Below are 55,236 nucleotides of genomic sequence, written 5' to 3'. Positions count from 1 at the left end.
CGCCGCGACGAAGCCGGTCAGGAAGACGGCCGGGAGGGTCAGCCCGTAGACATCGGTGTCCCACGCACTCGGGAGGTCGGCGCCGGTGACGGAGTAGAAATCGAGGAACGAGGCGATGAACAGCAGTACCGCTGCTCCGATCACCACGCCGTCGCCTCGAGTGAGGGAGCGGATGTTCACGTCTCTGGTGTCCTTCTCGGTCTTGGCAGGGGCGGATCGGGCGCCCCCATGGTACGGAGGTTTCCGCGGCCGAGAGGAACGGGGCGACGGGGCCGCCCCCGCGGGCTACCCGCCGAGGAAGCCGGTGATGCCGTCCGCGATGCCCTGGGCCGCCTTCTGTCGCCACTCCGGACTCGTCAGTTGCGCCGCGTCCTTGTCGTCACGCATGTTGCCGCATTCGATGAACACCTTGGGCCGGGTAGAGAGATTGAGCCCGCCCAGATCGTCACGGACCACCAACCCGGTCCCGCTGCCGAGGTAGTTGGCGGGGGAGGACCCGGTGGTGCGGGCGAAGTTGGAGGCGAGGCGCTCCCCGAGGTCGCGGGAGGGGCCCACGATCTTCGCGGTGTCGGCCGCGCCGCCCTTGACCCGAGCCGGGAGGATGACGTGGAAGCCGCGGTTGCCGGCGGAGGCCCCGTCGGCGTGGACGGAGACGACGGCGTCGGCCGCGGCCTCGTTGCCGATCCGGGCCCGCTCGTCGATGCAGGGGCCCCAGGGGCGCTCGCCGTCGTGGGTGAGGACCACCTTGGCGCCCTTGGCCTCCAGCAGGGTGCGCGCCCGGTGGGCGACGTCGAGGGAGAACTCGGCCTCCATGTAACCGGAGTTGGTGGTGGTTCCGGTGGTGTCGCACTCCTTGCGGTTGGTGCCGATATCCACCTGCCGGTCGATCTCCCGGCCGTGCTTGAAGTTCCCCGTGTTGTGTCCGGGGTCGATGACGACGGTCCGGCCGGTCAGCGGGCCCTTGGCGGGGGCCGCCGCCGGGGCGGCGGCGGGCGGCCTGCTGGGGGAGGCGCTGGGCTTGCCGTCCGCGGCGGCGGCGGGGGAGGCGGCGGCGAGCCGCGCCCCCGCGGGCTGCGGGGCGCCGGAGCCCGGGCCGGACAGCACCTGGGTCAGCACCCAGCCGGCCAGGCAGGTCGGGGCCAGGGCCGCGAGCGCCACCGCGAGGGCGGGCCGGCGCGCGAACCAGGGCCGGTCGGGGCTGACGGAGGAGGCGGACTCGGGCGGCGGGGGGCTGTCGTCGTAGCGCACGTCGCGATGCTAGAACGCCCGGCCGGTACCCTCCCGCACCCTGCGCCATCCGAGGGCGTGGTCCGATAGTCGTTCCGGTGGACCCGCGGAGGCCCGGCCACCGGGTGCCGGAGGCCCCCGTCCGAGGAGCGCCCGGCCGGGAGCGCGGGCCCCGGCCGGCCCCAGGGGGTGTCGTTCGGATCAGGCCGGGCCCGATCCGGACGACACCCCCCTAGATCCCCTCGCCGGTGCGGCGCAGGACGCGGAGGGAGTCGGTCACCGAGACCTCCTCGAAGGCCCCGGAGGCCAGGGCGCGCAGGTAGATCCGGTAGGGGGCCTGGCCGCCGTCGGCCGGGTCGGGGAACACGTCGTGGATGACCAGGGTCCCGCCGACCGCGAGGTGCGGGGCCCAGCCCTCGTAGTCGTTCGTGGCGTGCTCGTCGGTGTGGCCGCCGTCGATGAACACGAGGCCGAGCCGGCCGCCCCAGGCCGCCGCCACCTGGGGGGAGCGGCCGACGATCGCGATGACGTGCTCCTCCAGGCCGGCCCGGTGCAGGGTGCGGCGGAAGGTGGGGAGGGTGTCCATCAGCCCGACCTCCGGGTCCACGACCGTCGGGTCGTGGTACTCCCACCCGGGCTGCTGCTCCTCGCTGCCCCGATGATGATCGACGGTGACGGCGGCGACCCCCGCCTCGCGGGCGGCGTCGGCCAGCAGGATGGTGGAGCGCCCGCAGTACGTGCCGACCTCCAGCAGCGGCAGCCCGAGCGCGGCCGCGGCGGAGGCGGCCTCGTGGAGCGCGAGGCCCTCGCCGACGGGCATGAACCCCTTGGCGGCCTCGAAGGCGGCGAGGGTCTCCGGCTTGGGGGTGGCGGCCATGGCTGGTCCTCCGGCGTGAGCGGGTGCGGTGCGGGTGTGGCGGCCCATGGTGCCCTACCGCCCGGTAGGGCACCATGCCGGGGTCCGTGCCGGGGTCCGTGCCGGGGTCCGTGCCGGGGTCCGTGCCGGGGTCCGTGCCGGGGTCCGTGCCGGGGTTCGCGCCGGGGCCCGTGCCGGGGTTCGCGCCGGCGGCCCCGCGGGGCGGACCGCCGGTTGTCCTCAGTCCAGTTCGTAGTCGAAGGTGTAGGGGACGGACCCCTCGCCCTGCCGGTGGACGAAGCCGCCACTGCCGCGCAGGCCGGCCAACTCGCCCGTGCCCGAACCCGGGACGACCTCGAAGGAGCAGCGGGTCGTCCCGTCCTCCTGGAACGAGCCCCGCTCTTCGAGCACGAAGCCGCCCCTGCGGCCGTCGAGGGTGCCGTCGACGCGTTCCAGGCCGGTGAAGGTGCCGGAGGTCGCCGTCAGGTAGGCGATCGCGTACGTGCAGGTGGTGTCGGCGGCCTCGATGCCGCCGGAGAAGGAGTTGACGACCGAGGCCCGGGCGAGCCGGGGAGGTGCGTCGGCCGGGCCGGTGGCCTGCTCCTCCCACTGGGCGTAGGTGAAGCGGCCGGTGGAGGTGCGCGTGGGCATGGCGGTCCTTTCGGGGCTGCGGGGTGGTTCCCCCGCGGTTCGGGACCAGCCTCCGCCGCGTACCTGACACCCTCTGTCAGGTACGCGGCCACAATGGACCATGCGCGCCGACCGGCTCCTCTCCCTGCTCCTGCTGCTCCAGAACCGCGGCAGGATGACCGCCCCCGAACTCGCCGCGGAGCTGGAGGTGTCCGTCCGCACGGTGTACCGGGACGTGGAGGCGCTCGGTGCGGCCGGCGTGCCGGTCCGCGCCGACCGGGGGCCCGCAGGCGGCTTCCGCCTGATGGACGGCTACCGCACCCGGCTGACCGGCCTCACCGACGCCGAGGCCGGCTCCCTCTTCCTGGCCGGGGCGCCCGGTCCCGCCCGTGACCTCGGCCTGGGCGCGGTGCTGACCACCGCCCGGCTGAAGCTGGAGGCCGCGCTCCCCGCCGCGGGGGCGGACCGGGCCCGGCTCGTCCAGGACCGCTTCCACCTGGACGCCCCGGCCTGGTTCCGGGATGCCGACCCGGTCCCGCACCTGGCGGCGGCGGCCCGGGCGGTGTGGGAGCAGCGGGTGGTGCGGGCGGAGTACCGCCGCTGGTCGGGCGAGCTGCGGCGGCGGGAGCTGCACCCGCTGGGCATCGTCCTCAAGGGGGGCATCTGGTACCTGGTGGCGGGAGCGGACGGGAGCCCGCGCACGTACCGGGTGTCGCGCTTCCTGGCGGTGGAGGAGACGGGCGCGGCCTTCGAGCGGCCGCCCGGCTTCGACCTGGCCGCCCACTGGGAGGCCTCCTCCCGCCGGCTGGAGGCCGCCCTGCACCAGGACACGGCCCGCCTGCGGATCTCCCCGCGCGCCCAGCGGCTGCTGCCCATGCAGTTCGGCACCCCGGGGGCGCGGGCCCTGGAGGGGGCCGGGCCGCCGGACGGGGAGGGCTGGGTGGAGGTGGCACTGCCGGTGGAGTCGCGAGCCGTCGCGGTCGGGGACCTGCTCAGGCTGGGGACGGAGGCGGAGGTGCTCGGCCCACCGGAACTCCGGGCGGCGCTGGCGGAGGCCGTACGGGAGCTGGCGGCCCGGTACACGGAGACGTCCGCCCCCTGACGCCGCAGCGGGCGGACGGTGCGGCCCACGGCCGCGCGGCTGCGGCGCCTTCCCCGAGGGGGCGGCACCGCACGCCGCTCGTGGGTCAGTACTCGATGCAGGTGTCGTTCAGCTTCGAGTTGAACGACCAGTACATCGCGGCGCGGGGCTGGGGGCCGAACGCAGGGGCCGTTTTCGGCCAAGTGCGGGTCACATCCTATGTGGCGATCAGCAACTGGCCCATGTACAGAACCAGTTGAGACGCGACGAGGGAAACCGGCCCGGAGTTCTCGTGGGGGACGCCGCCTCCGGACGGGGCGCCGTGGGGCCCCGTCCCGGTTCCCGGTTCCGCGCCCCGGGTGCGTGTCGAAGAACCGGCGCATCTGACCTTCCGTCAGATTGGAACGTGTTCTACTCTGCCGCGCATGGGCATCGGAATCACGCAGGAGCAGCGGGAGTTGGCCGACGCCGTGCGCGGCTGGGCGGCGCGGGCCGTGCCGGGGGAGGCGGTGCGCAAGGTGCTCGACGCCCCGCCGCGGGCCGGGGTGCGGCCCGACTACTGGGACGCGATGTGCGCGCAGGGGCTGATGACGCCCCACCTGGAGGGCGGGACCCTGCTGGATCTGGCCGTCGTCGTGGAGGAGGCCGCCCGGGCGGCGCTGCCCGGGGCCTTCCTGCCGAGCGCGCTGGCCTCCGTACTCCTGGACCGGGCGGGGGCCGAACCGCTCGCCGGACGCGTCGGGGCGGTCGCCCTCGGGGCCGGCGGGGTCACCGCCGTCGCCGCCGAGGGGGGCGGGTGGCTGCTGGACGGGGTCGCGCCCCCCGTGCTCGGCGCCGCCGAGGCGGAACGGGTGCTGCTCGCCGCCGAGAGCGGGGCCGGCACCCGCTGGTTCGCGGTGGACGCGGGCGCGCTGGAGGTCCGGCCGCACGAGAGCGCCGACCCGACCCGGCCCACCGCCGAGGTGCGGGCGCGCGCCGTGGCGGTCCCGGCCGGCAGACTCCTGGACCTGGACGAGGCCCTGGTGCGCGACCTGGCCTGCGTGCTCTTCGCCGCCGACGCCTGCGGCACCGCCGCCTGGGCGGTCCACACGGCCGCCGAGTACGCCAGGACCCGGGAGCAGTTCGGCAGCCCCATCGGGAGGTTCCAGGGTGTCAAGCACCTGTGCGCCGACATGCTGGTCCGCCTCGAACAGGCCAGCGCCCTCGCCTGGGACGCCGCCAACGCCGCGGACGAGGAGCCCGCGGCCCGCTCGCTCGTCGCCGCCCTGGCCGCCGGCACCGCCCTCGACGCCGCGTACGCATGCGCCAAGGACTGCATCCAGGTCCTCGGCGGCATCGGCTTCACCTGGGAGCACGACGCCCACATCCACCTGCGCCGCGCCCTCGTCGCCCGCCAGCTCCTCGGACCCGGCGACACCCACCGCCTGCGCGCCGTGCGCCTCGCGGCCGCCGGCGCCCGGCGCGAGCTGCGCCTGGAACTCCCCGCGGAGGCCGAGGCCCACCGGGCGCCGGCCCGCGCCGCCATCGGGGCCGCCCGCGGCCTCGACCCGGCCGCCGCCCGCCGGGCCCTCGCGCCCACCGGGTACGCGGCCCCCCACCTCCCGCCTCCGTACGGGCGCGGCGCGGGACCCGCCGAGCAGATCGTGATCCAGCAGGAGCTCAAGGAGGCCGGGGTCAAGGTCGCCGACCTCGGGATCGCCACCTGGATCGTGCCCTCGCTGATCGCCTTCGGCAGCGAGGTGCAGCGCGAGGCCTACGTCCTGCCCACCCTGCGTGGGGACACCACCTGGTGCCAGCTCTTCTCCGAACCGGGCGCCGGCTCCGACCTGGCCTCCCTGCGCACCCGGGCCGAACGGGCTGACGACGGCTCCTGGAGGATCAACGGCCAGAAGGTGTGGACGAGTTCCGCGCACACGGCCGACTTCGGGATCCTGCTCGCCCGGACGGACCCTCAGGCACCCAAGCACCGCGGGCTCGGCTACTTCGTGGTCGACATGAAGAACACCCCGGGGATCGACATCCGGCCCCTGAAGGAGATCACCGGGGACTCCCTCTTCAACGAGGTCTGGTTCGAGGACGTCCTGCTGCCGCCGGACGCCCTGGTCGGCGCCGCCGACGGCGGCTGGAAGGCCGCCCGCAACACCCTCGGCAACGAACGCGTCCACATGGCCGACCAGATGACCTTCGATACTCCCGCCGGGCCTGGCGGCCCGGGGGGTACCCCCAGCCTGGAGGCGCTGATCGCCCGCTCCGCCGGTCTCGACGCCTCCTACGGGGTCCGGATCGGCGCGCTCGCCGCAGAGGCCCACGCCCTCGCCTGCATCGGGCTGCGCACCACCCTCCAGCAGGTGTCCGGGCTGGAGCCGGGCGCGGGCGCCTCCGTACGCAAGCTCGTGCAGACCCCCCACCAGCAGCGGACCGCCGAGCTCGCGCTCGAACTGCTGGGCCCGGCGGGCGCGGTGCGGGAGGGGGCGGGGGAGCGGGCGGTGCACGGGATGCTGATGTCGCGCTGCCTGACCATCGCCGGGGGCACCACACAGGTCCAGCTGAACGTCGTCGCCGAGCGGATCCTCGGCCTTCCCAGGGACTAGGAGTCAGGGCGGATGAAGTCGTACATCGTGGGCGTCGGCATGACGAGGTTCGAGAAGCCGGAGTCGCGGGACTGGCAGTACTGGGACATGGTCGGGGAGGCCGGCGGCGCGGCGCTCGCCGACGCCGGCGTGGACTACGGGCTCGTCGAGCAGGTACCGGTGGGCTACTGCTTCCAGCCCTCCACCGCCGGCCAGCGGGCGGTGTACGAACTGGGCCTGACCGGCGTCCCGGTCTACAACGTCAACAACAACTGCGCGACCGGCTCGACGGCCCTGATGATGGCTCGCCAGTTCGTGCAGGGCGGGATCAGCGACTGCGTGCTCGCGGTCGGCTTCGAGAAGATGAAGCGCGGCGCACTGGGCGGCGGGGCCGACGGCGGGGACTTCAAGACGTCCCCCGTCGCACGGCACTACGGGATCATGGCCGCCGCGCACGGCTTCGAGATGTCCCCGCCCACCGCGCAGATCTTCGGCAACGCCGCCCGCGAGCACATGGAGCGGTACGGGACCACGCCCGCGCAGCTCGCGGCGGTCGGCGCGAAGAACCACCGGCACTCCGCGAACAACCCGAACGCGCAGTTCCAGGACGTCTGCACGGTGGAGGAGGTCCTCGCCGCCAAGGCCATCCACGACCCGCTGACCAAGCTCCAGTGCTCGCCCACCTCCGACGGCGCGGCCGCCGCGCTCGTCGTCTCGGAGCGGTTCGTCGTGGCGCACGGGCTGCATGCCAAGGCTGTCGAGATCGTCGGCCAGGCCATGACCACGGACACCGCGCAGAGCTTCGGCGGCTCCTGCATCGACGTGGTCGGCAAGCCGATGACGGCGGCCGCCGCCCGGCGCGTCTACGAGGACTCCGGGCTCGGCATCGAGGACGTCGACGTCGTCGAGCTGCACGACTGCTTCTCGGTGAACGAGCTGCTGACGTACGAGGCGCTCGGCATGTGCGCGGACGGGGCCTCCGGCAAGCTCGTCGAGAGTGGCGCCACCACCTACGGCGGGCGCTGGGTGGTCAACCCCTCGGGCGGTCTGATCTCCAAGGGCCACCCGCTGGGGGCGACGGGGCTCGCGCAGGCGGCGGAGCTGGTGTGGCAGCTGCGCGGCGAGGCGGGACCGCGGCAGGTCCCCGCCGCCCGGGTGGGCCTGGCCCACAACATCGGGCTCGGCGGGGCGGCGGTGGTGACGCTGCTGCGCAGGGAGGGCTGACGCGGCCCCGCGCGGCCTCCTACGCGGGGACGAGGCCGGGCATCAGCCGCAGCGCGTTCTCCCGGTTGATGCCCCGGCGCTGGCGCACGGTCAGCGCCGGATCGGCGGCCAGGGCGGGGACGGCCAGATCGGCGACCACGCCGGCCGGGCAGGCCGGCCAGTCGCTGCCGAACAGGATCCGGCCGGGGTCCACGGTGGCCAGCAGGGTGCCGGCAGGGGAGAGCGGGCCGGCGGTGTCGTAGTGGAAGCGGTGCATGTGGTCCCGTACCGCCGCGGGGTCCACGGGCGGGTCGAAGGCGTCGGCGAAGGCCTCCATCCGCGTCGCGATCTGCGGGAGGAAGCCCCCGCCGTGCGGCAGGATCACCGACAGGCGGGGGAAGCGGTCGAGGGTCCGGGTGCGGATCATGTTCGCGGCGGCGCGGGTGGTGTCCAGCAGGAAGTCGCACAGGAAGTTCGGCAGCCCGGGCACGCTGGCCGGCCCACCGGGCCCGCCACCCTGGCCACCCTGGCCGCTGGGACCGCCGGGACCGCCGGGGCCACCGGGCCCTCTGCCGGGCCTGCCGCCCGGACCGTCCGGACCGTCCGGTCCTCCGCCCGGACCGCCCGGCCGGCCTCCGGGCGCGTGGCCGGGCCCTTCCCCGCCCGGCCCGCCGGCCGCCACGGTGGGCCGTCCGCCGCCCGGGCCGTCGGGCAGGACGTGCGGGTGCGTGTCCACGATCGCCGCGCGCTCGTCGAGTTCGGCGAAGATCCGGTCGTAGGACGGGTCCCCCAGATAGGTCCCGCGGTAGTTCGCCGTCACGTTCACCCCGACCGCCCCCAGCTCGTCGAGGCCGCGCCGCAGCGTCCAGGAGGAGACCTCCTCCTCGTCGAGGAACAGCGGCGCGTGGAACGCGAAGCGCCCCGGGTGCGCCTCCGCCACCTCGGCCGCCGCCTCCAGCGTGACGGCGACGGCCTCCCGCAGCTGCGCGGAGCTCTCGTAGCGCGCGGGCAGCATCGGCTTGAGCACCGCGAGGGCGATCCCCGCCCGGTCCATCAGGGCCAGCGCCGCATCCGCCTCCCAGCCCGCCCACGACGGCAGCGAACGCGGGCCCACCAGCCCCTGCCGTTCGGCCCAGCGGCGCCAGGCCGGGGCGCAGAAGTGGTGGTGGACGTCGATCACCGCGCGGCTCCCGTCGTCCTCCTGCCCGGTCGCCGCGTCCGGGTGTGCCGCTCCGCCGACGGCCAGGCCGCCCGCACCGTATTCCGGCATGTGCGTATTTCCCTCTCGTCGGCCGTGAACGGAAATCCACCGCACACCCTAGGTCGGCTTGCGAAATCCGCCCGCCGGACATTCCGTCGGGGGAGGTTTCGGCTCCGAACGGGTGTAACGGGTTTCGCCCTCGAACCGGCACGGGAAAGGAGCCGACTGTCAATTCAGGGTTATCCGAAAGGTCTGGGCGCGTGACGACTGAACCGACGACCGCGGCGGGTGACGGTCTCGCGCTGCACGAAGCGGTGGCGGCCGCGACGAAGAGCACGCCGGAATACCGGCAGTGCCCCTATCCGGTCTACCGGACCCTGCGCGAACAGGCCCCCATCGCCCGTCTCACCCCGGGCCACGGCGTGGACACATACCTGGTCACCCGCTACGAGGATGCCCACGCCCTCCTCGCCGACCCCCGCGTCGGCAAGGACATGCACGAGGGCATCGACCTCTACCACGCCCTCTTCGGGGACCTGTGCGAGGCGCTCGACGACAACCTCCTCTTCGCCGACCCGCCCCGCCACACCCGGCTGCGCCACATCGCCAAGACCGCCTTCACCCCGCGCCACATCCACGCGCTGCGCCCGCACATCGAGGAGCTCGCCCACGGGCTGCTCGACCGCTGTCCCACGGACCGGCCCGTCGACCTGATGCAGGCCTTCGCGCTGCCGCTGCCCGTCATGGTCATCTGCGAGCTCCTCGGGATCGTCGGCCAGGAGCGGACCGAGGTCCTGCGCTGGTTCGCCGTCGTGACGCGCTCGCGGTTCAGCAAGGACCTCAAGGGCGACCTGGAGGAGGCCGAGATCTGGCTGCGGGACTACTTCGCCCGGCACATCCACCGCACCCGGCTCCACCCCACGGACGACTTCCTCAGCATGCTGGTGCAGACCCCGCACGAGGAGAAGCCGCTCACCGACGACGAACTCGTGTCGATGATCTGGGTGCTGCTCTTCGCCGGGCACAAGACGACCACCCTCCAGATCGGCAACTGCGTCTTCAGCCTGCTCACCCACCCCGACCAGCTGCGGGCGGTCCAGGAGGACCGGGAACTGCTGCCGCAGGCGATCGAGGAAATGCAGCGTTTCGAGGGCTCGGTGGAAACCTCCACCTTCCGTTACGCGCTGGAGGACGTGGAAATCGGCGGGACGGTCATTCCGAAGGGTGCGGTCGTGCAGATCGCGCTGAACTCGGCCAACCGCGACCCGGAGAAATTCCCCGACCCGGACACCCTGGACTTCACCCGCGAAGGGCTGCAGAGCAGTCATCTCGGATTCGGGTACGGCGCCCATTACTGCCTGGGTGCCCCGCTGGCCCGGCTGGAGCTGGAGATCTGCCTGACGGCGCTGCTCGACCGCTTCCCGGACATGGTCCTGGCCATGCCGACGCCGGCGGAGGGGGACTGGCTCAAGGGTCCCTTCCCGGCCTTCCGCGGGCTGGAGAGGCTGCCCGTCGCCCTGGACCCCTCGCGGACCGTCGACGACTGGACCGCGGGCGGCTGACCGGGGCCCGAGCCCCGAGGGGAACCCTCCGCGACCGGCCGGCGGAGGGCTTCCGTACGCGTAGGGGGCCATCCGCGCCCGTACCCGCCACACCCGCCCCCCGCACGGCGTCAGGGCCGGGCCAGCGCCGGGTCCACCACCGTCTCGCCCGTCGACGCCCGCCGCAGGTAGTCCGCCAGCTCCTCGACCGGCCCGTCCCGCAGGACCAGCCCCGCCGCGCCCGCCGCCAGAACGGCCTCCCGCAGCCCCGGGTGCACCGAGCCCGTGGCCACCAGCACCCGGCACTCGGGGTCCTCCGCCAGCAGGACCGCCACCGATTCCGGGTCCTCGACCAGAGCCACCGCCGGCCGCTCCGTCAGGGAGGGCACCACCTCGATGTCCGGCTGGAGGCCGAGCCGGACCGCGAGCGGGGGGTTGGGCGGGTCCAGCAGGACGCGCAGGGAGCGGGCGGGCCGGTGCGCCAGGGGCATCTCTTCCACCGCCGCAGGCTATCGGCCGGCCCTTCCCGGAACCGGCAACACGCCCCGCAGCACGATCATCTGACGTGCAGTCAGCACTCTTCCCAACCCGAGGGGCGTGCGTTATACATTCCCTCAGCCGCTTCCTAGAACGCGTTCTAGAACCGGCTCCGCATGCGACCTCGGTGCGGCCGACGGTGCGGACGGCCGCGCCGAGGTCTTCCAGAGAGCAGAAGGAGCAGCATCCGAATGCCGATCGATGCCGCCAGGGCCCTCGCCGCCGACCCCCGCCAGGGGGAGATCGAATGGGACCACAAGGACATCCAGCTCTACCACCTCGGCCTCGGAGCCGGCTCGTCCCTGCACGGGCGCAGCCTGGCCACCGACCCCGACGAGCTGCGCTACACCCTGGAGTCCAGGCTCCACGTGCTCCCCAGCTTCGCCACCGTCGCCGGCGCCGGCATGGCCATGCTCGGCGGGCTCGCGGCCCCCGGCATCGAGGTCAACCTGGCGAACGTCCTGCACGGCGGGCACTCCCTGGAGCTGCACCGGCCCATCCCGGTCAAGGGGCGGGCGACCTCCTCCTCCAAGGTCGCCGCCGTCTACGACAAGGGCAAGGCGGCCGTGATCGTGCTGCGCTCCGAGGTCGCCGACGCCGACGGGCCGCTGTGGACCAGCGACGCGCAGATCTTCGTCCGCGGCGAGGGCGGCTTCGGCGGCGAACGCGGGCCCTCCGTGCGCAGCGAGCTGCCCGAGCGCGCCCCCGACCGCACCGAGGAGCGGCCGATCCGGGAGGAGCAGGCGCTGCTCTACCGGCTCTCCGGGGACTGGAACCCGCTGCACGCCGACCCCGAGTTCGCCAAGCTGGCCGGCTTCGACCGGCCGATCCTGCACGGCCTCTGCTCGTACGGGACGACCCTCAAGGCCGTCGTCGACACCGTTCTCGGCGGGGACGTCTCGCGCGTCCGCGCCTATCGCACGCGCTTCGCCGGGATCGTCTTCCCCGGGGAGACCCTGCGCATCCGGATGTGGCAGGAGCCCGGACGCGTCCTGGTCTCGGTGACCGCCGTCGAACGCGACGACGCCCCGGTCCTCGCCGACACCGTCGTCGAGCACGCGTAACCCCAGGCCCACGCCCCAGGCCCACGCCCACGCCCCAGGCACACGCCCCCAAGGAGCCGCACCGTGCGCGCAGCACTGCTCAGCGAGATAGGCCAGGACAAGCTCGAGGTCGTCGACGACATGGAAGCCGTGGGCCTGGGCCCCGGCAAGGTGCGGATCCGCATCAGGGCCACCGGCCTGTGCCACTCCGACCTCTCCGCGATGAGCGGCGTCCTGCCGCAGCCCGCGCCCTTCATCCCCGGCCACGAGGGCTCCGGGGTGATCACCGGCGTCGGTGAGGGGGTCACCGGTCACCAGGAGGGTGACCGGGTGCTCGTCTGCTGGCTGCCGCCGTGCGGACACTGCGCCGCCTGCAAGCGCGGTCAGGGGCACCTGTGCCTGGAGAGCCTGGTCAACGCGGGCATCCCCAACTTCCGCCGGGCCGGCGGGGACATCTTCGGCTTCGCCGCCACCGGCACCTTCGCCGAGGAGATCGTCGTCGCCGCCAACTGCGCCGTCCCGATCCCCGACGACCTGCCCTTCGACATCGCCGCGCTGATCGGCTGCGGGGTCACCACCGGACTCGGCGCGGCCATCAACACCGCCAAGGTGGAGGCGGGTTCCTCCGTCGCCGTCATCGGCTGCGGCGGCGTCGGCATCTCCGTCGTCCAGGGCGCCAGGGTGCAGGGCGCGGCCCAGATCGTCGCCGTCGACCCGGTGGAGTCGCGCCGGGAGGCGGCCCTGCGCTTCGGGGCGTCGGAGGCGGTCGCGCCGGAGGCCTTCGAGGACGCCAAGGCCCGGATCACCTCCGGCGAGGGCTTCGACTACGTCTTCGAGGTCGTCGGCAGGTCGGCGACCGCCCGCACCGCCTACCGGATGACCCGGCGCGGCGGCTCGGTCGTGATCGTCGGCGCGGGCGCCCTCGACGACAACTTCCAGATCGACATGTTCTCGCTGTTCTTCGACGAGAAGAAGATCCTCCCCTCGATGTACGGGGGCGGGGACGTGCTCCGCTCCTACGCGCGCACCATCGCCCTGTGGCGGGCCGGCCGGATCGACCTGGAGGGCCTGATCACGCACCGGGTGCAGCTCGCCGAGATCAACGACGCCCTCGACCAGATGCGCACGGGCACGGCCCTGCGCACCTGCATCGAGATCTGACGCCCCGCCGACCGCCGACCGATCCGTTCTGAGAGGAATCCGGCACATGTCACTGCCACTTGAGGGGCTCAGCGCCATCGTCACCGGCGCCGGACGCGGTCTCGGCCGGGCCGAGGCGCTCGAACTGGCCCGGCTCGGCGCGAGCGTGGTCGTCAACGACTTCGGCCAGAGCGGCCGCGACGGCTCCGGCGAGGCCTCGGCCGCACCGGCGGAGGAGGTCGCCGCCGAGATCCGCGCGGCGGGTGGGCAGGCGGTGGCGCACCTGGGGGACGTGGCCGACTTCGAGCAGGCGCGGGACCTGGTCGGGCTGGCCGTCTCCCGCTTCGGGAAGCTCGACGTCCTGGTCAACAACGCGGGGATCCTGCGCGACCGGATGGTCTTCTCGATGTCGGAGGAGGAGTGGGACTCGGTGATCCGGGTCCACCTCAAGGGCCACTTCAACACCACCCATTTCGCCTCCGCGCACTGGCGGGAGCGCTCCAAGGCCGCGGGCGGCCCGGTGTACGGGCGGATCGTCAACACCTCCTCCGAGGCCTTCCTCGGCGGTTCGGCGGGCCAGCCGAACTACGCGGCGGCCAAGGGCGGCATCGTGGGCCTGACCACCTCGACCGCCCTGGCCCTGGCCAAGTACGGGGTGACGGCCAACGCCATCTGCCCGCGGGCCCGCACCCGGATGACCGAGGACGTCTTCGCCGGCTTCCAGGTCCCGGCGGAGGGCGAGCTCGACCCGCTCGCCCCCGAGCACGTCGCCCCGCTGGTCGGCTACCTCGCCTCGCCCGCCTCGGCGAAGGCGAACGGTCAGCTCCTCGTGGTCCACGGCGGGATCGTCGTCGTCATGGAACGGCCCCGGGTGGCGGCGAAGTTCGACACCTCGAAGGAGGCCTTCACCTTCGAGGAGCTCGACTCCCTCCTCAGCCCGCACTACGACTCCCGCCCGGCGAACGAGACCTTCGCCGCGGCCGAGGTCCTGGGCCTCAAGCACGGCTGAGCCGGGTCCGTCGTCCGCCCGTCGCGGCCCCGGTGCTGCGAACGGGCGGTTCGCCGCGGGGGCGGTCGGCGTGGCGGGTCGCGGGGCGGGGTGCGGCGCGGGGGCTGCGGTTGAGTGGGGGGATCGCCCCCTCCCGTCGCCCCCTCCCCCAGAGGAGCACTCCGCCATGGCCGTTCAGGCGCCCCTCCCCGCCGGCACGATCCTGATCGTCGACTCCGAGGCCCTGGGCTGTTCCGGGGCGGTGTTCCGCGTCGACCCGTCGACCGGTGAGGCGGCACTGTTCGCCCTGGGCGGCGAGCTGCTGGGGGGAACCGACATCGCCGTGGAGTCCGGCGGCGGCATCCTGGTGACCAAGGACCGGCACTTCCCCGGGACCGGCAGTCTGCTGCGCCTCGACCCGAAGACGGGGGACCAGTCCGAGGTCTCCTCCGGCGGGAAGTTCTCCGCACCCCTCGGCGTGGCCGTCGAGGCCGGCGGGAGCGTCCTCGTCGCCGACGGCTCCGCGGGCGGGTTCGGGGCCGTGATCCGCGTCGACCGCACCACGGGCGGGCAGACCGTCCTGTCCCAGGGCGACGGGGCCGCGGCCGACCCGCCGGTGCGGGCGGTGGGGCTGTGCGTGGCTCCCGACGGGTCCGTGCTGGTGGTCGAGCAGAACATGATCGGGGGCGAGGACCTCTCGTCCCGCGTGGTGCGCGTCCACCCGGTCACCGGTGCCCGCACGACGGTCACCTCGGGCGGCGAGCTCCGCAGCCCCACCGGTGTGGTGGTGGACGCCGCGGGTCACATCCTGGTCTCCGACGCCAACGCCTTCCCCGGCTCCGGCGGCGGGGTGATCAAGGTGGATCCGGTGACGGGCGCCCAGACCACCGTGTCCTGCGGCGGCGGCTTCGTCGCCCCCGGGGCGATCGCGATCGAGGCCGACGGCAGCCTGCTGGTGACCGACAGCGCCCCCGGGGGCAGCGGCCGCATCCTGTTCCGCGTGGACCCGGTGACCGGGGCCCAGAAGGTGCTCGCCTCGGGCGGCCAGTTCACCTTTCTGACGGGCGTGGCGGTCGTCCGGTAGGACCGGCGGTCCTCCCCCGCCGCCGGGCCCGGATCAGCCCAGCGGGGCCTGCTGGAGGGGGACCGGGCGGGGCGCCTGCTTCGGCGGCGGGTCCAGGCGGACGGGCGGGGGCGGGGCGGCCGGCTGGCTCAGGGCGACGATCCCGCAGGGGACCCCGGGGACGGTGTACGGGAGCCGCAGCCGCCCCTCCTGCGTCCACAGGCCCGTTCCCAGCCAGCCCGCCGGCGTGGTGAAGCGGAACACGTACCGGTCGGCCGGGCGCCACAGCGCGAGGCCCGTCCCGCCGACGCGCAGCGCGACCCCGCAGGTCTCCGGCATCAGGATCTGGCCCGGCTGCACCGCGAAGGGATGGGCGTCCTCCAGCCGCAGGCACTCCGGGAAGCGGACCGGGCGGGAGCTGCCCAGTACCCCCCAGCCGAGCCGGGGCTCTCCCGGCGCGTCCGAGCGGATCAGCAGCAGCCCGCTGTCGGGGGCGGCCATCAGCAGCCGGTCGTCGCTGTCCTCGGCGATCTGGAGCAGCGGGGTGACCACCCCGCCCCGGAGCAGGTCCACGGCGACGGCCTTGACCCGGCCGTCCTGCTCGCGGTCCAGGGACAGCAGCCGGCCCGAGCGGTCCAGCCAGACCCCGCCGGAGCAGCGGCCCGGGAGCACGGCGGCCCGCCGCGGCCCGCCGGAGCCGTGCCCGGCCACCTGCCAGACGGTGGTCTCCCCGCCCGCCACCGCCAGCGCGTAGGCCGCGCAGCCGTCGGGGGAAGGCGGCAGCAGGCGGACCAGCAGGCCCTCGGCGGCGTCGATCCCGCCGAGCCGCAGCTCCCCCGTGCGGGGGCCGGCGCCGGGGCACGACGGACGGGGCCCCGTGTAGGTGCCCGAGGGGTAGAGCAGGGAGAACGCGTGCCGGTCGGCGACCCGGCGGTGGATCAGGACCCGCCCGTCGGACAGCGGCAGCACCTCGCTGTCGGCCTCCTCCGGCTGCGCGAGCGGCAGCGGCACCGCGTACGGCTCCGGCCCGCCCAGCGTCCAGCGCTCGGGATAGCGGGCCTCGCCCTCCCCGGCCAGCCGCGCGGCGTACGCCCCGTCGGCGGTGATCGTGAGGGGGGCGGTCGTGGTCATCTCGGTGGCACAGACAGTCATCCGGGCCGTCACCTCCGGGGAGGAACCTAGGTTTCGCGCTTCCGGCCGGACAACACGACCTCGCAGGCTTCACACGTACGGGTGGCACCCCCACGATTCTCCGGTGCCGCAGGGGGCGACTGTGCTGTTGATATCGGGGCGATTAGGGGCAGATGTGGTAAGCCTTGCCTCAGGGTGCGACGGCGGCGCCCCGCCGGGGCGCCCGGTCAACCCGTCCGCCCCGCCGGCTTCCTGTCCGCCCCCTGCACGGGGGACAGGATGGGCGGTCGCCACGGACGGTAGCCTTGGCCCGTGCCCTCTCTCTCTGAAGTCATCGCCGCGCTGGACGCTCTGTGGCCCCCCTCGCGGGCCGAGCAGTGGGACGCCGTCGGCACCGTCTGCGGCGACCCCGACGCCGAGGTCACCCGGGTGCTGTTCGCCGTGGACCCCGTCCAGGAGATCGTCGACGAGGCGGTGAAGCTCGGCGCCGACCTGGTCGTCACCCACCACCCCCTCTACCTGCGCGGCACCACCACCGTCGAGGCGGGCACCTTCAAGGGCCGCGTCGTGCACACGCTGATCAAGAACGACATCGCGCTGCACGTCGCCCACACCAACGCCGACACCGCCGACCCCGGGGTCTCCGACGCCCTCGCCGGCGCCCTCGACCTGCGCGTCACCGGTCCGCTCGTGCCCGACCCGACCGACCCGTCCGGCCGCCGCGGCCTCGGCCGGATCTGCGAGCTGGACCACCCCGAGACCCTGCGCGAGTTCACCGCCCGCGCCGCCGCCCGGCTCCCGCGCACCGCCCAGGGCATCCGCGCCGCCGGCGACCCCGACGCGCTGATCCGCACCGTCGCCGTCAGCGGCGGCTCCGGCGACAGCCTCTTCGCGCAGGTCCGCGCCGCCGGCGTGGACGCCTTCCTCACCGCCGACCTGCGCCACCACCCGGCGTCCGAGGCCCGCGAGCAGAGCCCGCTGGCCCTCGTCGACGCCGCCCACTGGGCCACGGAGTGGCCCTGGTGCGAGCAGGCCGCGGCCGAGCTCGACGCCGTCTCCGAGCGCCACGGCTGGGGTCTTCGGACCCATGTCTCGCGCACGGTCACCGACCCCTGGACGGCGCACGCGCCGTCCGAAACCACCCCTTCTAGTGTCTCTGGAGCCCCCAACTGAACGCCGAGCCCGCCGACCAGATCCGACTCCTCGACATCCAGGCCCTGGACGTCCGGCTGTCTCAGCTGGCCCACAAGCGCAAGTCGCTGCCCGAGCACGCAGAGGTCGACTCCCTGACCAAGGACCTCAGCCAGCAGCGCGACCTGCTCGTCGCCGCGCAGACGCAGGCCAGCGACGCCGCCCGCGAGCAGACCAAGGCGGAGCAGGACGTCGACCAGGTCCGCCAGCGCGCGGCCCGCGACCAGCAGCGCCTGGAGTCGGGCGCCGGCATCTCGGCCAAGGACCTGGCCAACCTCCAGAGCGAGGTCGCCTCGCTCGCCAAGCGGCAGGCCGATCTGGAGGACGTCGTCCTGGAGGTCATGGAGCGCCTGGAGGGCGCCCAGGAGCGCGTCACCGGGATCACCGAGCGCGTCGCCGCGCTGGAGTCCAAGCTGTCCGACGCCACCGCCCGCCGCGACGCCGCCACCGGCGAGCTCGACGCCGAGGCCGCGAAGGTCACCAAGGACCGCGAGGTCATCGTCGGCTCCATGCCGGCGGACCTGATGGCCCTGTACGAGAAGATCCGCGTCAAGCAGGGCGGCGTCGGCGCCGCGCGCCTGTACCAGCGCCGCTGCGAGGGCTGCCGCCTGGAGCTCGACATGGCCGAGGTCAACGAGATCAAGGCCGCCGCCCGCGACCAGGTCGTTCGCCACGACAACTGCGGCCGCATCCTGGTCCGTACGGCGGACTCGGGTATCTGATGCCGCGCTTCGTCGTGGAGGCCGACGGCGGTTCCCGGGGCAACCCGGGCCCCGCCGGCTACGGCGCGGTCGTCCTGGACCCGGCCACGGGGGAGACCCTGGCCGAGCGCGCCGAGTTCATCGGCATCGCGACGAACAACGTCGCCGAGTACCGGGGGCTGATCGCGGGGCTGAAGGCCGCCCGTGAGCTGGCCCCCGACGCGGTGGTCCGGGTCCGGATGGACTCCAAGCTCGTCGTGGAGCAGATGTCGGGCCGCTGGAAGATCAAGCACCCCGACATGAAGCCGCTGGCGGCGGAGGCCGCGGCGGTCCTGCCGCGCGGGCAGATCACCTACGAGTGGATCCCGCGCGAGCGGAACAGGCACGCGGACCGCCTCGCCAACGAGGCGATGGACGCGGGCCGCCGCGGGAAGCAGTGGGAACCCTCCGCGTCCACGGCCGACCTCGCCCCGGCCGGCCCCCCGGGCGACGCGGCCAAGGGCGCGGCCGCGGTCCGGGCCGCCCTGGCCTCCGGCGGTGGTACGAGGCCGGGCGCCCCCGCCGACTCCGCCGCCGCGGCGGGAGCCCGCACGACCCCGCCCGCCGCCGCCACGACCGCCGGTGCGGCCACGACCGCCGGCGCGGCCGCCGGGGTGCCCGGCGGGGCGCGGCGCACCGGCGAGGCCGCCTCCGACCCGCACGGGACCGAGGCCGCCGCTCACGGCACCGCTGCCGCCGACCTGCGCGCCGCGCGGAGCGCGGCAGCGCCGGAGCCGGGGACCCTCTTCGGCGAGGCCGAGGCCCTGGCTCCGGCCCCGACAGCCGTGCCCGCCTCCGGCGCCGCCCCGGCCGCCGGGGGAGCCCCCGCGCGGCTGGGCCAGGCCCCGGACGCCGCTGGAGCCCCCGCCCCGGTGGGGCAGGCTCCGGAGACCGCCGGAGGCACCGGCACCGGCTGGGGCGGGCCCGACATGGGGGCACCGGCCACCTTCGTGCTGCTGCGGCACGGGGAGACCGCCCTGACCCCGCAGAAGCGGTTCTCCGGCAGCGGGGGCACCGACCCGGAGCTGTCCCCGGCCGGCCGGCGGCAGGCCGCCGCCGTCGCCGGGGCGCTGGCCGCGCGGGGCACCGTGCAAGCCGTCGTCAGCTCGCCGCTGCGCCGCTGCCGCGAGACCGCCCAGGCCGTCGCCGACCGCCTCGGGCTGCCGGTCACCGTGGAAGAGGGCCTGCGCGAGACGGACTTCGGCGCCTGGGAGGGCCTGACCTTCGCAGAGGTGCGGGAGCGCTTCCCGGACGACCTCCAGGCCTGGCTGGACTCCCCGAAGGCCGCCCCCACGGGCGGCGGGGAGAGCTTCGCGGCCGTCACCCGCCGGGTCTCGGCCACCCGGGACCGGCTGCTGTCCGCGTACGCGGGCCGCACGGTGCTGCTGGTCACGCACGTGACCCCGGTCAAGACGCTGGTCCGGCTCGCCCTGGGGGCCCCGCCGGAGTCCCTGTTCAAGATGGAGCTCTCCGCGGCCTCCCTCTCGGCGGTGGCCTACTACGCCGACGGCAACGCCTCGGTCCGGCTCCTCAACGACACCTCGCACCTGCGGTAGGACGGCCCCCCGGAAGGCCGCCGCCCCCGGGGTTCCGGGGGCGGGGGCCCGGCCGTCCACCGCGCCGGGGTCAGGGGGCGGGCCTGAGCCGGCCGAGTTCCTCGACGGCCCGGCCCAGGGCGCGGGCCATGTTGTGGGCGTCCGCCTCGGCGGACCGGGCCCTGGCGCTCGCCGCCCGGGCCACCTGCCGGGGCAGCCGCCGCTCCTCGTCCGCGGTGTCCCAGTCGGTGTCGTGCCGCTCGACGTGCTGGGCCAGGTGTCGCAGCGCGTCTTCGAGGTGCTGCGCGAGGGCGAGCAGGCTCCCGGTCACGGAGGCGAGGTCGGCGTGGTTCGCGTAGGCGTCGCGCGGGTCGGAGGTCGCTGCGGCGAGGTCGCGTATGTGGGCGGCGGCGCAGGCGGCGAGAGCGGGGTGATCCGTCATGGATGCGAGGGTGCCCCATCGCGCGCCCCTCCGAGGGGCGTTCGCGGTACTCCGGACGGAGCGGGAACAACAGACGAGCCGGCCTGTACGCCGGGTTCTGTCGCCCGGAGACCTCGCGGTCGCCGGGGAGACGGCCATCCATCTAGGACCGGCGTTGCCGCCGGCCTCGTGCGGTCTACCCGCGAACTCGGGCGGGCAGCCCTCAAGCGTTCGCGCAGACCCGTCCGGGGACGGATCCTCTTGACCTTGCTCCAGGTGGGGTTTACCTAGCCGCCTGAGTCACCTCAGGCGCTGGTGGTCTCTTACACCACCGTTTCACCCTTACCGGGGACCGAGGTCCCCGGCGGTCTGTTTTCTGTGGCACTGTCCCGCGGGTCACCCCGGGTGGGCGTTACCCACCACCCTGCCCTGTGGAGCCCGGACGTTCCTCGGCGGGATCCGTGGACCCCGACGCGGCCGCCCGGCCGACTCGTCTGTCGTGCCGACCATGCTACCGGCTGCCGGGAGCGGCTTGACCTTGCCGTGTCCCGGAGCCGGTGCGCCGGCCGCTGCTGCACGAGCTGCGGGCCTGCCCGTCCCCCGGCCCGCCGTGCACCGGCTGGTGCCGATGGCCCTCGCGCCCTGGTCACGGCCCTGCGGCAGACGGCCGCGTAGGCCGTGCCGGGACGTGCCGTGCCTGGGCCGGCGCGAAGAGGATCTTGGCCGTGCCCGGGTCGGCCCGGGTCAGGCGCACCCGGATGCGGTCGCCGAGGGGCAGGGGGCCGGCCGGGGACTCGGCGCGGCCCACCACCGCCGGATCCTCCAGGTGGACAGTCCCGATCCGTGGGTCCCGCTCCTCCACGTCGATGACCGTCGCCTCGAAGGTCTCCCCGACGCGGTCCCTGAGCACGGCCGCCTCGACCAGGTCCACGCACTCGCGCTCCACGGAGTTGGCCAGCCGGGCCCCCTCCTGCATCTCCCGCGGCAGCGCCGCCAGCGCCTCCGCCGCCCACACGGGCGCCGCCGCCCCCGCCGCCGCGGCCAGGCACAGCTCTCCGGCGTAGCGGTCGGCCAGCCGCCGCAGCGGGGCGGTGCAGTGCGTGTACGGCGCCGCGACCGCCGCGTGGACGGCGGGGTCGGGCCGCTCGCCGCCGGTGAACACCGTGTATCCGGCGCCGCGCAGCAGGGCCGTGCACTCCTGGAGGAACGCGGCGTGCGCCGGGAGGCGCGGGTCCAGGGACCGCACCAGCGCGGCGTACGGGACGTGGTGCGGCCAGTCGATCCGCAGGGCCTTCGCGGCCCGGCGCAGCCGCCCCACCGCGCCGTCGGGGGCGGGCGGCAGGGTCCGCAGGATCCCGGTCCCGGAGGCCAGCATCAGGTCGGCGGCGGCCATGCCCGTCATCAGGGAGACCTGGGCGTTCCAGCCGTCGGCCGGCAGCGGGGCCCGGTAGGCCAAGCGGTACGAGCCGTCCTGCGCCACGACCTCCTGCTCGGGGACGTTCAGGGAGATCCCGCCGCGCTCGGTCTCCAGGGCCTCGCGCAGGGTCCCGATGTCCTTCAGCAGCGCCAGGGCGGGTTCGGCGGTGCCGGTGTCGACGGCCTTCTGGACCCCCTCGTAGTCGAGCCGGGCCCGGCTGCGGACCAGGGCGCGGCGGACGTCCGTGCCCTCCACCCGCCCGTCGGAGTCCAGGTCGAGCCGCCACAGCAGGGCCGGCCGGGTCCGGTCCGGCAGCAGGCTGGCCGCGCCCTCGGAGAGCACGGGCGGGTGCAGCGGTACCCGGAGGTCGGGGAAGTAGAGGGTGGTGACCCTGCGGTGGGCCTCCGCGTCGAGGGCGCCGCCGGGGGTGACGAAGGCGGCGACGTCGGCGACGGCGTAGTGGACGCGGTAGCCGCCGCCGGACCGTCTCTCCAGGTGCATGGCCTGGTCGAGGTCCACGGAGCCCGGCGGGTCGATGGTGAAGAGGGGGATGCCGGTGGCGTCCTCGGCGGGCGGCGGGGGAGCGGCGGCGGCCCGTTCGGCCTCGGCGAGCACCTCCGCCGGGAACGCGCCGGGCACGTCCAGCCGCGTCCGCAGTCCCCGCAGCGCGGCGCCCAGGGCGGCACCGTCCGCACCGGCCATGTGCATGTGACGGCGTGGCATGGACCGAGCGTATGTCCTGCCCGGGAGATCTTCTCGGCGGCGGCGCGCCGGGCCGCCCGGGGCGGGGCCCGGCCTGCGGGTGTCCGGAATGCCGTGCCGGGGTCCGCTCACCGGAACACGGCGCGGAAACGGCCGCGCACGACGGCGTGAAACCTCCTGGAACGCGGCGCCCGGCCGGGGCGCAATGTGGGGGGGCGGATCGCCCGAACCCACCGGAACCGATCGGAACTCATTCACGGGGCGGCGCATGTTGTTGCGGATTCACTTCACGGGAGCCGACCTGGCGCGCACGAGCGTGGCCAGCCGGCCGGACCCGCTGTGGGAGACGGTGCTGAGCCTGCGCATGCTCCAGCACCGCAGCGGGAACCCGGCGGCGGAGGCGTGGGGCCGCGCGGTCCTGGCCCGGCAGGCCGACAGCCTGCGGATCCTCCTGCCCCTGGTGCGTCCCCTCGGCTACTTCCCCGACTTCCTCACCCCCTCCGACGGGTCCCCGGAGATCGAGCAGGGCCTCGACGCCCTGACCGCCACCCCCGCCCGCCACCTGCGCGGCGACCTGGAGGTCCTCGGGGCCGGCGGCGCCCTCCCGCCCTGGACGCGGGACCTCGCCGCGGGCCGCCCCGACGCGCTGCGGGACCTCGCCGCAGCCCTGCGCGGCTACCACGCGGCGGCGGTGGCGCCGCTGGAGCAGACGATGCGGACGACGGTCCGGGCGGAGTACGCGGCGCAGGCGAAGACGGCCGCCGAATCGGGGATCGAGGGCGTCCTGTCGGGGCTGGGGCCGGGCACGCGGTGGAAGCCGCCGGTGCTGGAGGTCCAGTACCCGGTGGACCAGGAACTCCACCTCAACGGACGGGGCCTGCTCCTGGTCCCCACCCTGTTCCGCGCCCGCACCCCCGTGTCGCTCCTCGACCCCGAACTCCCGCCCGTGCTCACCTATCCCGCCCGGCGCACCCGCGCCCCGGGCGACTCGGCCGGGCGCAAGCTCGTGCCGTTGATCGGGCGGACCCGTTCGGAGATCCTTCACCACACCTGCGAGGGCTCCCGCAGCACCTCGGAACTCGCCCGGCTCGTGGGGATGTCGCAGGCCTCGGTGAGCCACCACACGTCCGTGCTGCGCGCGGCGGGCCTGATCAGCTCGACCCGGCACCGGAACTCGGTCCTGCACACGGCGACCTCGCTGGGCTCCCTCCTACTGGGCGGGTGAGGAGGTGTCCAGGTCTTTCGAACCTCCTCGAAACAGCTGGACGCGGACCGGCGGCGCGCCGGACAGTCGTCCTGCACCACAGCAGGGAAGGGCGACACGGCACCGCCCGCCACGACCCCCCACCGGCGGCCACGGCCCGCCCCCGGCCCCGGCGGCCGGGGGCGCCGCCGTGGCCGTTCGCCCGTGACCTGGCCGGCGGCGGGACGTCTACCCTGGTCGGGGGCCGCACCCCCGCGTCGTGCCATCGATAGGAGAACCACCGTGCTCGTGCTGCTGCCGCCCTCCGAGGGAAAGGCCGCCGGCGGCTCCGGCGCACCGCTCGACCCGGCGTCGCTGTCGCTGCCCGGGCTGGCCGGGGCGCGGGCGGCCGTGCTGGAGGAGCTGGCCGAGCTGTGTGCGGGGGACGAGCTCAAGGCGCGCGAGGTGCTGGGTCTGAGCGAGGGCCTGCGGGGCGAGGTCGCGAAGAACGCCGCGCTGCGGTCGGCGGCGGCCCGGCCCGCGGGGGAGATCTACACCGGGGTGCTGTACGACGCCCTGGACCTGGCGGGACTGTCCGCGTCGGCGCGGGCGACGGCCGAGCGGACGCTGCTGGTGTTCTCGGGGCTGTGGGGCGCGGTGCGGGTGACCGACCGGATCCCCTCGTACCGGTGCTCGATGGGTGTGAAGCTGCCGGCGCTGGGCGCGCTGGGCGCGTACTGGCGCACGCCGATGTCCCAGGTGATGCCGGAGGCGGCGGGGGACGGGCTGGTGCTGGACCTGCGCTCGTCGGCGTACGCGTCGGCGTGGAAGCCGAAGGGGGAGACGGCGGGGCGCACGGCCACGGTGCGGGTGCTGCACGCGCAGATGGTGGACGGGGTGGAGAAGCGGTCGGTGGTGAGCCACTTCAACAAGGCCACGAAGGGCCGTCTGGTCCGGGACCTGCTCCTGGCCGGAGCCGAGCCGGAGGGTCCGGCGGAGCTGGTCGCCGCGCTGCGGGACCTCGGGTACGTGGTGGAGGCCGAGGCCCCGGCGAAGGCGGGCAGGGCCTGGTCCCTGGACGTGGTGGTCAGCCGGATCCACTGACCGGGCCGGTGCTGCGCGGGGGACGGCCCCCGCGCAGCGGGTGGTCAGCGGCCCAGGGGCCAGGCGACCGCCGACGGGGTCTGGTCCGCCGCGCCCGCGTACTGGGCGCAGGCGTCCGTGAGGGTCTCCAGCAGGGTCAGGGGGTCCGGGAGCGGCCGGCTCACGTCGCGTACCCAGGTCACGGAGAAGTCGCCGGGGAGCGCGGCCGGGGGCAGCAGGACGTAGCTGCCGCGGCAGTGCCAGCGCAGGCCCGGGTGTTCGTCCATGGTCTCGGGGTGGCAGTCCAGCTCGCAGGGCCACCACTCGTCCTCGTCCTCGGGCGTGCCGCGGGTGGCCGTGAAGAAGAGCATCCGGGCGTGGTCGCCCGTACCGCCCGACTCCGCGACCGGGCCGACCTCGACACCGGCGGCGAGGAGGCGCTCCAGGGCGCTGCGGCCGGCTTCGAGGGGGACGTCCAGGACGTCGTGGACCATGCCGGTCGCGGTGATGAAGTTGGCCTGGGGCTGGGTGCGGGCCCAGCGCTCGATCTGGGCGCGGTCGGTGGTCGACTGGGTCTGCCAGGCGAAGGAGACCGGGTGCCGGGCCGGCGTGGGACAGCCGATGCGGTCGCACGAACAGCGGTAGCCGACGGGATGGGCGGCGGGGGCGACCGGGAGCTTGGCCGCGGCGACGGCCAGGAGCAGCGCTTCGCGTTCCCGGCCGGGGTCCTCGGGAGCGGGTTTCGAGCGGCGGCGCAGCCACTGGGAAATCCTGCTCTGCTCGCCGCGTTTGACGCGGCCGGACTCAGACCCCATCTATCCCCTACCTCACCGTTGCCCCGGCAGACCATTCCATGGTCCCACCATCCCGGGGGCCCGGTGACCGCACCCCCCGACCGGGATCCCGGGCCCCCTTCCCCGATAACGTCTCAATCCGGCCATATCTTCTCGGCCTTGCCGGGGTCGCCGGGTGTCCGGCTATCGGACGGTGACTTTTGCCACGCCGCCCAGCACGGCGTCGACGAGCGCGTCCGCGAAGGCGTGCGTCACCGGAGCCGTCCGCATCAGCCACCGGTACGTCAGCGGCCCCACCAGCATCTCCACCACCAGCCGGACGTCGGCGTCCGCCGCGAGCTGCCCGGCCTCCTGCCCCGCCCGCAACCGTGCCTCGTACAGGGCGAGCTGCGGTTCCAGCAGCTGTTCGGTGAAGCGCGCGGCCAGGTCGGGGTCGGTCGCCCCGGCCGCCGTCAGGGCGCGCGCGGGGGCCTCGTACCGGGGGTCGCCGAACTCGTCCACCGTGGCCCGCAGGACGGTCTTCAGGTCGGCCGCCAGGTCGCCCGTGTCGGGAAAGCCGGCCCAGCCGGAGTCCGCCCAGGCCTCGCCGGACAGCGCCAGCGAGGCGTCCAGCAGGACGGCGGCCTTGGAGGGCCACCAGCGGTAGATGGTCTGCTTGCCGACGCCCGCGCGGGCCGCGATGGCCTCGATGGTCAGCTTGCCGTAGCCGACCTCCCCGACGAGGGCGAGGGCGGCGTCGAGGATGGCTCGCCGGGAGCGTTCGCTGCGGCGGCTGGAGTCCGGAGGCTTGCTCATCGGCCCAACGTACCAACCCGGCCGAGACGTCTCGTCTCCCGGCCGTTGTGGTAAATCACCCGATCGGTTCACTGTGCGGCCGCACCCTGAGGGGGGACGATTCTCTCCGTACACACCCGTACCGTGAGTCCGCAGTCGTGAGGAGCCTTCTTTGCGCAGAGACGCCACACCCCGGCGCTACCTGATGTGCGCACCCGCACACTTCAGGGTCACGTACTCGATCAACCCGTGGATGGACCCCACGAAACCGGTGGACCTGCCCCTCGCACTCGCCCAGTGGGAGGACCTGCGGGACCGTTACCTCTCCCTGGGGCACACCGTCGAGACCCTGGAGCCGCACCCGGACCTGCCCGACATGGTCTTCGCCGCGAACGGTGCCCTCGTCGTCGACGGCCGGGTCCTCGGCGCCCGCTTCGCCTACCCGGAACGCACCGCCGAGGCGGAGATCCACCTCGACTGGTTCCGCGCCAACGGCTTCACCGACATCCACGAGCCCTCGCACGTCAACGAGGGCGAGGGCGACTTCGCCGTCACCGCCGGCTTCATCCTCGCGGGCCGGGGCTTCCGCTCCAGCCCGCTCTCGCACGACGAGGCGCAGGAGTTCTTCGGCCGCCCCGTCATCGGCCTCGACCTGGTGGACCCGCGCTACTACCACCTGGACACGGCGCTGTGCGTGCTCGACGGCGACGAGATCATGTACCACCCGCCCGCCTTCTCCCCGGGCAGTCAGGCGGTGCTGCGCCGGCTCTTCCCGGACGCCCTGCTCGTGGACGCCCCGGACGCCGCCGCCTTCGGCCTGAACTCGGTCTCGGACGGCCGGCACGTGCTGCTGCCGCAGGCCGCGACCGGGCTGCTGGCGCCGCTGCGCGAGCGCGGCTTCGAGCCGGTCCCGATGGACCTGGGGGAGCTGCTCAAGGGCGGCGGCAGCGTGAAGTGCTGCACCCAGGAGCTGCGGCCCTAGGCGCGCCGCCCGCGGAGCCGCGGCCGGCCTAGAGGTCCCCGTCCGGGTCGGCGGGGGGCCACTGCTCGCCCCACTCGACGTCCCGGGCCGCCTTGTAGAGGCCGCCGTGGCGCTTGGTGACGGTGGCCCGGCCCAGCCCCGTCTCCTCGGGACCGCACAGGTCCAGCAGGACGAGCCCCTTCCGGATCTGCGGCCTCCGGGTGATCCGGGAGGGGACCGGCGTCGCGGGGAAGCGGGTCGCGGCGACGTAGCTGAACTTCTCGTCCTCGTAGGGGAGCGAGCCGCCCTTGACCTGCCGGTGCAGGGAGGAGCGGCTGACCCGCGCCGAGAAGTGGCACCAGTCCTGCCCGACCTCGATGGGGCAGGCCCCGTCGTGCGGGCAGGGCGCGGCGACCTTCAGCCCGGCGGCGATCAGCTGGTCGCGGGCCTCGCGGATGCGCAGGTACCCCTCGGGCGTGCCCGGTTCGATCAGGACGACGGCCCGGCCGGCGCGGGCCGCCTCGGCGACGACCGCCCGGCGGGCCTGCCCGGTCAGCTCGCCCAGCACGTACGAGACGGTGACCAGGTCCGCGTCGGGCAGGGCGGTCCCGGTCCCGATGACGGCCCGCCGCCACTCGGCCGCGCGCAGGGTGCCGGAGGAGGAGCGGCCGGCCAGTTCCCTGCCGAGGGCCAGGGCCGGCTCCGCCCAGTCCAGGACGGTGGTCGTGCGCGGCCCCTCCCAGGTGGCGTCCACCGCCCAGGTCGCCGCTCCGGTCCCGCCGCCCACGTCCACGTGCGAGCCCGGCACCCACTCCGGTGCGGCCTGCGCCAGCCCGTCCAGCGCGGAGCGCACGGCCTCGAAGGTGGCCGGCATCCGGTACGCCGCGTACGCGGCGACGTCGGAGCGGTCGCGCAGCACGGGGGCGTCGGTCGGGGTGGTGCCCCGGTAGTTGGCGATGAGCCGCTCGACGGCGGCCGCCGCCTGCTTCTGCGGGAGTCCGTCGAGCAGCCCGCCGAGGGCGCTGCGGAGGGTTTCGGCGGTGGTGGGGGCGGTGGCGTTCACCAGCGAAGTTTACGGCGCGGCCCGCTCGGCCGGTGCGGCCATGGGCTCCCGCTCCCGCCAGGGGCGGCACAGGGCCAGGAAGCAGGCGGCCGCCAGCAGCGAGCAGCTCAGCTGGACCAGGGCCATCGGCACGGCCGTCTGCTCGCCCGCGATCCCGACCAGCGGGGAGGCCACCGCGCCGACGAGGAAGGAGGAGGTGCCGAGCAGGGCGGACGCCGATCCTGCGGCGTGCGGCGTGCGCATCAGGGCCTGCGCGTTGGTGTTCGGCAGGACCAGGCCCATCGCCGACATCAGCACGAACAGCGCGGCGGCGACGGGGACCAGCCCGGCCTTCCCGAACACCCCGGTGGACATCAGCAGCAGGGCCACCGAGGCGGTGGTGAGCACGGCGATGCCGACCGCGAGGACCTTGTCCAGGCTGACCCGGCCGACCAGCAGCTTGCCGTTGACCTGGCCGACCACGATCAGACCGACGGAGTTGAGGCCGAAGAGCAGGCTGAACGCCTGCGGGGAGGCGCCGTAGATCTCCTGCACGACGAAGGGCGAGGCGGAGATGTACGAGAAGAGCACCGCGAAGGCGAAGCCGCCCGCCAGGGTGTACCCGGCGAAGACCCGGTCGGCGAGCAGCCCCCGCATGGTCCGCAGCGCGGCGCCCACGCCGCCGGTCTGCCGCCGCTCGGGCGGCAGCGTCTCGCCGAGCCCGCGCCACACCACCAGGGTCAGCGCCAGGCCGACGGCTGTCAGGACGACGAAGACCCCGCGCCAGTCCGCGAACCGGAGCACCTGGCCGCCGATCAGCGGGGCGACGATCGGGGCGGTGCCGGATATCAGCATCAGGGTGGAGAAGAAGCGGGCCATCTCGACCCCGTCGTACAGGTCGCGGACGACGGCCCGGGCGATGACGATGGCCGCCGAGCCGGCCAGCCCCTGGAGCAGCCGGAAGCCGATCAGCAGTTCGGCGGAGGGGGCGAGGGCGCATATCGCGGTGGCGAGGACGTAGACCGCCATCCCGGTCAGCAGGGGCCGGCGCCGCCCCCACTTGTCGCTCATGGGCCCGACGACCAGCTGTCCGAGGGCCATGCCGGCGAGGCAGGAGGTGAGGGTGAGCTGGATGGTCGCGGCCGGGCTGTGCAGGGCGGCGGTGACCTCCGGCAGGGCCGGGAGGTACATGTCCATGGACAGCGGGGGGAGAGCGGTCAGGCCGCCCAGGATGAAGGTGACCAGCAGGCCGGTACGGCGCGCGGCCGCCAGGGGGGCTGTGGGAGGGGCGGTGGCGGGTGAGGGGTCGTGCTCGTGCGACGGGGCCGCCGAGGGGCCTCTCTCCGACATACGGAACTCCAGTCTTTTCATCTGCTTTATGCGCCCCTGACCGACCCATGCTCTCAGCTGTCGGAACGTTCCGGGCCGGATGTCCGCTGTGACGTACTCTGCGGCCCCATGAGCGCACGTGGGAACAAGATCGCTGTAGTGACCGGCGCCGGATCCGGGATCGGCCGCTCCGTGGCCCTCGCCCTCGCCGGGGCCGGCTGGTCGGTGGCCGTGGCCGGGCGCCGCACCGAGCCCCTGGAGGAGACCGCCGCCGCGGCCGGGGAGGGCGCGGACGTCCTGCCGGTCCGGGCGGACGTCGCCGACCCGGCGGACGTGACCGCGCTGTTCGAGACGGTCCGGTCCCGCTACGGACGCCTCGACCTCCTCTTCAACAACGCCGGCACCTTCGGCCCGGCCGGGGTCCCGCTGGAGGACATCGCCTACGAGGACTGGCGTCAGGTGGTCGACGTCAACCTCACCGGGTCCTTCCTCTGCGCGCAGGCGGCGTTCCGGGTGATGAAGGAGCAGGACCCGCAGGGCGGGCGCGTCATCAACAACGGTTCCCTCTCGGCCCACGTCCCGCGGCCGAACTCGATCGCCTACACGGCGACCAAGCACGCCATGACGGGCCTGACGAAGTCGCTCTCGCTGGACGGGCGGCCGTACCGGATCGCCTGCGGGCAGATCGACATCGGCAACGCGGCCACGGACATGACGGCGCGGATGCAGACCGGGATCCTCCAGGCGAACGGACAGTCGGCGGTGGAGCCGGTGATGGACGCGGCGGACGTCGCCCGGACCGTCCTCCACATGGCGGAGCTCCCCCTGGAGGCCAACGTCCAGTTCGCGACGGTGATGGCGACGGCCATGCCGTACATCGGCCGCGGGTAGCCGCACCCCGCACGCGGCGGCGCCCGGTTCGCCCCCGCGGAGGGGGGAGCGAACCGGGCGCCGGGTCATGAGGGGGCGGGCTGCTTCACCGGCCGGCCGGAGCCGGGGCCGGTGCCTGGGCCGCGCTGCCGCGCACGCGGGCCGGGAGGAGGAACAGGGTCAGGACCGCCGCCAGGTACAGGCTCCAGACCACCAGCTGCACCACCGTCGGGTCCGGCTGGAAGTTGAAGACGCCCTTCAGCAGGACCCCGTACCAGCTGTCCTGCGGGATCGCCGAGCTGATGTCGAACGCCCTGTCCTGGAGGCCGCCGAGGAACCCGGCCTCCTGGAGGTCGTGGACGCCGTACGCGAGGACGCCCGCCGCCACGACGACCAGCATCCCGCCCGTCCACGTGAAGAACTTCGACAGGTTGATCTTCAGCGCGCCCCGGTAGAACAGCCACCCCAGCACGATGGCCGTCGCGATGCCCAGCAGCACCCCGACCAGCGGCGCCGAGGAGCCCTCGCCGCTGGCCCGGACCGACGCCCACACGAACAGCGCCGTCTCCAGGCCCTCACGGCCCACCGCCAGGAACGCGGTCGCGACCAGCGCGCCGGTGCCCATCGCGAGCGCCGCGTCGAGCTTGCCCTGGAGCTCCCTCTTCAGGTGCCGCGCGGTCTTCTTCATCCAGAAGACCATCCATGTCACCAGGCCGACCGAGACGATCGACAGGCTGCCGCCGAGCAGCTCCTGCGCCTCGAAGGTCAGCTCCTGCGTGCCGAAGGTCAGCAGCGCGCCGAACGCCAGCGAGATCGAGCAGGCGATCCCGATGCCGAGCCACACGGGCCGCAGCGCGGCCCGGTTCCCGGTCTTCACCAGGTAGGCGACCAGGATGCAGACGACCAGGCTGGCTTCGAGGCCCTCGCGCAGGCCGATCAGATAGTTGCCGAACACGGCGTTTCCTCTCCGGAAGGTCCTACGCGAACAGCGCCCGGCCCCACCAGTCGTCCTTGTCGCGGACGCCCGGCGGGACGGCGAAGACGGCCGAGCCCACGTGCTGGATGTACTCGTTCAGCGCGTCGTTCTTCGACAGCCGGCGCTGGATGGCGACGAAGCCCTTGCGGACGTCGCGCTGGTAGGCCAGGAAGAACAGGCCCGCGTCGAGGCGGCCCAGGCCGTCGGTGCCGTCGGTGAAGGAGTAGCCGCGGCGCAGGATGGTCGCGCCGTCGTTGCTGTCGGGGTGCGCGAGGCGCACGTGCGAGTCGGGCTTCATCGCCTTCAGGAACGGCTCGTCGCGTTCCTTGGACTTGCCGACGGGGGCGCCCTCGCCCTTGTCGCGGCCGAAGATGTCCTCCTGCTCGCGCAGGGAGGTGCGGTCCCAGGTCTCGATGTGCATCCGGATGCGCCGGGCGACGAGGTACGAGCCGCCGGTCATCCACTCGCTGCCGTCGCCCGCGCCGACCCACACGTGCTTGTCCAGGGCGGCGGTGTCGGTGCCCGCGATGTTCCGGGTGCCGTCCTTGAAGCCCATCATGTTGCGCGGGGTCTGCTCGTCGGGCGTGGTCGAGGAGGTCTTGCCGAAGCCCAGCTGCGACCAGCGCACCGCGACCTTGCCGAAGCCGATGCGGGCCAGCTGGCGGATGGCGTGCACGGCGACCTGCGGATCGTCGGCGCAGGCCTGGACGCACAGGTCGCCGCCGGAGCGGGCCTGGTCCAGGTTGTCGCCGGGGAAGGCCTCCAGGTCCACGAGGGCCTCGGGGCGCTTGCCCTCCAGGCCGAAGCGGTCCTTGGCGAACAGGCCCGGACCGACGCCGAAGGTCAGGGTCAGGCGGGAGGGCTTGAGGCCCAGGGCCTCGCCGGTGTCGGTCGGCGGGGCCTCGGGGACGCCCTCGTACACGTCGCCGACCGGCAGGCCGGCCGTCATCAGCCGGGCGGCGGCCGTCCAGTCCTTGAGGAGCTTGACGAGCTCCTCGCGGTCCTTCGTCTTCACGTCGAAGGCCGCGAAGTGCAGCCGGTCCTGGACGGCGCTGGCGATGCCCGCCTGGTGCGCGCCGTGGAACGGCACGGCCGCCCCGGCGGAGGCCGCCGGGGTGATGTCCGAGCCGCCGTCGAACGCGGCCACGGCGCCGCCGGCCGCGGCCGCGCCGAGCGCGAGCCCGGCCCCGCCCCAGCCGAGGACGGCACGGCGCGAGGGCGCGGCCGCGCCTCCGGTGGACTTCTGGGCCTCGTCCTCGGACACCTTCGGCTCCTGGGCGTCGGTCATGGTGGGATCTCCCGCTCTGCCTGGCTGTGGACTACTTGGCGACCGCGGCGGCCAGCTTCGAGAGCGGCTCGGCCAGGGCGCTGACGCCGTCCGAGAGCTCCTTGCGCTCGGTCTCGCCGACCTTGTCGTACGAGGTGAACTCGTAGCCGTTCCTGTCCGCCCGGTACTTGTCCAGGAGGGTGTTCAGCGCGGCGAACTGGGTGTCCAGCTGCTTGGCGAGCTCGGGGTCGTTCTTCGCGGTGACGGCCTTGAGGAGCTCGTAGGACTTCTCGGCGCCCTCGACGTTGGCCTTGAAGTCGACCAGGTCGGTGTGGCTGTAGCGCTCCTCCTCGCCGGTCACCTTGCCGGTGGCGACCTCGTCGAGGAGCTCCTTGGCGCCGTTGGCCATGGACGTGGGGGTGATTTCCGCCTCGCCGACCTTCTTCTGCCAGGCGGTGAGGTCGGTGATCAGCGTGTCGGCGAGCTTCTTCTCGTCGTCGCCGATCCTGCCGTCCTGGAAGAGGGCCTTCTCCAGGCGGTGCCAGCCGGTCCAGTCCTTCGCCGGGTCCTGGCCGGCCTCCAGGCCGTCCTCGCGGACGTCGACCTTGGGGTCGATGTCGCCGAAGGACTCGGCGACCGGTTCGGTGCGCTCCCAGCCCAGGCGGGAGGGGGCGTAGGCCTTCTTCGCGGCCTCCAGGTCCCCGGCCTTGACGGCGTCGGCGAAGGCCTGGGCCTTCGGCATGGTCTCGTCGGCCTGCTCCTGGACGTACTTGCGGTACGCGGCCACGGCGGCGTCCAGCTCGGGGCTGCGCTTCTCGGCGGCGCCCTTGCCGGTGGCCTTGACCCTGGTGCGGATGCCGTCGCCCTTCATGCCGGGCTTGCAGGTGAAGAGGTAGTCGCCCGGCTTGATCTCGGCGGTGATGGTGGCCTTGGTGCCGGGGCCGATGTTCTCGCGCTCGGCGACGATGCGGTCGTCCGGGAAGAGCACGTACAGCTCGGTGACCTTGGAGCCCTTGTTCTCGACCTCGATGGAGACCCTGCCCGCCGGGAAGTCCGTCTTCGAGACCTCGCAGGCGCTGTCGGTCGCGTTCACGTGGATCGCCTCCGAGCCGCCCTTGTCGCTCTTCTCCGCGCAGCCGGTGACGGCGGAGAGCGCGGCGACGGCTGCGGCCGCGGTGAGGACGGTGAGGCGGGCGGGGCGCATGAGGGCTCCTGGCGAGGGTGGAGGCGTGGGGCGGCCTGGTGAGGCGGACCTAACTTAACCGAGGCTTACCTGACCGATGCCCGCTCGTCCAGTGATTCAGCTCTCACCTTCCGGCCCCGGACACGAGCCCGTCACGGCCCCTCCATGAGTGGTTCAAGTGAAGGTCAAGCGGAAGTCAAGTACCCGTCCGCGGGCCGTGCGGGAGCGGGGTTACCGTTCGGTTTCGCCCCGGTTCCGACGGCTGCCGCGATCCGCCCGCCGCACGGCACGGCGGCCCGGCCCGCCGGCGGAACCGGGCCCGTCCCGCGCCGTGCTTGAATGCCGACGTGAACGATCTCGACGTGATCAAGGTGTTCTGCGCGGGTGACGGCCGGTACGGCAACCTGCTCGGAGTCGTCCGCGACGGCCGCACCGTCCCGGACGACGCGGCCCGGCAGGCCCTCGCCGCCGAACTGGGGTACAGCGAAACGGTGTTCGTCGACGACCCCGAGCGCGGCGTCGTCGACATCCGCACCCCCGGCACGCGCATGTCCTTCGCCGGGCACCCGCTGGTCGGACTCGCCTGGCTGCTCGACATCGAGGAGCTCCAGCCGCCCGTCGGATCCGTATGGGCCCGCAGCGACGGTGAGTTCACCTGGATCACGGCCCGCCCCGAGTGGGTCACCGGCAAGCACACCCGGCAGTACGCCAGCGCCGCCGAGGTCGAGGCCCTGCCCACCCCGCCGCCCGGTGAGGGCTGGCTCTATGCCTGGGCCTGGGAGGACGAGCCCGCCGGCCGGATCCGCGCCCGGGGCTTCCCGCGCCGCCCCGACGGGATCGTCGCCGAGGACGAGGCCACCGGCTCGGCGGCGATCCTGCTCACCGCCGAACTGAACCGCGCCCTGAACATCACCCAGGGCGCCGGCTCCCAGCTCCTCACGGCCCCGGGCCCGGACGGCACCGTGGAGCTCGGCGGGCGGGTCCGCTTCGCCTCGTGACGCACGGGAGGGGGTGCGGACGCCACGCGCCCCTCCCCGCGCACCGCCGGGACCTACGCGCTGAGCGGGAACTCCTCGCCCAGCTCCCGGAAGACGGCCCCGTTGTGGTCGAAGGCCCGCTTGCACTCGTCGATGATCCGCTGCTTCTCCAGGTCGTCGGCCGCGATCGCGTCCAGCAGCTCCCGGTACACCCGTTTGAACGCGGCCGGATTGGCGATGTCCGCGAAGACGTAGAACCGCACCCCGTCGCCCTTGCGCTCGAAGCCCCAGGCGCGCTCCGCCCGGTCCCGGATGATCTGGCCGCCGGAGAGGTCGCCCAGGTAGCGGGTGTAGTGGTGGGCGACGTACCCGCCCGGCCAGCGCGCCGCGCACTCCGCCACCCGTGCCGCGTAGGCCTCCGTCGCGGGCAGCGCCGTCACGCCCGCCCGCCAGTCCGGGCCGATCAGGTGCGCCAGGTCGCGCTCGATCTCCGCCACGCGCATCAGCTCGGGCCGGATGAACGGCCCCGCGACGGGGTCCGCGCGCAGCGCGTCGGCGGCGTCCTCCAGCGCCCGGTACACGAACCACAGCTGCTCGGTGTAGCGCGTGTAGGCGTCCACGCCGAGCCGCCCGCCGAGCAGGTCGCCCATGAACGCGGAGGTCTCGGCTTCGGTGTGCTGCTCGTGCGAGGCGAGGCGGATGGCCGTCGAGAAGGCGTCCAAAGCGGACCTCCGGGAAGAGGAATCGGGCGCGGCGACACCGCCGCCACGCCCGATCCTCCTGCTTAGGCATACCTAAGTCAATGTGTTCCCGACGTCCTGTCGGTAAAAAATCCCCCGCCGCCCACGGCCGTGGCTACGGCAGCGTCAGGATGTCCGCCCCCGTGTCCGTCACCACCAGGGTGTGCTCGAACTGGGCGGTCCGCTTGCGGTCCTTCGTGACGACCGTCCAGCCGTCGTCCCACATGTCGTACTCGTGCGTGCCCAGCGTCAGCATCGGCTCGATCGTGAACGTCATGCCCGGCTCCATCACCGTGGTGGCGTGCGGGCTGTCGTAGTGCGGGATGATCAGGCCGGAGTGGAAGGACGAGTTGATGCCGTGCCCGGTGAAGTCCCGGACCACGCCGTAGCCGAACCGCTTCGCGTAGGACTCGATGACCCGGCCGATGACGTTGACCTGCCGGCCGGGCTTGACCGCCTTGATGGCCCGGTTCAGGGCCTCGCGGGTGCGCTCCACCAGCAGCCGCGACTCCTCGTCCACCTCGCCGCACAGGTAGGTGGCGTTGTTGTCGCCGTGCACCCCGCCGATGTACGCGGTCACGTCGAGGTTCACGATGTCGCCGTCGCGCAGGACGGTCGAGTCGGGGATGCCGTGGCAGATGACCTCGTTGAGCGAGGAGCACAGGGACTTCGGGAAGCCCCGGTAGCCGAGCGTCGACGGGTAGGCGCCGTGGTCGCACATGTACTCGTGCGCGACCCGGTCCAGCTCGTCCGTGGTCACCCCCGGCGCGATGTGCTTCGCGGCCTCCTCCATCGCCTGCGCGGCGATGCGGCCCGCGACGCGCATGGCCTCGATGGTCTCGGCGGACTGCACCTCGGGGCCGGTGTACGGCTTGGGGCCGGGCTTGCCCACGTACTCGGGCCGGCGGATGTTTCCGGGAACGGAACGGGCGGGAGAGAGCTCGCCTGGTACGAGCAGCGACTGGCCAGACATGCAAGCGAGTGTATCCAGCGGGCGTGGGGCAGCATGGCGCTGTAAAGAGGACCGAGAGGGACCGAGAGGAGCCTGGGGACGATGGCCCTGTTCAAGAAGCGTCAGGTGGGCAAGCCGGGCGAGTGGTACTACTGCCTGGTCCACAAGAAGGTCGAGGAGGGCCCGGAGTGCCCCGCCAAGGACCGCTTCGGCCCGTACACGACCCGGGAGGAGGCGGCCCACGCCATGGAGACGGCGCAGGAGCGCAACCTCGAATGGCAGAACGACCCCAAGTGGAACGACAGGACCGCTGAGGAGGAGGGGGACGGCACGGGCACGGCGACCCCCTGAGGACTCGCCCTACCAGCCGCTGGGCGGCGGCGCGGTGAGCTGATCGGCGAGCCGGGCCAGCCGGTCCCGCAACCGCGGCCGGCCCGTGCCGCCGCCGCCCCGCCGCACCGGCAGGCCGTTCTCCCCGGCGGCCGCGCCGACCAGGTGCTGCACGGTGTCCAGGTCCAGGGCGCAGTCCTCGGCCGGCACCGACAGCGCGTCGTGGGCGAGGGCGCCCAGATCCGGGTCCCCGCCGTCCAGGGACAGTACGGTCGCCCCGGCGCGCCGGGCGTCGTGGACCCGCTCCAGCAGCCCTCCGCCCGGCCGCTGCGGAGCCACCACCAGCAGGGTGTGCCCGCGCCGGGCCGCCTCCAGCCGGCCGAGCCCGACCGACAGGTGCGGCGGCCCGTCCGGCGGCACCCGGTGCCGGACCAGCGTCGGCGCCAGCTCCGGCCGCCCCGACCAGGCGGCCTCGTCCACCAGGTGCGCCGCCAGGTGCCAGGGCTCGTACTGCTCCGTCCCCACCAGCAGCAGGCCCCCGCCGGCCGGCACCACCGCCCGCCGCAGCGTCCCGGCGAACCTCCGCGCCTCACCCGGCCACGGCGTCCCCGCGAGCACCTCGCGCAACAGAGCCACCCTCACGGCATCCATGGCCCGCATCCTGCCGCACCCGCCCGGCACCGGGGAGCACTTCGCCACGTCTCCCACCCCTTCGACCCCGGCGTACCCGGCAGTACGCTCGCCCCCATGACTTCCTCAGACAGCACGCAGAAGCCGCCGGCCAAGGACCCCTGGGACCTCCCCGACGTCTCCGGCCTGGTCGTCGGCGTCCTCGGCGGCACCGGAGACCAGGGCCGCGGCCTCGCCTACCGGCTCGCACGGGCGGGCCAGAAGGTGATCATCGGCTCCCGCGCCGCCGACCGCGCCGAGACCGCCGCGCGGGAACTGGGCCTCGGCGTCGAGGGCGCCGACAACGCCGCATGCGCCCGCCGCAGCGACATCGTCATCATCGCGGTGCCGTGGGAGGGCCACGCCAAGACCCTGGAGGCCCTGCGCGAGGACCTCGCGGGCAAGCTCGTCGTGGACTGCGTCAACCCGCTGGGCTTCGACAAGCAGGGCGCGTACGCCCTTCGGGTCGAGGAGGGCAGCGCCGCGCAGCAGGCCGCCGCCCTGCTCCCCGACTCCCGGGTCACCGCGGCCTTCCACCACCTCTCCGCGGTCCTCCTCCAGGACACCTCGGTCGAGGAGATCGACACCGACGTCATGGTCCTCGGCGAGTCCCGCGCCGACACCGACCTCGTCCAGGCCCTCGCGGCCCGCATCCCCGGCATGCGCGGCGTCTTCGCGGGCCGCCTGCGCAACGCCCACCAGGTGGAGGCGATGGTCGCGAACCTCATCTCCACGAACCGCCGTTACAAGGCCCACGCGGGCCTGCGCCTCACGGACGTCTGAGCCCCCTCCCCCGGACCCCGCGCCGCGGACGCGGGGCCCGGGAGGGATGGGGGACACTGGAGGGGCTCGACCCCGTCCCGTGTTGCCGAGGAGCTGTCCGGATGCCCCGCCTTGCCGTGTTCGCCGTTGTCGTCTGCGTCCTTGCCGTGGCCGCCGCCGTGGTCGCCTTCGTGGAGGGCAGCTTCCTCGGGATCGTGTGGGTGCTGCTGGCCGGTGTGACGTCCAACATGGCCTGGTTCTACCTCCGCAAGGCCAGGGCGCAGAAGCAGCGCGGCGCCGCCTGAGCCGGCGTCCGGCGGGCCGGCCGGTCAGTCGGACGGGCCGGCGCAGAAGGCGTCCTGGTCCTCCCAGAAGCGGTACAGGTCGTGGCCGCAGTACGTCTCCAGGTCCGAGACACCGAGCGCGCGCAGGATGCCCCGCACCGCGTCGAAGAAGACCGCGTTGACCTCCGGGATCCACAGCAGCGCGAACACCCCGATCAGCGCGAACGGGGCCAGCGGCGCCAGCTCGCGGCGGACGCGGTGGGACAGCCAGGGCTCGATGATCCCGTAGCCGTCCAGGCCCGGGACCGGCAGGAAGTTCAGGATCGCCGCCGAGACCTGGAGCAGCGCAAGGAAGGCCAGCGCGAAGCGGAACGGCAGGGGCACCCCGTCGAGGGCGTCCAGCCAGAACGGCGCCGTGCAGATGACGGCGAACGCCACGTTCGTCAGCGGACCCGCCGCCGAGACGAGGCTGTGCCGCCGGCGGCCTTGGATCCGGTCGTGCTCGATGTACACGGCCCCGCCGGGCAGGCCCAGCCCGCCCAGGATCACGAAGACCACCGGCAGCACGATGCTGAGCAGCGCGTGCGTGTACTTCAGCGGGTTCAGCGTGAGGTAGCCCTTGGCGCCGACGGTGAAGTCACCGCTGTGCAGGGCGGTACGGGCGTGCGCGTACTCGTGCAGGCACAGCGAGACCACCCAGGCCGAGGTGACGAAGAGGAACACGGCCAGCCCCGGGCTCGACGCGTACCCCGTCCACACCGCCCAGCCCGTGACCGCCATGACGGCGACGATGCCGAGGAAAACGGAACTGATACGCCGCTCGCCGCGGCCGCCCTGGTGAACCATGCGGCGAAACCTATCCCGGGCTCGCGGGCCGGCGGGGGGCGGGGGCCGGGGACAATGGGCCGGTGCGCTACGCGATTCTCGGCACCGCCCAGGCCATCCGTGACGACGGGACCCCCGTCGCCGTCGGCGGAGCGCGCCTGCGCGCGCTGCTGACCGCGCTCGCGCTGCGGCCGGGCCGCAGCGTGCCCGCCGCGCTGCTGGTCGCCGAGGTGTGGGACGCCGACCCGCCGGCCGAGGCCGTCGCCGCGCTCCAGGCGCTCGTGGCCCGGCTGCGGCGGGCCCTGGGGCACGAGGCCGTCCGCTCGGCGGAGGGCGGCTACCGGCTGGACGCGGAGCGGGACGACGTCGACCTGTACCGCTTCGACCGGCTGGTGCGCGCCGCCGCGGCCGCTCCGGACCCGGCCCGGGCGGCGGCCCTGTACGACGAGGCGCTCGCGCTGTGGCGGGGCCCCGCGCTGGCCTCCCTCCCCGCTCCGGGGGCCCAGGCCGTGCGCTGGGAGGCCGTACGGCTGGACGCGCGCCGGGGCCGCCTGGGCGCGGCCCTGGCGCTCGGCGAGGCGGAAGGGGCCCTGCCGGAGCTCACCGAACTGTGCGCCCGCCACCCCCTGGACGAGCTCCTGCACGCCCTCCGCATCCGGGCCCTGCGCGCGGTGGGCCGCCCGGCGGAGGCCCTGGCCGCCTACGAGACGGTCCGCCGCGACCTGTCCACCCGCCTGGGCACGGACCCGGGCCCGGCCCTGCGCACCCTGCACGCGGAACTCCTCGCGGGCACCCCGGCCCCGGCCGGCGGGAGCACCGCCGACGCCCCGGCCCCGACCCCGGGCGGGCCGACCGCGGGCCGCCGGGAGGCGCCCCACACCGCGCCCGCCGCCCGGGCCCCCGACGGCGCTTCCCCGTACCCCGCCGCGGACCGGGCCCGGCCCGTGCCTTCCGGCCCGGACGCCGACGCGCCCGCCCACCCGTGGCCCGTCACCGCCCCCGCCGTCCCCCCGTATGCCGCCGCCACGACCCCGGCGGTCGGCGCCGGGGAGCCCGGCCGTCCCGCGGCAGACCGTCCGGTCGCCACCGCTCCCGCCCCCGGGAACCTGCGGGCGCGGCTGACCAGCTTCGTCGGGCGGGAGGAGGACATCCGGGCCATCGGGGACGATCTCGCGCGGGCCCGGCTCGTCACCCTGCTCGGGCCCGGCGGGGCCGGGAAGACGCGGCTGTCGCAGGAGGCCGCCGAGGTGCACGCCGACGGCGACTGGCCCGACGGGGTGTGGCTCGTCGAACTGGCCCCCGTGGACGATCCCGAGGACGTCGCCGAGGCCGCCCTCGCCGCCCTCGGCGCCCGCGAGACCAAGCTCCGCGGCGCCGCCGCGGAGGAACTGCGCGCGCTGACCGACCGGACCGGCGGCAGACCCCTCGACCGGCTCGCCGACCACTGCTCCCGCCGCCGGCTCCTGCTGCTCCTGGACAACTGCGAGCACGTGATCGGGGCCGCCGCCGAGCTCGCCGAGCGGATCCTGACCCGGTGCCCCGGAGTGCGGATCCTCGCCACCAGCCGGGAACCGCTCGGGGTGCCCGGGGAGTTCCTGAGGCCCGTCGAGCCGCTGCCCGACCCCGTCGCGCTCCGGCTGCTGGACGAGCGGGGCGCCGCCGCGAAGCCCGGGTTCCGGGCCGCCGACGACCCGGAGGCCGCCGCCGAGATCTGCCGCCGGCTGGACGGACTGCCGCTGGCCATCGAGCTGGCCGCCGCCCGGCTGCGGCTCCTCACCCCCCGCCAGATAGCCGACCGGCTCGACGACCGCTTCCGACTGCTCACCGGCGGCGCGCGGACCGTGCTGCCCCGCCAGCAGACCCTGCGCGCCGTGGTCGACTGGTCCTGGGACCTGCTGGACGGGGCCGAGCGGGCCGTCCTGCGCCGGCTGTCCGTCTTCGCGGGCGGATGCGACCTGGAGGCAGCCGAGGCCGTCTGCGGCGACGGCGGCGGGCTCGACGTCGCCGACGTCATGGCGGCCCTCGTCGACAAGTCCCTCGTCGTCGCCGCCCCCGGCCCGGCCGGCGACATGCGCTACCGGCTCCTGGAGACGGTCGGCGAGTACGCCGCCGAGCGCCTCGGCGAGGCCGCCGCCGGCGGCGACCGCGAGGAGACCGAGCAGCGCCACCTCGTCCACTACCGCGAACTCGCCCGCACCACCGAGCCCCTGCTGCGCGGCCACGGCCAGCGAGCGGCCACCGAGCGCCTCGACACCGAGTACGAGAACCTGCGCACCGCCCTGCGCCGGGCCCTCGCCACCCGCGACGCCGGCGAGGTCCTGTGCCTGGTCCACGCCCTGTGCTGGTACTGGCAGATGCAGGACCTGCGCGCCGAGACCCGGCACTGGACCGACGCCGCCGCCGTGCTCGCCCCCGACCCCTTCGCGGCGCCCCACGTCCCGGCCGAGCCCGTCTACGAGCGGCTGCTCGACTCCCCGCCGCCCTACTCCGGCGAGGTCCTCGCCGAGGCCTGGCGGGTCCTGTACCTGGTGCGCCTCTCCTCCCGCGACCAAACGGCCGCCACCTGGGACGACCCCGAGGCCCGCGCCGCGGTGGAGGGCATCCTCGCCACCTACCGCCCCGGCCTCCCGCAGACCTGCCGCCCGCCCGGCCTGCTGTGGATCTACGCCGTCATGATCGCGGGGGAGGCCGGACTGCTGAAACGGGTCGTCGACGAGACCGTCGCCGCCGCCCGCGCCCTCGGCTACCACTGGGAGCTCGCCTCCGCCCTCCAGCTGCGGGCCAACATCCTCGCCAACCGCGCCGACTGGGCCGGCGACGCCTCCCGCGACGCCGACGAGAGCCTCGCCCTCTTCCGCCGGCTCGGCGACGACTGGGGCTGCGCCGAGGCGCTGTCCGCCCGCGCCGAGTCCCGGGAGAAGAGCGGCGCCTACGAACTCGCCTGCCATGACTACCTGGAAGCCATCACCTACGCCGAACGGCTCGGCGCACGGGCCCAGGTGACGGTGCTGCGGGTCCGGATGGCCGGCTCCCTCGTCGAGAGCGACCGGCTGGAGGAGGCCGAGAAGATCCTCGGCGAGATCACCGCCACCGATCAGCGGTTCGGCAACGAGGCCATGCCGGCCGCCCGGATGTTCTACGCCGCCCTCCTCGGCCGTACCGGCAGGATCCCCGAGGCCCGCGCCCAGATCGCGATCCTGCGCGAGGAGTTCGCCCTCGGCGCCTTCGCCGTCTTCGACGTGTTCCTGCACGCCACGACGGCCTGGCTGGACAACCGGGAGGGCGCGTACGCGGACGCCCTGGACCGGGTCCGCGACGCCAGGTCGGCCATGCGCCACCCGCTCGCGACGATGGTCGCCCCCCAGCTGCCCGCCGTGTTCCTGGTGACGGCCGCCGTCTCCCTCGCCTCGCTCGGCGGCCGGCCGCGGGCGTACGACGCGGCGCGGCTGGTCGGCGCCTACCAAGCCCACCTGCCGCCCCGGCACGTTCCGGTCACCACGGAACGCGAGGACGCCGCCCGCGCCGAGGAGCTGGCGCGGGCGGTGCTGGGGGACGCCGCGTACGAGGCCGCACGCGCCGAAGGCGGCGGCCTCACGATGGAGGAGGCCGCCGCCCTCTACTGACCCGCCCCCGTGCCGGGCCCGGTCCGGGACGCGATCCGGAACGGACCGGCCGCCGGATCAGGTCTTCTGGCGGAACTTGCGCACCGCGAGCGGCATGGCCACCGCGGTGATCGCGACCGACCAGGCCAGGGTGATCCACACCGAGTGGCCCAGCGGGGTCCCGTTGATCAGGCCGCGTGCCGCGTCGGCCAGGTTCGACAGCGGGTTGTAGTCCGTGAAGGACTGGAGCCAGCCCGGCATGGTCGTCGGCGGGGCGAAGATCGAGCTGCCGAACTGCAGCGGCATCAGGACCAGCATCGCCATGCCCTGGACGGCCTGCGCGGTCTTCATCGTCAGACCCAGCAGAATGAAGATCCACATCAGGGAGGCGCCGAAGACGGCCGACAGCCCGATGGCCAGGAACAGGTCCACCACCGACTGGACGGACAGGCCCAGCATGAAGCCCACCGCGAGCAGGATCGCGATGGCGACCATCATCCGGCCGAGCTCGACCACGATCTTGGCTATGAGCACCGACGACCGGGCGATCGGCATGGACCGGAACCGGTCCATCACGCCCTTCTTGAAGTCGTCGTTGACGCCCGTGCCCACACCCATGGCGATGTTCATGCCCATCATCGCCATCAGGCCCGGCAGCACGTAGTTGACGTACTGCTCCTGGTTGCCCTTGCCGGAGATCGCGCCGCCGAAGACGAACACGAACAGCAGCGTGAAGATGATCGGCATGAACACGGCGTCGAACATCGACTCCGGGTCCTGCTTGATCTGGAGGGCGTTGCGGCGCACCAGGGCGCCGATGTGCCGCAGGTTGCCCCGCAGGCCGATCCGGCCGTCCTCGGACGGGGCCGGTGCCGCGCCGCCCCGGGCGGCCGCGGGCCTGGTGGTGGTGACGGTGCTCATGCCGCGACCTCCTCGGTCTTCTCGGTGGGAACGGATTCCTCGGACGGGGCCGGCCGCTGTCCGGTGATGGACAGGAACACCTCGTCCAGGCTGGGCAGGTAGGTGCCGAGGTCGGCGATCGCGTACCCGCGGCCGGCCAGCAGGCCCACGACGGCGGTCAGCTGCTCGTCGCTCAGGATCGGGACGAGCAGCACGCCCTCGTCCGGCACGGCCTGGGAGCCGGCCACCCCGTCCAGACCGGCCTCGGACAGGGCGCGGGCCATGTCCGGCAGGTCGGCCGAGGCCACCGGGCGGATCCGCAGCGTGCGGCCGCCGACGCGCGCCTTCAGCTCGTCGACCTTGCCGTTGGCGATGACCTTGCCGCGGTCGATGACCGTCAGCTCGCTCGCGAGCTGCTCGGCCTCCTCCATGTACTGGGTGGTGAGCAGGACGGTGGCCCCCTCGGCGACCATCCGCTGCACCTCGTCCCACACCTCGTTGCGGGTGCGGGGGTCCAGACCGGTGGTCGGCTCGTCCAGGTAGAGGACGGCCGGGCGGCCGATCATCGAGGCGGCCAGGTCGAGCCGGCGGCGCATGCCGCCGGAGTAGTGCATCGCGGCCTTCTTCGCGGCCTCGGTGAGCGAGAACCGCTCCAGCAGCTCGTCGGCCCGCGACCGGGCCTCCTTGCGCGACAGGTCCAGCAGCCGGCCGATCATGTAGAGGTTCTCCCAGCCGGAGAGCTTCTCGTCGACCGAGGCGTACTGGCCGGTCAGGCCTATGGTGCGGCGCAGCTGCCGCGGCTGGCGGACCACGTCGTAGCCCGCGACCGTCGCCGTGCCCGCGTCGGGCACGATCAGGGTGGACAGGCAGCGCACCAGGGTGGTCTTGCCCGCGCCGTTCGGACCGAGGACACCGAGCACGGTGCCCTCGCGGACGAAGAGGTCGACCCCGTCCAGGGCCTTCGTCTCGCCGTAGTGCTTCACCAGCCCCCGCACTTCGACGGCGTGGGGATTCTTGTCGTTTCGCGTCATGCCCACCATGGGACCAGCCGCCGCTGACAAACCTCCGACAGCGGACCGACAGCCCGCCGACATCCCCGTGGCGGGCTGTCGGCGGGCCGCGTCGGGCCGTCGGTGCCGGCGGACCGGCAGGCCGGAGCCCTAGTGGAAGGCGTGCTCCGGCTGCGGGAAGGTTCCGCCGACCACGTCCTCGGCGAAGGCCTTCGCCGCGTCACCCATGGTCGCGCGCAGGTTCGCGTACTGCTTCACGAACCGCGGCATCTTCCCGCCGGTCAGGCCCATCATGTCGGTCCACACCAGCACCTGCGCGTCGCACTCCGCGCCCGCCCCGATGCCGACGGTCGGGATGTGCAGGGACCGGGTGACCTCGGCGGCCAGCTCGGCCGGGACCAGCTCCAGGACCACCGCGAAGGCGCCCGCGTCCTGCGCCGCCTTCGCGTCGCGCAGCAGCTGGTGCGCGGCCTCGTCGCCGCGGCCCTGCACCCGGTAGCCCATGGCGTTCACGGACTGCGGGGTCAGGCCCAGGTGGGACATGACCGGGATGCCGGACTGCACGATCAGCTCGGTCTGGTGCAGCGAGCGCTCGCCGCCCTCCAGCTTGACCGCCCCGACCCCGGCCTCCTTCACCAGCCGGGTCGCGCTGCGCAGCGCCTGCACGGCGCCCTCCTGGTAGGAGCCGAACGGCAGGTCGCCGACGACCAGGGCCCGGCCGGTGCCCCGTACGACCGCCGCCGACAGCAGCGTCATCTCGTCCATGGTGACGGGGACGGTGGTCTCGTAGCCGAGGTGACAGTTGCCCATCGAGTCGCCGACGAGGATGACCGGGATGCCGGCCTCGTCGAACACGGACGCCGTCATGGCGTCGTAGGCGGTGAGCATCGGCCACTTCTCACCGCGCTCCTTGGCGAGGGTGAGGTCGCGGACGGTGATCCGCCGGGTGCCCGTGCCTCCGTACAGGGCGGGGGAGGCGGCTTCGCGGGCAGGCGAAACGGCATGCGTCATTGCAACTGCTCCTTGTGTCATCTCGAGGCGCCCTCACGGCGTCCCCGGACTCACCCCCCATGGTGGCACCCGTCCGGCCACGGACGGAAGTGGCGCAGCCGCGGCGCGCTGACCGGTCCGTCACACTCCTGGCCCGCCTCGAGGCGCGCGGGAGCCAATGTGCGCGTTTCGTGACAAGCGGAACCCCGGCCGCACGGCCGTTCGTCCTCCCGGTCGTACGTCCGTGAAGGACGGCACGGAAGGCTCCCGACATCGCCTAGGGTCAAGAGGCGGGGACGGAGCGCGAGCACGGCAGCGAGGACATGGCATGGCACAGGCGTACCTGACGGAGACGGGGAACGGCGGCTCAGAGCCCGGGCCCTCCGGATCCGGTCTGCGACGCCGGTGGGCCGCACTGCGCCGGAAACTGGCCGAGCTGCGCCGCGACCCCGGCATCTGGAAGCGGGGCATCGTCACCGCCGCCGTCGCGCTGCTGATCTCCGGGATCATGGTCTTCCACGCGGAGCTGCCCAACGACGTCGGCAACCTCGGCAGCCTGACCGAGACCTTCCTGCCCTGGCTGGGCGTGTTCGTACCGGTCCTGCTGGTCATCGCGGTGGTGCGCAGGTCCGCCACCGCCCTGATCGCGATACTGCTGACGGCCGCGGTCTGGGTGAACCTCTTCGGCGGCCTGGTCAACGACAAGTCGGGCCCCGGCGGCAACCTGATGGTCGCCGCCCACAACGTCGACGCCGACAACCCCGACCCGCGCGGCACCGCCCGGTCGGTCGCCCGGTCCGGGGCCGACATCCTGGCCCTCACGGAGCTCAAGGCCGGCGCCGTCCCCGTCTACGAGGAAGTCCTCGGGGGCACGTACAAGTACCACGCGGTCGAGGGCACGGTCGGGGTGTGGAGCAAGTACCCGCTGACCTCCAGCAAGCCCGTGGACATCCGCCTCGGCTGGACCCGGGCCATGCGCACCACCGTCGCCGGCCCCTTCGGCGAGATGGGCGTGTACGTCGCCCACCTGCCGTCGGTGCGGGTCAGGCTGAACGCCGGCTTCACCGCCAACCAGCGCGACAACAGCGCCGACGCGCTGGGCGCGGCCCTCGCCGCCGAGCCGCTGAAGAACGTGGTCCTGCTCGGCGACCTCAACGGCACGATGAACGACCGGTCCCTCTCCGAGGTCACCTCGCAGATGCGCTCCACCCAGGGCGCGGCCGGCAACGGCTTCGGCTTCAGCTGGCCCGCGCAGTTCCCGATGGCCCGCATCGACCAGATCATGGTCCGCGGGGTGAAGCCCGAGGCCTCCTGGACCCTGCCGCGCACCGGCAGCGACCACCTCCCGGTCGCGGCGCGCCTCACGATCCGCAAGTAGGACGGGGCAGGCGTACGGAAGGGCCCCGCCGCAGCCGGCGGGGCCCTTCCGTCGTGCCGGCTACGGGTGCTCGCGCCAGCCGTTCGTGATCGGCAGCCGACGGTCCTTCCCGAAGCCCTTCGCGGAGATCTTCGTGCCCGGCGGGTACTGGCGGCGCTTGTACTCGGCGGTGTCGACCATCCGGATGGTCTTCGCCACCAGCCCGCGGTCGAAGCCGGCCGCCACGATCGCCTCCAGCCCCTGGTCGCGGTCCACGTACAGCTCCAGGACCGCGTCCAGCACCGGGTAGTCCGGCAGCGAGTCCGTGTCCACCTGATCCGGGCGGAGCTCGGCGCTCGGCGGCTTCGCGATCGAGTTCTCCGGGATGGGCGGGGTCTCGCCCCGCTCGGCCGCCGCCCGGTTGCGGTAGCGGGCGAGCCGGAAGACGTCGGTCTTGTAGACGTCCTTGATCGGCCCGTACGCGCCGACCGAGTCCCCGTAGAGGGTGGAGTAGCCCACGGCCAGCTCCGACTTGTTCCCCGGGGCGAGCACGATGTGCCCTTCCTGGTTGGACAGCGCCATCAGCAGCGTGCCGCGCAGCCGGGACTGGAGGTTCTCCTCGGCCAGGCCGGTCAGGCCCAGCGCGCCCATGTAGGCGTCGAACATCGGCTCGATCGGGACGGTCCGGAAGTTCAGACCGGTCCGTGCGGCGAGGTCGGCGGCGTCGCCCCGGGAGTGCTCCGAGGAGTACTTCGAGGGCATCGACACGCCGTACACGTTCTGCGCGCCGACCGCGTCGCAGGCGAGGGCGGCGACGAGGGCGGAGTCGATCCCGCCGGAGAGGCCGATCAGGACGGAGCGGAACCCGTTCTTCTTCACGTACGCGCGCAGGCCCACGACCAGCGCGTCATAGACCTCCTCGTCGTCGTCGAGGCGCTCGGCGTAGCCGCCGGTCACGACCGGCTCGTACGGCTCCACCGGCTCCTCGGAGAGGACGACGCGGTCGATGCGCAGGCCGTCGTCCACGACGCCCTCGGGGGCGTCGGGCCGCGCGGCCGGCAGCTCCAGGTCCACCAGGACGCAGCCCTCGGAGAACTGCGGTGCACGGACGACGACCTCGCCGGAGGCGTCCACGACGATCGAGTCGCCGTCGAAGACCAGCTCGTCCTGGCCGCCGATCATCGCCAGGTAGGCCAGCGTGCAGCCGGCCTCCTGGGCGCGCTTGCGGACGAGTTCGAGGCGCACGTCGTCCTTGTTGCGCTCGTAGGGGGAGGCGTTGATCGAGACCAGCAGGCCGGCCCCGGCGGAGCGGGTGGCGGGGACGCGGCCGCCCTCCTGCCAGAGGTCCTCGCAGATCGCCAGGGCCACGTCGACGCCCCGCACCCGGATCACCGGCTGGGTGTCGCCCGGCACGAAGTACCGGAACTCGTCGAAGACCCCGTAGTTGGGGAGGTGGTGCTTGGCGAAGCGCAGGACGACCCGGCCGCGGTGCAGTACGGCGGCCGCGTTCTCCGGGGAGCCGGCCGGGCGGCCGAGGCGGGCGGCGGCCCGCTCGGCGCGGTCGAGATAGCCGACGACGACGGGGAGCTCGCCGAGGCCCTCGTCTTCCAGGCGCCGGGCGAGGTCCACCAGCGCGGTCCGGGAGGCGTCGACGAACGAACCGCGCAGGGCGAGGTCCTCGACGGGGTACCCGGTCAGCGCCATTTCGGGGAAGGCCACGAGGTGGGCGCCCTGCTCGGCGGAGTGCCGGGTCCAGTGCACGACCGAGTCGGCGTTGGCGGCGATGTTGCCGACGTGCGAGTCGATCTGATTCAGCGCGAGGCGAAGTTGAGGCACGGGCCCAGTCTAATCGTCTTTCTGACGCGATGTCCTGGGCCCGTGCGGATCCGTCCTTGTCCTGCCGCCTGTGCGACGGGCTGTCCGACGGCGAGACGGCTATTCGACGGGTCCGCTGAACTTCGCGGGGTCCATCAGGATGCCGGGGGAGAGTTCGGCGCTGATGCTCTTCGTCCCCTCGGGAACCTCGAACGCGGCGACGCCGGTCGCGGACTGGCCGGGCTGGATCACGCCCTCGATCCGCTTCGGGGTGTCGCCGTCGAAGACGAGCTTGGCGGAGCCGCCCTTGTCGTCCTTCACCGTCGGCATGGCGTAGATGACCTTGTGAGGCTTGCCGCTGTCGTTGGTGATGGTGAAGGACAGCTGCACCGCGTTGCCCACGTCCATCCAGTCGGCCTTGCTGACGTACTTGCGCGGCGGCGCCAGGGTCACCTTGATGCCGTCGGGGTACGACACCGTCCGGCCGAAGGGGACGGGCGTGCTGATGCCCGGCCCCTTGGGGGCCTTGGGCGGGAGCGAGAAGCGCGGCACGGTGGGGGTGGGGGTCGGGCCGGGGAAGGGCTCGTCCTCCCAGTCCTCGGGGTCCTCGCCCCACTGGGGGTCGTTCACCCGTTCGTGCGCGATGCGCTCGCGGGCCTTGTCGAGGACGGCGGAGGTCAGGAACCAGCCGCCGACGGAGGCGCCGAGGCCGACGACGCCGAGGACCACGCCGGCCACGGACATCGCCTTGCGCCCGGCACCCTTGCGGGCGCGGGCCAGGGCGCCGCCGCCGAGCCCGATGCCGGTGAGGGCGAGGCAGGTGCCGAGCCAGAAGAGGAACGGGATCGGCCCGAGGAGGACGGAGAGGATCCCGAGGACGAGCGCGGCGACGGCCAGGCCGTTGGTCCGCGGCGGCGTGGCCGGGTAGTACCCGGCCACGCCGGGGTATCCCGGATACCCCGGATACCCGCCGGGCCCGGGCGGCCCCCAGGAACCCCCGGGCACCCCGTACGCGTGCCCGGCGGACGCCGCGAACGGCCCGGGCGGCGCGAACGCCCCCGGCGCACCGGCGGCGGGCGGCGCGAACGCTCCGGGCGTACCGGCGGCGGGCGGCGCGAACGTGCCGGGCGTACCGGCGGCGGGCGGCGCGAACGCTCCGGGCGCGGGCGTCGCCCACGGGTCGTGCGCCTGCGCCGCCGCCCCGGCGGCCCCGGGCTGCCCCGCCGCCGGCGGAGGTACGCTCCCCGCCGCGGGCGCGGGCGGCTCCGCGGCCTTGTCGAACGAAACCCGTGCGGCCTCGGCGAGACCCTCCGCCGGGGCCGCCGGGGCCGCCGGGGCCGCCGGGGCCGCCGCCGGGCTCTCGTCCGGCGAAGCAGGCGCGGAGGGCTCGTCGAGCGACAGGCGGGCGGTCTCCGTGAGGTCCTCCGCCGGGGCCGGCGGGACTGCCTCCGGTGCGAGCCGGGTGGTTTCGGCCAGGGGATCCGCAGTGGGTTCGGCCGCGGGGGCCGGCGCGGGGGCTGCGGCGGGCTCCGCCGCCGGGTGTGTTGGGGCCGCGGGCTGCTCCCCGGCCGGGGCGGCGGCCTTGTCGAGCGACAGCCGCGAGATTTCCGCGAGGTCCTCCGCCGGGGCCGGCGGGGTCTTGTCGAGTGACAGGCGGGCCGTCTCGGCGAGGTCCTCCGCCTGAACCGGCGGGGTTTTGTCGAAGGACAGGCGGGCGGTCTCCGTGAGGTCCTCCGCCGTGGCTGCCGGGGTCTCCTCCGGTGCGAGCCGGGTGGTTTCGGCGAGGGGATCCGCAGTGGGTTCGGCCGCGGGGGCCGGCGCGGGGGCTGCGGCGGGCTCCGCCGCCGGGTGTGTTGGGGCCGCGGGCTGCTCCCCGGTCGGGGCGGCGGCCTTGTCGAGCGACAGCCGCGAGGTTTCCGCGAGGTCTTCCGCCGGGGCCGCCGGGGTCTCCTCCGGCGCGAGCCGGGTGGTTTCGGCCAGGGGATCCGCCGCTGGCGATCCGGCCCGGGCGGCGGCGGGGTGGGCCGCCGGGGGCCGCTCCGTGGCCGACGGCGACTGCCCGGACGGTGCCGCCTCGGGTATCGGCGTCTCCCCGGGGTCGGTCGGCTGGCCGGACGGGCTGTCGGGCGGGGTCGGCGGCGTGCTCATACCTGGCGGCGTCCTTGCGAAGTGCGGCGTACGGAGATGCGGGCAGCCTGCCATGGCGGCCCGCGCCCTCCAACCGGATTCGGCCATCGCCCTCCCCGCAGCGGCGGAATTGGGCCGATCCGCCGGAATCCCGTCCGCCCGGCGGGGAACGCGGGGGGCCGCCGGCTCGTTCAGCCGGGTGAGGGACCCCACCGAACGGCCCCCGGTCATCCCCGGCACCGGCGCCGCCCGCGCCCTCGGCCGGGCCCTCACCTCCGCCACCCTCCCGGCCGCGCTGGGGCCGGCCGCCCGCCGGGCCGGCGATCCGGCCGCGCGGGACCTCGTACGCCGCTGCTACCGCACCGGCCGGGTCTGGCGGGGGATCCTGCTGGAGAACTCCCGCTACCCCGACACCGCCGCCGAGCTGCTCGCCCTGCGGGCCCGCCACCCCCTGCCGGCCCCCGCCACCGTCCTCGTCGCGCACGACGGCGGCCGCGACCGGGGCGCGCTGCGCCGGCTGGCCCGGCAGGCGGCCCTCGCCGACCGGCTCGGGGCCCGCTTCGAGGTGGCCGAGCCGGCGGGCCACCTGGTCATGCTGGACCGCCCGCACCAGGTGGCGCGGGCGGTCCGGTACGCGGCGGCCCCGCTCCCGCCGGGCCGCCGCCTCACTCGCGCGGCGCGGCCCCCCGCTGCCTGAGCATGTCCGCCATCAGCTTCAGCTCCGACTGCTGCGCCTCGACCATGCCCTGGGCGAGCGCCCGCTCCGCCGGGGTCCGGCACTGCTTGGCGCAGCCCTGGGCCATGGCGACGCCGCCCTTGTGGTGGTCGGTCATCAGCTGGAGGTAGAGCACCTCCGCGTCCCGGCCGCTGCTGCCGCCGAGCCGGTCGAGCTCCTCCTTGGTGGCCATGCCGGGCATGAGCGCACCGGGCTTGGTGGCGTGCCCGCCGTGCCCCGCATGCCCCTCCGACGGGCCCATGGACCCCATCGGCCCCATGGACCCCATGGACCCCATCGACCCCATCGAGTCCATGGATCCCGAAGACCCTGCCGACCCTGCCGACCCCCCGGACTCCGTCGACTCCATCCACGACATCGGCGGCTCGTCGGCCACCACCTTCGGCAGCCCCCACAGGTCCAGCCAGCCCAGCAGCATGCCCCGCTGGTTGGCCTGGGTGTTGGCGATGTCGTACGCGAGACCGCGGACCGGCTCGTCCTGGGTGCGGTCGCGGACGATGAAGGACATCTCCACCGCCTGCTGGTGGTGCACGGCCATGTCCCGCGCGAAGCCCGCGTCGGGGGAGTGGAGCGCCGGCGTCCGCGCGCCGGACCCGCCCGCGTCGTCCCCGCCGTCCGCCGTGGCGAAGGTGGCCCCCACCGCGAACAGCGCGGCCGCGACCACCGCGGCGCCCGCGGCCCAGTACGTACGGTTCGTCGAGGTGCGGGTCACTTCTCGCCCAGCCCGTTGGTGCAGGCCGCGCCCGGTTCGGGGGTCTGCGGGCCCTGCACGTACTTGGTGAAGAACTGTGCCACCCGCGGGTCGTCCGCCTTGTCGACGGTCAGCTGCTTGCCCCAGGCGCTCAGCATGATCGCGCCAGCCTGCTCCTTGTCGGGGCTCATCAGCGTGTAGGGGGTCTTGCCCACCTTCCCGGCGAGCGCGTCGACGTCGGCCTTGGCGGCCTTCTCGTTGTACGTCACCCAGACCGCGCCGTGCTCCAGCGAGTGCACGGCGTTCACCTCGGGGATCGGGTTCTTGTAGACGTCGCCGTTGCAGTTCATCCAGCGGGGGTTGTGGTCGCCGCCGACGGGCGGGTTCATCTCGTACTTGACCGGGGTCTCGACGTGGTTGCGGCCGAGCTTCTTCGCGTCCCAGGTCTGCTCGCCGTTCACCGGCGCCTTGCGGGCCGCCTCCGCGTCCCGGTCCTTCTGCTTCTGGTCCATGATCACCCACGCGCCGAAGCCGATGAGCCCGGCGACGACCGCCGCGGAGACGCTGATCGCGATGATCTTGTTGCGCCGGTCGCGCGCCTTCTCGGCGCGGCGCATCTCGGCTATGCGGTTCTGGCGGGAGTTCTGGTCGGACGTCCTGCTGGCCATGTGCCCTGGTTCCTTCTGCTGAGGGGGGTGTCGGGTGGTGCAGTGGTGCCGTGTACCGCGCCGGATCCGTCAGGTCCGCAGTACTTGCAGGGCGTGCAGGTCGGGGGCGCGCGCGAGGGTCCCCGGCGGCCGTGCCGGGCCCGTGGTCGCCGGGAGGGCGCGGGGCGCCGGTCCGGGCGGCGCCGCGGTCACGGCGGGCGGCGGGGCGGGCAGCACGGCCGGGGTCACATGGGACAGAGGGGAGCAGCCCGGCGGCTCGTACGGGGACACGCAGGCGGCGTGCGCGGCGTGCCCGGCGTACGTCCCGTGCGCGGCGTACGCCCGTACGGGCCCTTCCGCCGCCCCGGCGCCCTGCACGGCGGCCGCGCCCCGCACGCACAGGAACCCCATTCCGGCCGCCACGCCGAGGGCGAGCAGCAGCAGGAGGACACCGCGACGGGCGTGACGCCCGTGACGCCCGCTCCGCGTGTGCTCCCAGCCCCCCATGGCCGCAGATGGTAGTGGTCATGACGGGCCTGAGGTCAGAGCGGGGGTGCCATCGGCCTTGTGGGGTGCGTAATGTGGCGGAAACCACCACTAGGGATACTGGAGGGGCCCGGCTGCGCCGCCGGTCCCTCGGGTCGGTGGTGCACAGATCGTCTGAACTGCGAGGATGAAGGCATGGACAAGCAGCAGGAATTCGTCCTCCGGACGCTCGAGGAGCGCGACATCCGCTTCGTGCGCCTGTGGTTCACCGATGTGCTGGGCTTCCTGAAGTCCGTCGCGGTCGCTCCCGCCGAGCTGGAGCAGGCCTTCGACGAGGGCATCGGCTTCGACGGCTCCGCGATCGAGGGCTTCGCCCGCGTCTACGAGTCCGACATGATCGCCAAGCCGGACCCGGGCACGTTCCAGATACTGCCGTGGCGTGCCGAGGCCCCCGGGACCGCCCGGATGTTCTGCGACATCCTGATGCCGGACGGCTCCCCGTCCTTCGCGGACCCGCGCTACGTCCTCAAGCGCATCCTGGCCAAGACCTCCGACCTGGGCTTCACCTTCTACACCCACCCGGAGATCGAGTTCTTCCTGCTGAAGGACAAGCCGCTGGACGGCACCCGCCCGGTCCCGGCGGACAACTCCGGCTACTTCGACCACACTCCGCAGAACGTCGGGATGGACTTCCGACGCCAGGCGATCACCATGCTCGAATCCATGGGCATCTCGGTCGAGTTCAGCCACCACGAGGGCGCCCCGGGCCAGCAGGAGATCGACCTCCGCTACGCCGACGCCCTCTCGACGGCCGACAACATCATGACGTTCCGCCTGGTCATGAAGCAGGTCGCCCTCGAACAGGGCGTCCAGGCCACCTTCATGCCGAAGCCCTTCTCCGAGTACCCGGGCTCCGGCATGCACACCCACCTCTCCCTCTTCGAGGGCGACCGCAACGCCTTCTACGAGTCGGGTGCCGAGTACCAGCTCTCGAAGGTCGGCCGCTCCTTCATCGCGGGCCTCCTGCGGCACGCCGCGGAGACGGCGGCGGTCACCAACCAGTGGGTCAACTCCTACAAGCGCATCTGGGGCGGCTCGTCCCGCACGGCCGGCTCCGGCGGCGAGGCCCCCTCGTACATCTGCTGGGGCCACAACAACCGCTCGGCCCTGATCCGCGTCCCGATGTACAAGCCGGGCAAGACCGGTTCCTCCCGGGTCGAGGTCCGCTCGATCGACTCGGGCGCCAACCCCTACCTCACGTACGCCGTCCTCCTCGCGGCGGGACTCAAGGGCATCGAGGAGGGCTACGAACTCCCGGCGGGCGCCGACGACGACGTCTGGGCCCTGTCCGACGCCGAACGCCGCGCGATGGGCATCGAACCCCTCCCGCAGAACCTCGGCGAGGCCATCTCCCTGATGGAACGCAGCGAACTGGTCGCCGAGACCCTCGGTGAGCACGTCTTCGACTTCTTCCTGCGCAACAAGAAGCAGGAGTGGGAGGAGTACCGCTCGGAGGTCACCGCCTTCGAACTCCGCAAGAACCTGCCGGTGCTGTAGGGCTCCGAGCCCGCGCGACGGCGGCCGCGGGCCCCCCCCCCCCGCGGGGGGGGGGGCGCCCCCCGGGGGGGGGGCGGGGGGGGGGGGCGGGGGGGCGGCC

Annotated in this window: 51 protein-coding genes and 1 other RNA gene (1 of these 52 cut by a window edge); 23 read left to right on the top strand and 29 right to left on the bottom strand. The window is 74.1% G+C overall.

Annotation, left to right across the window (positions count from 1 at the left end; translation table 11 throughout):
• From ACFY15_RS13335 to ACFY15_RS13320, 4 genes are all read right to left on the bottom strand, one after another.
• A protein-coding gene (locus ACFY15_RS13335) for a DUF5336 domain-containing protein (protein ID WP_390685543.1) crosses the window boundary here: on the bottom strand, positions 1–180 show its 5' portion. It extends 606 nt beyond the left edge of the window; only the first 180 of its 786 coding nucleotides appear in the window; the start codon lies at positions 178–180; its stop codon lies beyond the left edge, outside the window.
• A gap of 105 nt (positions 181–285) precedes the next feature.
• Positions 286–1,248, bottom strand: coding sequence for an N-acetylmuramoyl-L-alanine amidase (locus ACFY15_RS13330; protein WP_390825519.1), 963 nt, complete (start codon positions 1,246–1,248; stop codon positions 286–288).
• Between the two features lie 211 nt (positions 1,249–1,459).
• The gene (locus ACFY15_RS13325; RefSeq protein WP_390685545.1) at positions 1,460–2,104 is read right to left on the bottom strand and encodes a class I SAM-dependent methyltransferase; all 645 of its coding nucleotides are present in this window, start codon (positions 2,102–2,104) and stop codon (positions 1,460–1,462) included.
• A 219-nt stretch (positions 2,105–2,323) separates the two neighbouring features.
• On the bottom strand, positions 2,324–2,734 hold the full coding sequence (locus ACFY15_RS13320) for a DUF3224 domain-containing protein (protein ID WP_390685547.1): 411 nt from the start codon (positions 2,732–2,734) through the stop codon (positions 2,324–2,326).
• A gap of 100 nt (positions 2,735–2,834) precedes the next feature.
• Here ACFY15_RS13320 and ACFY15_RS13315 point away from each other — a divergent pair, with 100 nt between their 5' ends.
• The 3 genes from ACFY15_RS13315 to ACFY15_RS13305 all read left to right on the top strand — a co-directional run bounded on the left by ACFY15_RS13315 (position 2,835) and on the right by ACFY15_RS13305 (position 7,588).
• Complete coding sequence (locus tag ACFY15_RS13315; RefSeq protein ID WP_390825518.1) at positions 2,835–3,815, top strand: helix-turn-helix transcriptional regulator; 981 nt, start codon at positions 2,835–2,837, stop codon at positions 3,813–3,815.
• Positions 3,816–4,219: 404 nt separating this feature from the next.
• Entirely contained in the window at positions 4,220–6,385 is a 2,166-nt protein-coding gene (locus ACFY15_RS13310; RefSeq protein WP_390825517.1) for an acyl-CoA dehydrogenase, read from the top strand.
• A gap of 12 nt (positions 6,386–6,397) precedes the next feature.
• On the top strand, positions 6,398–7,588 hold the full coding sequence (locus tag ACFY15_RS13305; RefSeq protein ID WP_390685550.1) for a beta-ketoacyl synthase N-terminal-like domain-containing protein: 1,191 nt from the start codon (positions 6,398–6,400) through the stop codon (positions 7,586–7,588).
• A 19-nt stretch (positions 7,589–7,607) separates the two neighbouring features.
• On the opposite strand, the gene ACFY15_RS13300 is transcribed toward ACFY15_RS13305, so the two are convergent.
• Entirely contained in the window at positions 7,608–8,837 is a 1,230-nt protein-coding gene (locus ACFY15_RS13300; protein ID WP_390825516.1) for an amidohydrolase family protein, read from the bottom strand.
• Positions 8,838–9,028: 191 nt separating this feature from the next.
• On the opposite strand from ACFY15_RS13300, the gene ACFY15_RS13295 reads away from it, so the two are divergent.
• A complete protein-coding gene (locus tag ACFY15_RS13295) occupies positions 9,029–10,330 on the top strand; it encodes a cytochrome P450 (protein WP_390685553.1) in 1,302 nt (433 codons plus the stop codon).
• Positions 10,331–10,440: 110 nt separating this feature from the next.
• On the opposite strand, the gene ACFY15_RS13290 is transcribed toward ACFY15_RS13295, so the two are convergent.
• On the bottom strand, positions 10,441–10,800 hold the full coding sequence (locus ACFY15_RS13290; RefSeq protein ID WP_390685950.1) for a DNA-binding response regulator: 360 nt from the start codon (positions 10,798–10,800) through the stop codon (positions 10,441–10,443).
• A gap of 237 nt (positions 10,801–11,037) precedes the next feature.
• Here ACFY15_RS13290 and ACFY15_RS13285 point away from each other — a divergent pair, with 237 nt between their 5' ends.
• The 4 genes from ACFY15_RS13285 (at position 11,038) to ACFY15_RS13270 (ending at position 15,101) form a co-directional block, all read left to right on the top strand.
• A complete protein-coding gene (locus ACFY15_RS13285; RefSeq protein ID WP_390825515.1) occupies positions 11,038–11,910 on the top strand; it encodes a MaoC/PaaZ C-terminal domain-containing protein in 873 nt (290 codons plus the stop codon).
• A 63-nt stretch (positions 11,911–11,973) separates the two neighbouring features.
• Positions 11,974–13,050, top strand: a complete 1,077-nt coding sequence (locus ACFY15_RS13280; RefSeq protein WP_390825514.1) for a Zn-dependent alcohol dehydrogenase — start codon at positions 11,974–11,976, stop codon at positions 13,048–13,050.
• A gap of 46 nt (positions 13,051–13,096) precedes the next feature.
• Positions 13,097–14,038 carry a 3-oxoacyl-ACP reductase gene (locus ACFY15_RS13275; RefSeq protein ID WP_390685556.1) on the top strand — a complete coding sequence of 314 codons (942 nt, stop codon included), beginning with the start codon at positions 13,097–13,099 and terminating at the stop codon, positions 14,036–14,038.
• Between the two features lie 166 nt (positions 14,039–14,204).
• Entirely contained in the window at positions 14,205–15,101 is an 897-nt protein-coding gene (locus tag ACFY15_RS13270; protein ID WP_390825513.1) for a hypothetical protein, read from the top strand.
• Between the two features lie 33 nt (positions 15,102–15,134).
• Here ACFY15_RS13270 and ACFY15_RS13265 read toward each other — a convergent pair whose 3' ends face one another.
• A complete protein-coding gene (locus ACFY15_RS13265) occupies positions 15,135–16,232 on the bottom strand; it encodes a hypothetical protein (RefSeq protein WP_390825512.1) in 1,098 nt (365 codons plus the stop codon).
• A gap of 291 nt (positions 16,233–16,523) precedes the next feature.
• On the opposite strand from ACFY15_RS13265, the gene ACFY15_RS13260 reads away from it, so the two are divergent.
• The 3 genes from ACFY15_RS13260 to ACFY15_RS13250 all read left to right on the top strand — a co-directional run bounded on the left by ACFY15_RS13260 (position 16,524) and on the right by ACFY15_RS13250 (position 19,698).
• The gene (locus tag ACFY15_RS13260) at positions 16,524–17,384 is read left to right on the top strand and encodes a Nif3-like dinuclear metal center hexameric protein (RefSeq protein WP_390825511.1); all 861 of its coding nucleotides are present in this window, start codon (positions 16,524–16,526) and stop codon (positions 17,382–17,384) included.
• A 359-nt stretch (positions 17,385–17,743) separates the two neighbouring features.
• Positions 17,744–18,124, top strand: coding sequence for a C4-type zinc ribbon domain-containing protein (locus ACFY15_RS13255; protein WP_366452818.1), 381 nt, complete (start codon positions 17,744–17,746; stop codon positions 18,122–18,124).
• Entirely contained in the window at positions 18,124–19,698 is a 1,575-nt protein-coding gene (locus ACFY15_RS13250; protein WP_390825510.1) for a bifunctional RNase H/acid phosphatase, read from the top strand. Before ACFY15_RS13255 ends, ACFY15_RS13250 begins: the two co-directional genes overlap by 1 nt.
• A gap of 70 nt (positions 19,699–19,768) precedes the next feature.
• Here the strand turns inward: ACFY15_RS13250 and ACFY15_RS13245 are convergent, their stop codons facing one another.
• From ACFY15_RS13245 to ACFY15_RS13235, 3 genes are all read right to left on the bottom strand, one after another.
• On the bottom strand, positions 19,769–20,119 hold the full coding sequence (locus ACFY15_RS13245; RefSeq protein ID WP_390685561.1) for a hypothetical protein: 351 nt from the start codon (positions 20,117–20,119) through the stop codon (positions 19,769–19,771).
• Between the two features lie 70 nt (positions 20,120–20,189).
• Positions 20,190–20,591, bottom strand: an RNA gene (gene rnpB / locus ACFY15_RS13240) — RNase P RNA component class A.
• A gap of 153 nt (positions 20,592–20,744) precedes the next feature.
• Positions 20,745–22,238, bottom strand: coding sequence for an RNB domain-containing ribonuclease (locus ACFY15_RS13235; protein ID WP_390825509.1), 1,494 nt, complete (start codon positions 22,236–22,238; stop codon positions 20,745–20,747).
• 247 nt (positions 22,239–22,485) lie between these two features.
• Here ACFY15_RS13235 and ACFY15_RS13230 point away from each other — a divergent pair, with 247 nt between their 5' ends.
• Together ACFY15_RS13230 and yaaA are read left to right on the top strand one after the other, a co-directional pair.
• Entirely contained in the window at positions 22,486–23,442 is a 957-nt protein-coding gene (locus tag ACFY15_RS13230) for an ArsR/SmtB family transcription factor (protein ID WP_390825508.1), read from the top strand.
• A gap of 261 nt (positions 23,443–23,703) precedes the next feature.
• Positions 23,704–24,504 carry a peroxide stress protein YaaA gene (gene yaaA, locus ACFY15_RS13225; RefSeq protein ID WP_390825507.1) on the top strand — a complete coding sequence of 267 codons (801 nt, stop codon included), beginning with the start codon at positions 23,704–23,706 and terminating at the stop codon, positions 24,502–24,504.
• 44 nt (positions 24,505–24,548) lie between these two features.
• Here yaaA and ACFY15_RS13220 read toward each other — a convergent pair whose 3' ends face one another.
• The gene (locus ACFY15_RS13220) at positions 24,549–25,298 is read right to left on the bottom strand and encodes a bifunctional DNA primase/polymerase (RefSeq protein WP_390825506.1); all 750 of its coding nucleotides are present in this window, start codon (positions 25,296–25,298) and stop codon (positions 24,549–24,551) included.
• A gap of 162 nt (positions 25,299–25,460) precedes the next feature.
• Positions 25,461–26,072, bottom strand: a complete 612-nt coding sequence (locus tag ACFY15_RS13215; protein WP_390685566.1) for a TetR/AcrR family transcriptional regulator — start codon at positions 26,070–26,072, stop codon at positions 25,461–25,463.
• A 151-nt stretch (positions 26,073–26,223) separates the two neighbouring features.
• On the opposite strand from ACFY15_RS13215, the gene ddaH reads away from it, so the two are divergent.
• On the top strand, positions 26,224–27,033 hold the full coding sequence (ddaH, locus tag ACFY15_RS13210) for a dimethylargininase (protein WP_390685567.1): 810 nt from the start codon (positions 26,224–26,226) through the stop codon (positions 27,031–27,033).
• 28 nt (positions 27,034–27,061) lie between these two features.
• On the opposite strand, the gene ACFY15_RS13205 is transcribed toward ddaH, so the two are convergent.
• Entirely contained in the window at positions 27,062–28,075 is a 1,014-nt protein-coding gene (locus ACFY15_RS13205; protein ID WP_390685568.1) for a small ribosomal subunit Rsm22 family protein, read from the bottom strand.
• A gap of 9 nt (positions 28,076–28,084) precedes the next feature.
• Entirely contained in the window at positions 28,085–29,404 is a 1,320-nt protein-coding gene (locus ACFY15_RS13200) for a multidrug effflux MFS transporter (protein WP_390685569.1), read from the bottom strand.
• A 108-nt stretch (positions 29,405–29,512) separates the two neighbouring features.
• Here ACFY15_RS13200 and ACFY15_RS13195 point away from each other — a divergent pair, with 108 nt between their 5' ends.
• Positions 29,513–30,274 (top strand): SDR family oxidoreductase, encoded by a 762-nt coding sequence (locus ACFY15_RS13195; protein WP_390685570.1) that lies wholly within the window; start codon positions 29,513–29,515, stop codon positions 30,272–30,274.
• A gap of 85 nt (positions 30,275–30,359) precedes the next feature.
• Here ACFY15_RS13195 and efeU read toward each other — a convergent pair whose 3' ends face one another.
• Genes efeU through efeO form a run of 3 tightly spaced genes read right to left on the bottom strand, consistent with a single transcriptional unit; the run spans position 30,360 to position 33,700 of the window.
• Positions 30,360–31,208, bottom strand: coding sequence for an iron uptake transporter permease EfeU (efeU, locus tag ACFY15_RS13190; protein WP_390825505.1), 849 nt, complete (start codon positions 31,206–31,208; stop codon positions 30,360–30,362).
• Between the two features lie 22 nt (positions 31,209–31,230).
• Positions 31,231–32,517 carry an iron uptake transporter deferrochelatase/peroxidase subunit gene (gene efeB / locus ACFY15_RS13185; RefSeq protein ID WP_390685572.1) on the bottom strand — a complete coding sequence of 429 codons (1,287 nt, stop codon included), beginning with the start codon at positions 32,515–32,517 and terminating at the stop codon, positions 31,231–31,233.
• A gap of 31 nt (positions 32,518–32,548) precedes the next feature.
• On the bottom strand, positions 32,549–33,700 hold the full coding sequence (gene efeO, locus ACFY15_RS13180) for an iron uptake system protein EfeO (protein ID WP_390685573.1): 1,152 nt from the start codon (positions 33,698–33,700) through the stop codon (positions 32,549–32,551).
• A 326-nt stretch (positions 33,701–34,026) separates the two neighbouring features.
• Between efeO and ACFY15_RS13175 the strand changes: the two genes are divergently transcribed.
• Positions 34,027–34,677: a PhzF family phenazine biosynthesis protein gene (locus tag ACFY15_RS13175; RefSeq protein WP_390825504.1), complete on the top strand. Its 651-nt coding sequence runs from the start codon at positions 34,027–34,029 to the stop codon at positions 34,675–34,677.
• Positions 34,678–34,730: 53 nt separating this feature from the next.
• Here the strand turns inward: ACFY15_RS13175 and ACFY15_RS13170 are convergent, their stop codons facing one another.
• Both ACFY15_RS13170 and map read right to left on the bottom strand, forming a co-directional pair.
• A complete protein-coding gene (locus ACFY15_RS13170; RefSeq protein ID WP_390825503.1) occupies positions 34,731–35,378 on the bottom strand; it encodes a heme oxygenase (biliverdin-producing) in 648 nt (215 codons plus the stop codon).
• Between the two features lie 133 nt (positions 35,379–35,511).
• A complete protein-coding gene (gene map, locus ACFY15_RS13165) occupies positions 35,512–36,369 on the bottom strand; it encodes a type I methionyl aminopeptidase (RefSeq protein WP_390685576.1) in 858 nt (285 codons plus the stop codon).
• An 81-nt stretch (positions 36,370–36,450) separates the two neighbouring features.
• Between map and ACFY15_RS13160 the strand changes: the two genes are divergently transcribed.
• The gene (locus tag ACFY15_RS13160) at positions 36,451–36,699 is read left to right on the top strand and encodes a hypothetical protein (protein WP_390685577.1); all 249 of its coding nucleotides are present in this window, start codon (positions 36,451–36,453) and stop codon (positions 36,697–36,699) included.
• A 9-nt stretch (positions 36,700–36,708) separates the two neighbouring features.
• On the opposite strand, the gene ACFY15_RS13155 is transcribed toward ACFY15_RS13160, so the two are convergent.
• The gene (locus ACFY15_RS13155) at positions 36,709–37,329 is read right to left on the bottom strand and encodes a hypothetical protein (protein WP_390825502.1); all 621 of its coding nucleotides are present in this window, start codon (positions 37,327–37,329) and stop codon (positions 36,709–36,711) included.
• Between the two features lie 96 nt (positions 37,330–37,425).
• On the opposite strand from ACFY15_RS13155, the gene npdG reads away from it, so the two are divergent.
• Positions 37,426–38,130, top strand: a complete 705-nt coding sequence (gene npdG / locus ACFY15_RS13150; RefSeq protein ID WP_390685579.1) for an NADPH-dependent F420 reductase — start codon at positions 37,426–37,428, stop codon at positions 38,128–38,130.
• A gap of 101 nt (positions 38,131–38,231) precedes the next feature.
• A complete protein-coding gene (locus tag ACFY15_RS13145) occupies positions 38,232–38,414 on the top strand; it encodes a hypothetical protein (RefSeq protein WP_390685580.1) in 183 nt (60 codons plus the stop codon).
• A gap of 24 nt (positions 38,415–38,438) precedes the next feature.
• Here the strand turns inward: ACFY15_RS13145 and ACFY15_RS13140 are convergent, their stop codons facing one another.
• Positions 38,439–39,239: a site-2 protease family protein gene (locus ACFY15_RS13140; RefSeq protein ID WP_390825501.1), complete on the bottom strand. Its 801-nt coding sequence runs from the start codon at positions 39,237–39,239 to the stop codon at positions 38,439–38,441.
• A 62-nt stretch (positions 39,240–39,301) separates the two neighbouring features.
• Between ACFY15_RS13140 and ACFY15_RS13135 the strand changes: the two genes are divergently transcribed.
• Complete coding sequence (locus ACFY15_RS13135; protein ID WP_390825500.1) at positions 39,302–42,841, top strand: BTAD domain-containing putative transcriptional regulator; 3,540 nt, start codon at positions 39,302–39,304, stop codon at positions 42,839–42,841.
• Between the two features lie 57 nt (positions 42,842–42,898).
• Here ACFY15_RS13135 and ACFY15_RS13130 read toward each other — a convergent pair whose 3' ends face one another.
• From ACFY15_RS13130 to panB, 3 genes are all read right to left on the bottom strand, one after another.
• Positions 42,899–43,741, bottom strand: a complete 843-nt coding sequence (locus tag ACFY15_RS13130) for an ABC transporter permease (RefSeq protein WP_390685583.1) — start codon at positions 43,739–43,741, stop codon at positions 42,899–42,901.
• Positions 43,738–44,760 carry an ATP-binding cassette domain-containing protein gene (locus tag ACFY15_RS13125; RefSeq protein ID WP_390685584.1) on the bottom strand — a complete coding sequence of 341 codons (1,023 nt, stop codon included), beginning with the start codon at positions 44,758–44,760 and terminating at the stop codon, positions 43,738–43,740. The genes ACFY15_RS13130 and ACFY15_RS13125 overlap by 4 nt, the downstream gene beginning before the upstream one ends.
• 120 nt (positions 44,761–44,880) lie before the next feature.
• On the bottom strand, positions 44,881–45,741 hold the full coding sequence (gene panB / locus ACFY15_RS13120) for a 3-methyl-2-oxobutanoate hydroxymethyltransferase (protein WP_390685585.1): 861 nt from the start codon (positions 45,739–45,741) through the stop codon (positions 44,881–44,883).
• Positions 45,742–46,048: 307 nt separating this feature from the next.
• On the opposite strand from panB, the gene ACFY15_RS13115 reads away from it, so the two are divergent.
• Positions 46,049–47,098 carry an endonuclease/exonuclease/phosphatase family protein gene (locus ACFY15_RS13115; RefSeq protein WP_390685586.1) on the top strand — a complete coding sequence of 350 codons (1,050 nt, stop codon included), beginning with the start codon at positions 46,049–46,051 and terminating at the stop codon, positions 47,096–47,098.
• A 60-nt stretch (positions 47,099–47,158) separates the two neighbouring features.
• On the opposite strand, the gene ACFY15_RS13110 is transcribed toward ACFY15_RS13115, so the two are convergent.
• Together ACFY15_RS13110 and ACFY15_RS13105 are read right to left on the bottom strand one after the other, a co-directional pair.
• The gene (locus tag ACFY15_RS13110) at positions 47,159–48,913 is read right to left on the bottom strand and encodes an NAD+ synthase (RefSeq protein ID WP_390825499.1); all 1,755 of its coding nucleotides are present in this window, start codon (positions 48,911–48,913) and stop codon (positions 47,159–47,161) included.
• A gap of 99 nt (positions 48,914–49,012) precedes the next feature.
• Entirely contained in the window at positions 49,013–51,040 is a 2,028-nt protein-coding gene (locus tag ACFY15_RS13105; RefSeq protein WP_390825498.1) for a hypothetical protein, read from the bottom strand.
• Positions 51,041–51,218: 178 nt separating this feature from the next.
• On the opposite strand from ACFY15_RS13105, the gene ACFY15_RS13100 reads away from it, so the two are divergent.
• Positions 51,219–51,716 (top strand): alpha/beta fold hydrolase, encoded by a 498-nt coding sequence (locus ACFY15_RS13100; RefSeq protein ID WP_390825497.1) that lies wholly within the window; start codon positions 51,219–51,221, stop codon positions 51,714–51,716.
• On the opposite strand, the gene ACFY15_RS13095 is transcribed toward ACFY15_RS13100, so the two are convergent.
• The 3 genes from ACFY15_RS13095 to ACFY15_RS13085 all read right to left on the bottom strand — a co-directional run bounded on the left by ACFY15_RS13095 (position 51,685) and on the right by ACFY15_RS13085 (position 53,600).
• Positions 51,685–52,467 carry a DUF305 domain-containing protein gene (locus tag ACFY15_RS13095; protein ID WP_390825496.1) on the bottom strand — a complete coding sequence of 261 codons (783 nt, stop codon included), beginning with the start codon at positions 52,465–52,467 and terminating at the stop codon, positions 51,685–51,687. The two genes, ACFY15_RS13100 and ACFY15_RS13095, sit on opposite strands and share 32 nt — an antisense overlap.
• Positions 52,464–53,114: a DUF3105 domain-containing protein gene (locus tag ACFY15_RS13090; protein ID WP_390685590.1), complete on the bottom strand. Its 651-nt coding sequence runs from the start codon at positions 53,112–53,114 to the stop codon at positions 52,464–52,466. The genes ACFY15_RS13095 and ACFY15_RS13090 overlap by 4 nt, the downstream gene beginning before the upstream one ends.
• Positions 53,115–53,183: 69 nt before the next feature.
• Positions 53,184–53,600, bottom strand: coding sequence for a hypothetical protein (locus ACFY15_RS13085; protein WP_390825495.1), 417 nt, complete (start codon positions 53,598–53,600; stop codon positions 53,184–53,186).
• Positions 53,601–53,774: 174 nt separating this feature from the next.
• On the opposite strand from ACFY15_RS13085, the gene ACFY15_RS13080 reads away from it, so the two are divergent.
• Positions 53,775–55,136, top strand: a complete 1,362-nt coding sequence (locus ACFY15_RS13080) for a glutamine synthetase family protein (RefSeq protein ID WP_007263785.1) — start codon at positions 53,775–53,777, stop codon at positions 55,134–55,136.
• Positions 55,137–55,236 lie beyond the last annotated feature (100 nt).

Source organism: Streptomyces sp. NPDC001373 (genome assembly GCF_042895815.1).
Classification (GTDB): domain Bacteria; phylum Actinomycetota; class Actinomycetes; order Streptomycetales; family Streptomycetaceae; genus Streptomyces.
Note: the sequence above shows the minus strand (reverse complement) of the source record. Positions and strands in the feature narration are given on the sequence as shown.

Excerpts from the sequence above, each read along its gene's own strand:
- ACFY15_RS13305 (WP_390685550.1), top strand. The coding sequence starts at position 6,398 with ATGAAGTCGTACATCGTGGGCGTCGGCATGACGAGGTTCGAGAAGCCG.
- ACFY15_RS13265 (WP_390825512.1), bottom strand. The coding sequence starts at position 16,232 with ATGACTGTCTGTGCCACCGAGATGACCACGACCGCCCCCCTCACGATC.
- ACFY15_RS13200 (WP_390685569.1), bottom strand. The coding sequence starts at position 29,404 with ATGTCGGAGAGAGGCCCCTCGGCGGCCCCGTCGCACGAGCACGACCCC.
- ACFY15_RS13105 (WP_390825498.1), bottom strand. The coding sequence starts at position 51,040 with ATGAGCACGCCGCCGACCCCGCCCGACAGCCCGTCCGGCCAGCCGACC.
- ACFY15_RS13275 (WP_390685556.1), top strand. The coding sequence starts at position 13,097 with ATGTCACTGCCACTTGAGGGGCTCAGCGCCATCGTCACCGGCGCCGGA.
- ACFY15_RS13290 (WP_390685950.1), bottom strand. The coding sequence starts at position 10,800 with ATGCCCCTGGCGCACCGGCCCGCCCGCTCCCTGCGCGTCCTGCTGGAC.
- ACFY15_RS13325 (WP_390685545.1), bottom strand. The coding sequence starts at position 2,104 with ATGGCCGCCACCCCCAAGCCGGAGACCCTCGCCGCCTTCGAGGCCGCC.
- ACFY15_RS13220 (WP_390825506.1), bottom strand. The coding sequence starts at position 25,298 with ATGGGGTCTGAGTCCGGCCGCGTCAAACGCGGCGAGCAGAGCAGGATT.
- panB (WP_390685585.1), bottom strand. The coding sequence starts at position 45,741 with ATGACGCATGCCGTTTCGCCTGCCCGCGAAGCCGCCTCCCCCGCCCTG.
- ACFY15_RS13230 (WP_390825508.1), top strand. The coding sequence starts at position 22,486 with ATGTTGTTGCGGATTCACTTCACGGGAGCCGACCTGGCGCGCACGAGC.
- ACFY15_RS13320 (WP_390685547.1), bottom strand. The coding sequence starts at position 2,734 with ATGCCCACGCGCACCTCCACCGGCCGCTTCACCTACGCCCAGTGGGAG.
- npdG (WP_390685579.1), top strand. The coding sequence starts at position 37,426 with ATGACTTCCTCAGACAGCACGCAGAAGCCGCCGGCCAAGGACCCCTGG.
- ACFY15_RS13125 (WP_390685584.1), bottom strand. The coding sequence starts at position 44,760 with ATGGTGGGCATGACGCGAAACGACAAGAATCCCCACGCCGTCGAAGTG.
- ACFY15_RS13315 (WP_390825518.1), top strand. The coding sequence starts at position 2,835 with ATGCGCGCCGACCGGCTCCTCTCCCTGCTCCTGCTGCTCCAGAACCGC.
- efeO (WP_390685573.1), bottom strand. The coding sequence starts at position 33,700 with ATGCGCCCCGCCCGCCTCACCGTCCTCACCGCGGCCGCAGCCGTCGCC.
- ACFY15_RS13080 (WP_007263785.1), top strand. The coding sequence starts at position 53,775 with ATGGACAAGCAGCAGGAATTCGTCCTCCGGACGCTCGAGGAGCGCGAC.
- ACFY15_RS13270 (WP_390825513.1), top strand. The coding sequence starts at position 14,205 with ATGGCCGTTCAGGCGCCCCTCCCCGCCGGCACGATCCTGATCGTCGAC.
- ACFY15_RS13090 (WP_390685590.1), bottom strand. The coding sequence starts at position 53,114 with ATGGCCAGCAGGACGTCCGACCAGAACTCCCGCCAGAACCGCATAGCC.
- ACFY15_RS13130 (WP_390685583.1), bottom strand. The coding sequence starts at position 43,741 with ATGAGCACCGTCACCACCACCAGGCCCGCGGCCGCCCGGGGCGGCGCG.
- ACFY15_RS13300 (WP_390825516.1), bottom strand. The coding sequence starts at position 8,837 with ATGCCGGAATACGGTGCGGGCGGCCTGGCCGTCGGCGGAGCGGCACAC.
- ACFY15_RS13310 (WP_390825517.1), top strand. The coding sequence starts at position 4,220 with ATGGGCATCGGAATCACGCAGGAGCAGCGGGAGTTGGCCGACGCCGTG.
- ACFY15_RS13255 (WP_366452818.1), top strand. The coding sequence starts at position 17,744 with ATGGAGCGCCTGGAGGGCGCCCAGGAGCGCGTCACCGGGATCACCGAG.
- ACFY15_RS13285 (WP_390825515.1), top strand. The coding sequence starts at position 11,038 with ATGCCGATCGATGCCGCCAGGGCCCTCGCCGCCGACCCCCGCCAGGGG.
- ACFY15_RS13085 (WP_390825495.1), bottom strand. The coding sequence starts at position 53,600 with ATGGGGGGCTGGGAGCACACGCGGAGCGGGCGTCACGGGCGTCACGCC.
- efeB (WP_390685572.1), bottom strand. The coding sequence starts at position 32,517 with ATGACCGACGCCCAGGAGCCGAAGGTGTCCGAGGACGAGGCCCAGAAG.
- ACFY15_RS13145 (WP_390685580.1), top strand. The coding sequence starts at position 38,232 with ATGCCCCGCCTTGCCGTGTTCGCCGTTGTCGTCTGCGTCCTTGCCGTG.
- ACFY15_RS13155 (WP_390825502.1), bottom strand. The coding sequence starts at position 37,329 with ATGGATGCCGTGAGGGTGGCTCTGTTGCGCGAGGTGCTCGCGGGGACG.
- ACFY15_RS13235 (WP_390825509.1), bottom strand. The coding sequence starts at position 22,238 with ATGCCACGCCGTCACATGCACATGGCCGGTGCGGACGGTGCCGCCCTG.
- map (WP_390685576.1), bottom strand. The coding sequence starts at position 36,369 with ATGTCTGGCCAGTCGCTGCTCGTACCAGGCGAGCTCTCTCCCGCCCGT.
- ACFY15_RS13160 (WP_390685577.1), top strand. The coding sequence starts at position 36,451 with ATGGCCCTGTTCAAGAAGCGTCAGGTGGGCAAGCCGGGCGAGTGGTAC.
- ACFY15_RS13245 (WP_390685561.1), bottom strand. The coding sequence starts at position 20,119 with ATGACGGATCACCCCGCTCTCGCCGCCTGCGCCGCCGCCCACATACGC.
- ACFY15_RS13195 (WP_390685570.1), top strand. The coding sequence starts at position 29,513 with ATGAGCGCACGTGGGAACAAGATCGCTGTAGTGACCGGCGCCGGATCC.
- ACFY15_RS13115 (WP_390685586.1), top strand. The coding sequence starts at position 46,049 with ATGGCACAGGCGTACCTGACGGAGACGGGGAACGGCGGCTCAGAGCCC.
- ACFY15_RS13140 (WP_390825501.1), bottom strand. The coding sequence starts at position 39,239 with ATGGTTCACCAGGGCGGCCGCGGCGAGCGGCGTATCAGTTCCGTTTTC.
- ACFY15_RS13250 (WP_390825510.1), top strand. The coding sequence starts at position 18,124 with ATGCCGCGCTTCGTCGTGGAGGCCGACGGCGGTTCCCGGGGCAACCCG.
- ACFY15_RS13215 (WP_390685566.1), bottom strand. The coding sequence starts at position 26,072 with ATGAGCAAGCCTCCGGACTCCAGCCGCCGCAGCGAACGCTCCCGGCGA.